This is a genomic window from Francisella sp. SYW-2 (assembly GCF_008711475.1).
GTDB classification, from domain to species: Bacteria; Pseudomonadota; Gammaproteobacteria; order Francisellales; family Francisellaceae; genus Francisella; species Francisella salimarina.
Genome location: NZ_VXKO01000004.1, coordinates 57,672 through 115,342, shown reverse-complemented (window position 1 = coordinate 115,342; position 57,671 = coordinate 57,672). Strand labels below are relative to the sequence as shown.

The window sequence follows — 57,671 nt, the reverse complement described above, 5'->3', positions numbered from 1 at the left end:
AAGCTTCTTTACGTTGTTCTGGATTTAAGTCAGCTACGATTACACCTACTGATAAACCTAAAAATTCATAAATATCACTCATCAACTCAGCATCACGCTTTGCAAGGTAATCGTTGACTGTAATCACATGAACCCCATTACCAGTCAAGGCATTCAGATATGCTGGTAGTGTAGCAACCAGTGTTTTACCCTCACCAGTTCTCATCTCGGCAACCTTACCTTGATGAAGAACTATTCCTCCGATTAACTGTACATCATAATGACGCATATTTTTGGTTCGCTTACCTGCTTCTCTAACTGTAGCAAATGCTTCTGGAAGAAGACTCTCTAAAGTCTCTCCTTTTGCGACCCTTTCTTTATACTCTTGAGTTTTTGCTTTTAACTCTTGATCACTAAGTTTCTCAAACTTAGGCTCTAAACTAGTAATTTTCTGAACCGTTTTAGAAACTTTCTTAATAAACCTATCGTTGCGACTGCCTATAATTTTCTGAACTAAATTTAACATTATTAATTAACCAATTCTCTTATAGTTTTAAATAAAAATAATAACCTAAATGTACATTATATAGAGTTTATAAGAAATTTAAATTAAGATAGATACATTAATTGTACGAATTGAATCATATAGTGTAATAATGAGATATTTTAAGCTAAAACTACTAGTGCTAATAATATTTAGTTTAACCGCGTGTAGTTATTCCAGAAATACTCAAGAAAAATATGATATTACCAAAAACACACCTCAGACACATAAAAATATTACTAAACAACCTATGGTTAGAAATATAAATATTGAACCAGTTCCAGAGTGGTTTCTAACTAGTCGATCCAATACTGATGAAACTTTATATGGTTTCGGCTCAGGTAAAACCTTAGATCAAGCCACTCATAACGCTTTAGCAGATATGATTCAAAGACTACAGGTGACTGTATCTTCAACAACTAGTTTCAGCAGTATTTCTGACAATAATAAAATATCTCAAAAACTTATCAAAGAAGTTACAACCTCTACAGCAGATATTACAATTCCAAACTATAAAATAATAAATCAGTCTCAAACAAATCAAGAATTCTATATAGAAACTCAAATAGACAAATCTCAAACCATAGAAGATTTAAGTAAATTAATTATTAGCAATATCAACCAAGCAAGTCAACTACTCTCCACTACATATAACAAAAGCTCTATTTATAGATTTAATATTACCCAACAAGTAGATAAAAATATCAAAATAATAAAATCTAGCCTAAGAGCACTAGTAGTCTTATCTCCTAGTATTGATATTAATGACTACATGGAAGCCCTAAATCATATAGATAATGGACTTTTAAATGTTAAGCGAACTGTACAAATATATATTGATAAACAAAATAGTGGCTTTTTTTATAGCTCTTTAGAAAAATATCTACAAGTAAATAACTACATAACCACAGATAATAAAAACTCTGCAAATATCAGTATATCTCTAAAATTAAAAGACTATGATAACCGATTGATTAACAATCGTTACTGTATCAATACAACTATTGAGCTACAAATAACTGATAATTTATCTAGCCAATTAGCTCCTAAGCAATATGTAGTAAAGTCTTGTTCAAGTAAAGGAAGAGAATCCGCTATAGACAATGCTATTGAAATATTCTATTCTCAACTAAGTAATGCTACCAAAATATACTAGATTATTATGAGCATAAAAATTATTCCAGAAAAAGTTGCTAATATAGATTCACACCGAACTAGAAAAAAAATTACTGACTCAACCTACGCCAATAAAACACTTATCGCTAGAGCATCCAATCTAAAGACTACTGTAGAAGTAGCTAATAAAGAACTACAGAAGCTAAATATACCTTATTTAAAAGATACTAGTTTAGTTTTTTATTCACCAGTTAAAATTATAGTTAAAAGTGATAAGGAAATACTAAAATCAAAAATAAAAGAACTTCATAGCCAGTTTATTACAAAATTAAACCAAACAACTATGTTTTCAAGAGTTGAGAAAATAGAACTTATTATAGAACAACCCACCAACTTTTATGCAAAAACAAACAATAAAAAGCTAATAAACAAAGTAGCTAAAAAAGCATTAGAAAAAATAAAACAGGAGATTGGTGAATCAGAAAATTAGATATACTGCTATTTTTCAGTAATGGTACCTAAAGCAACTTCCATCATGTTAGTGAAAGATTGCTCTCTTTGTTGAGCAGTAGTAGATTCACCTGTTATAAAGCTGTCAGATATAGTTACAACCGCAGATGCATTTTTACCCAACTCATTTGCTGTTGCAAATAAAGCAGCAGTCTCCATCTCAACTAAATCACAGCCATACTTTTTGATGATTTTTTTATAATCATCAGAATTTTTTCTATAAAAAACGTCAGTACAGTGTGCTTTTGCTTTTTTAAGCTCTATCTTTTGTCTTTTAGCTGACTCTTCAAGATCCTTATTAAGCTCTTCCGAAGACTTAACATCACGATCCTTATCACCAGTTACAATTTCAACAAAATCAGATTCACAGTAACTTTCTTCAACAAGTACTACATCATAGACTTTGAATTCTTCTTTATAAGAACCCGCTGAGCCAACCCTAATGATATTATCAACATCATAATACTTAAAAAGCTCATAAGCATAGATACCCATGCTAGGCATACCCATTCCAGAACCCATGACACTTACTTTTTTACCTTTGTAAGTACCAGTATAACCAAACATATTTCTAACAGCATTGACTCTTGTAACATTTTCTAAATAGTTATCTGCAATATATTTTGCTCTTAATGGATCACCAGGCATTATAACTGTTTTTGCAAATTCTTCTTTTCTTAATGTTTCTATATGAGGAGTAGGTAATGACATATCTGTTCCCTTTATCTTAATTTCACTCAGGATATATTAGCATAAATTATACAAAAATCTTAGTTTTATAGCTTTTAATATTATTAACTTTAATTAACACATTAACTTTAAAATTACTATTAATACATATTAGATTTTACTTGAATATTTTTAGAATTAAGAGTGATTTTAATTTAATATATATTTAGAGATCCTCTTTAGGGTTAGATTCATCAGATGTATCTGGAACACCCTCATCCGGAGCTGAAGGAGCTATAACCTTACCAACCTCGACATTTGGCTTGTAGCTATCTCCATACTCACCTGGTTCACGTACATCACGTCGTGCCATCAAATCATCTACCTGTAATGCATCTATAGTCTCATATTTCATAAGAGCATCTGCCATAGCGTGAAGGATATCAACATTATCTTCTAATAATTTCTTAGCCTTGTTATAGCTCTTATCAATCAACTTACGTACTTCTGTATCTACTTCACGAATAGTAGAATCTGACATTTTGACAGATTTACCACCACTTCCTCCAAATGGACCATCATCTTCAACATCATAAAGTATAGTTCCCATAGCATCTGATAAACCCCAACGAGCTACATAGTTACGAGCGATATCTGTAGCAACTTGAATATCATTAGATGCTCCTGTAGTAACATGATCATACCCAAATATAAGCTCTTCTGCGATTCTGCCACCAAAGATACTACATAAACGTCCATGTAAAATAAGTCTACTTTGGCTAACAGTATCACCCTCTGGCATATACATAGTTACACCAAGAGCTCTACCCCTAGGTATAATACTTACCTTATAAACAGGATCATGTTCAGGCATCAATTTACCAATAATAGCGTGACCAGCTTCATGATATGCAGTAAGCTTCTTCTCTTTCTCAGTCATAGCCATACTTCTTCTTTCTGAGCCCATCAAGATTTTATCTTTAGCCTTTTCGAAATCTGCCATACTAATTTTATCTTTAGACTCTCTTGCAGCAAATAGAGCTGCTTCATTTACAAGGTTAGCAAGCTCAGCACCAGAAAAACCTGGAGTCCCACGAGCTATCCAGTCAGCCCTAACATCATCGCCTAAAGCTACTTTTTTCATATGAACTTTAAGTATAGCTTCACGGCCTTTAACCGTAGGCAAACCTACATTTACTTGTCTATCAAATCTACCAGGTCTTAATAATGCCTTATCTAAAACATCTGGTCTATTAGTTGCAGCAATTACTATAACACCTTCATTATCAGCAAAACCATCCATTTCAACAAGCATTTGGTTTAGAGTCTGTTCGCGCTCATCATTACCGCCACCCATACCCGAGCCACGATGACGTCCTACAGCATCTATCTCATCAATAAATACCAAACAAGGCGCTTTTTTCTTAGCTTGGTCAAACATGTCGCGTACACGAGATGCACCGACACCAACAAACATCTCTACAAAGTCAGAACCTGAAATTGAGAAAAATGGTACTTTAGCCTCACCAGCTATAGCTCTTGCTAGAAGTGTCTTACCCGTTCCTGGAGGTCCTACCATTAAGACACCTTTTGGAATTTTACCACCAATTTTTTCATATTTTTTTGGCTCGCGTAAGAAATCAACAATCTCAGCTACTTCTTCTTTAGCCTCATCGACACCAGCTACATCTTCCAAAGTTACTTTGATTTCATCTTCGCCTAAAAGCTTAGCTTTACTCTTACCTACAGAGAAAGGCCCTCCCTTACTACCACCACCTGCTTTCATCATCATATAGATAAAGAAACCAAAGATTAGTAACATAGGTAACCAATTTAACAAGAATGCCAGAAATATATTTGGCTTCTCAGGTGCTTTTGCTTTAATAACAGCTTTGCTATCTTCTAGCTTATTAACCAAGCCTCCATCAAGTAGTGGAGCATAAGTTACAAAGCTTTCACCATCTTCTGTTTTACCAGTAATAGTTCTACCATCGACATCTACTAAACTAATTTTATTATCTTTTAACTTACTAACGAACGATGAATAATTAATACTTTTAGATGAACTATTCGTATCATTGATACCATTGAAAAGCAGTAGCATCCCACCAATGATTAAAATCCAAAAAATAATATTTTTGAGCATATTATTTTTATTATCATTATTTTGTGCCATATATTTATTTTACCTTTTTCTTCCCTATGAAGTTTTAATACTAAAATCCAACTAATACTATAGTAAAAAATTCAATTATTAGCTAGTCATTTTGCCAAATTAACATATTATTAATACAATAATTTTTTTAAGTATTTACCTGTATAAGATTTTTTACATTTGACAATGTCTTCTGGTATTCCCTCAAAAATTATCTGTCCGCCTTTACTTCCACCTTCAGGACCCAAATCCACTATCCAATCAGCCATCTTAATAACATCAAGATTATGCTCAATAATTACTACCGTATTACCTCTATCACGCAGATCCATAATTACTTTTAAAAGCTGATGAATATCATAAAAGTGTAGTCCTGTAGTAGGTTCATCTAAAATATATAAAGTTTTGCCTGTTGAGCGTTTTGAAAGCTCTTTAGCTAGTTTAACTCTTTGAGCCTCTCCACCAGATAAGGTAGTCGCGCTTTGGCCTAACTTAATATAAGACAATCCGACACTCATTAAAGCTTCTAATTTAGTCCTGATACTCGGAACAGCATCATAAAACCCTAGAGCATCCTCCACAGTCATCTCTAATACTTCGTATATGTTTTTCCCCTTGTACTGTACAGCTAGAGTTTCACGATTATAACGCTTTCCTTCACAAACATCACAAGCCACATATACATCAGCTAAGAAATGCATCTCAACTTTTATAACACCATCACCTTGACAAGCCTCACATCTACCTCCGCGAACATTGAAGCTAAATCTTCCTGGACTATACCCTCTAGACCTAGACTCCGCTGTAGCTGCAAACAGCTCTCTTATCGGTGTAAAGACACCTGTATATGTAGCTGGATTTGAACGAGGAGTACGTCCTATTGGCGACTGATCAATATCAATAACCTTATCAAAATGATTAAATCCTTTGTGTGATTTATATTCCATAGGTACAAGTGTACTTCTATTTAATAATCTTGATGCTAGAGGATATAATGTCCTATTAATCAAAGTTGATTTACCAGACCCTGATACACCGGTTACACAAGTCAAAACACCAACAGGAATTTTTAAGTTATCACCTTGTAAATTATTGCCAGTTGCTCCGTTTATTTCAATAAAACGATTCTTATAAGCTTTCAGCCTTTTATCTGGCACTTCTATTTTCTTGCGACCACTTAAATAATCAGCAGTCAAAGATTTTTTATTTTTGATAATAGTCTGGTAATTTCCTGATGCAACTACTTCACCACCATGAACACCAGCCTTTGGCCCCATATCAATAACATAATCAGCTTGCCTAATTGCATCTTCATCATGTTCAACAACGATAACCGTATTACCTAAATCTTTAAGATTATGCAATGCATCTAAAAGGCGTTGATTATCTCTCTGATGAAGACCAATAGAAGGTTCATCCAAGATATACATAACGCCAACCAATCCAGCACCAATCTGACTAGCTAAACGAATACGCTGTGCTTCACCACCCGAAAGAGTATCAGCCTGTCTTGAAAGACTTAAGTACTCCAAACCAACATTTGCTAAAAATTCAACTCTTAGCTTGATCTCTTTAAGTAAATTCTCTGCAATAACTTTTTGTTGCCCGACAAACTCTAATTCATCAAGCCATTTCAATAATTCATCTATAGACAAGGCACACACATCTGCTATATTTTTATCTGCTATAAATATGTTTCTAGCATATTCATTAATTCTAGCACCATTACAAGACTTACACTTAAGGTTACTCATAAGCTCATAGAGATCTTTTTTGACCATATCTGAGTCAGACTCATAGTATCTACGCTCAAAATGAGGTATGACTCCCTCAAATGATTTAACTCTAGTTTGTCTACCACCTCTAATTGAATCAACAGTCATCTTAATGGTTTCATCACCAGAACCGTACAAGATTATTTCTTGGACTTTCTTAGATAATTTCTCAAAAGGTTCATCTAATGAAAATTTATAATGCTCAGCCAAGGATTCTAATTGTGAATAGTAGTATTGATTTGTTTTATTCCACTTAACAATTGCTCCATGCTTAAGCGAAATTGCAGGGTCTATTATTACTTTCTTCTCATCAAAGAATTCTTTGACCCCCAGACCATCACAACTACTACAAGCCCCTAATGGACTATTAAATGAAAAGATTCTTGGAGATAGCTCTTTGAGAGCATAATCACACAACGGACAAGCATGCTTTGATGAGAATAAGATATCTTCAGCATTTTCGTTAGTCATATCTGCTAATTTGACGATACCATTACCAAGATCCAAAGCGGTCTCTATAGACTCTGCAATTCTTTGCTCATTGTCTTTCTTAGGCTTAAATCTATCAACTACAACATCTATATTATGTTTCTTATAGCGATCTAACTCTGGATAATCCTCATCTAGATTAAAAAAATCACCATTTATACGAACGCGGATATAACCCTGTGCTAATATTTTATCTAACAAAGTATGGTGAGTACCTTTCTTCTGAGAAATGATCGGAGCAAGTATCATTAACCGAGCTTTCTCATCAAACTCTAAAATTTTATCAACCATCTGGCTAACTGTCTGTGCTTTAAGCTCAATATGATGTACTGGACATTTAGCAGTTCCAGCCCTAGCAAAGAAGACTCTCAGATAGTCATATATTTCTGTAACGGTCCCAACTGTAGATCTTGGGTTGTGAGATGTCGTTTTCTGATCAATTGAGATAGCCGGCGAAAGGCCCTCTATATGCTCAACATCCGGCTTATCCATCATTGATAAAAACTGCCTAGCATAAGAAGACAATGATTCAACATAGCGTCTTTGGCCTTCTGCATATAGCGTATCAAATGCTAATGATGATTTACCAGAACCACTCAAACCTGTAATAACAGTAAGCTTGTCTCTAGGTATCTCAACATCAATATTTCTTAAGTTATGGGTTTTTGCACCCTTAATGATAATTTTTTTCATAAAGAATTTTAGAGAAATATCCGTTGAATTTTAGATTATTTGTATTCTACTTCTAAGATTTCGTAAGTGACTTTACCTTTAGGCGTATCCAAGGTAACTTCATCGCCTTCTTCTTTTTTAATTAAAGCGCGTGCCAAAGGTGCAATAACAGATATTTTATGATTATCTATATCTGCTTCATCCTCACCAACTATCTGATATGTAGTTTCTTCTTCCGTATCAATATTCATAATTGTAACTGTAGCTCCAAATATAACCATACCATTGGCTTGAAGCTTTGTTACATCAATAACTTGAGCATTAGATAGTTTTGATTCTATATCTTTAATTCTACCTTCTATAATACCTTGTCTCTCTCTAGCAGCATGATATTCAGCATTCTCTTTAAGATCTCCATGATCACGAGCTTCTGCTATAGCTTCAATAATCGCAGGTCTTTCAGTTTTTTTTAGTCTATTTAGCTCTGCTCTTAATGCCTCTTCTCCTACTGGAGTCATAGGTACTCTATCATTTGTCATTATTTATTCTCTCCTTTTAATAACACAAATCAAACTATTCACAAGTAAATGCCCCACCACCATCTCTCGTAGGACTATCAGTATAAACTACTCTACCGACCAAGTTAATAACTAATGCTGCTTGATAATTATTATTTCTATCACAATATGTAATATTACCGTTACCTGTAGCCATAAAACCGTTAGGCGCAATCCTAATAAAGCTAGGATTCCCCGCTAAATTAAGATAAATACGACCACTATTTCCCTGAGGAAGGTTTGCTATTATCTCATCAGTATTACCATCATATATTTCTGTACCATCAGTACTTTCAAAAGCAACGAGAGGATCGTCACCCCACAATCTTGAATTAGAGCAAGACAAACTATTTCTATCCAATTTACCTGATTCATCAAAACTATCTGGAGTAGCTGCACAAATTATAACAGTCCTGCCATCAGAGCGGGCCCTAATAACACTATACTCAATAAACTTTTGTAAATTAGTCAATCTAGTCTCAGCAAATGTTTTAAAAAAAAAGGTAAAAGAACTAATTGCTGCCATCATCAATATAGTCATAATGACAATAACAACCATTGTCTCAACTAAAGAAAAGCCTTTTTTCTTACTAACAAACATTATTTATTTTTTACCTTTGCTATAAGCCATTTAGTTGACTCATCAAGATTCTGATACTCATCAGAAGAATCATCGCTCATTGCCTTTAAAATATTTTTACCAAGTTTTTTACCAAGTTCAACACCCCACTGATCGTAACTATTCACATCCCACAGTGCTCCTTGAACAAATATCTTGTGCTCGTATAAAGCAACAAGAGCCCCAAGAGTATATGGGCTAAGCTCATCAAGTATAATAGTAGTACTTGGCCTATTCCCTGGAATTACTTTGTGAGGAGCTATTTTTTTTGCCTGCTGTTCACTTAGACCAGAATTTAAGAGCTCATTATAAACCATATCGTAAGATTGTCCAAACATTAGTGCTTGTGACTGAGCAAAACAATTAGCTAGTAAAGCCTGTTGATGATTATCATATCTATGATGGCTTGTAGCCACAGCTATAAAATCAACAGGAATAAAAACATTACCTTGGTGTAACAGTTGATGAAAAGCATGTTGCCCATTTGTACCGACACCACCCCATAACACCACGCCAGTCTGATAATTAACCGTTTCTCCAGCAAGATTCACAGATTTACCATTACTCTCCATATCAGCTTGTTGAAGATAGTCCACAAAATAACAGAGCCTTTCATCATAAGGAAGTAATGCTTGTGACTGACTAGCATAAGCACATGAATAGTAACTGGCTAACAATCCCATAATTACAGGAATATTTTTATCAAAGCTTGTTTCTCTAAAGTGCTTATCTACAGAGTATGCACCAGCCAACAGCTTCTCAAAATTATCATAGCCAATTGCAAAAGCTATCGACATACCAATTGATGACCATAATGAATAGCGTCCACCAACCCAATCCCACATCTTGTAGCAGTGTTCAAGATCTATGCCAAATTCTTCTACTTTATCTAATTTACTAGATATAGCTACAAAGTGATTAGCTACAGCTTTTTCATCTTCATAATGATCCAGCAACCACTCTCTAGCAGATATAGAATTTAAAAGAGTCTCCTCTGTCGAAAATGATTTAGATGCCACAATAAACAAAGTAGTCTCAGGATCAACAACATGTAAAGCTTGTAATAATGAATCCGCATCAACATTTGAAACAAAATGAACTTTTAGACCTGTACAATGATATGGTTGCAGCGCTCTAACAACCATTTTTGGCCCTAAATCTGAACCTCCAATACCGATATTTACAATATCCGTAATTTTTTTACCCGAGAAGCCCTTCCACTCTCCTGATGTTACTTTTTCAACAAGAGCTTTTACACGTTGCTTCTCTTCATTGACTTCTTTGCGAATATCCTGTCCATCTATGACTAGTGGAGAATTAGATAAATCACGTAACGCAGTATGCAAAACAGATCTATTCTCTGTAGAGTTGATTTTTTCTCCCGTGAACATCTGCAAAATCTTATTTTTAAGGTTAGATTGATCAGCTGCTTCTAAAAAAGATTTTAATATAGCATCATTAACAAGATTTTTTGAATAATCAAAGTAAATACCTTCAAGCTTCAAAGATAATTTTTCAACTCTATGATCATCTACTGCGAACTCTTGTTTCAAGTTTACATTCTGTTGTTTTAGTCCCTTTCTAGAATTATTACAAAATGTCATTTAATCTATCCTTATATTTTGCATGCGATATAAATAATAAAATATCTCCATCTGAGTAAGATATTTCCACCCTATCTTCAACAGCATAGTTTCTTGCTCCTGTACCAGTATCTATACTCAAGGTCTCACCAGATAAGGGATACCTGAGACCATTATAGTATATATTTTCTGCATATCCAAAAGGCATAACTGAAAACATCTTACCAAGCACACCGCCTATACTATACTTCTTAGGTATAAAAAAATATCTAGAGTAAGTATCTATAAACTCAATATCTAATCTTCGCATATAGTTTTTAGCAATACTAATATTGCATAAAAAATGATCCATTTCTCCCTCTGATGCTCCAAAGACATAAACCTTTGAAGCACCCAAAGAGATAATATATTCTAAAGATTTTTCAAAATCTGTAGAGTACTGATCCTTATCAATAAGAAATAGCTCATCATCTAGAACAGCGAATGAATCAAAGTCACCTATAACTTTTTTAACTTTTGGACTTAAACAAGCAGATTCACTAATCTTTTTGTAAGCACCATCTGCACAAAATATATCGTAATTATTTAAAACATCTCTAATGTACTTTTCACAAAAAGACAAATTGATACTACCATTTAGAAACAGTATAACTTCAGACATCACTTTTATATCTACTAAAAAATAATAGTAAATTATAGCTTAATAGAGCGAAAATAAAGAGCTTTAAGATTGATAATTAGGTGGTTCTTTCGTAATTGTAACGTTATGTACATGAGATTCTTTAAACCCAGCACCTGTAATTTGAACAAAAGTTGGCTCTGTTCGCATAGTCTGAATATCCTTTGAACCAGTATACCCCATACTAGATCTTAATCCACCTATTAACTGATGTATAACTGCAGCAAGATGCCCCTTGTAAGGCACTCTACCTTCGACACCTTCTGGAACAAATTTTTTAGCATCAGTATTACCCTGGAAGTATCTATCAGAAGAGCCTTGTTCCATAGCTCCTAGAGATCCCATACCTCGATATGACTTATAAGAACGTCCTTGGAAAAGTTCCACCTCACCAGGAGACTCTTCAGTACCACCAAAAAGACCACCAATCATAACCACTGAAGCTCCAGCTACTATGGCCTTTGCTATATCTCCAGAGAACTTGATACCACCATCCGCAATAACTGGAACTCCTGTACCTTCTAAAGCTTCAGCAACATTTGATATCGCAGTAATCTGTGGCACACCAACACCAGCAACAATCCTTGTTGTACATATTGAACCTGGGCCTATACCCACTTTAACAGCATCAGCACCAGCTTTAACAAGATCCTTCGCAGCTTCTGCTGTAGCAATATTCCCACCTACAACCTCAATTTTTGGATAATTCTCTTTGACCCAATTAACCATATCAAGTACACCTTGAGAATGGCCATGAGCTGTATCAACAACAATTATATCAACGCCCTCTGCTGCTAATGCCGTGACACGTTCCTTAGTATCAGCCGCTGTGCCAACTGCAGCACCAACTCTTAAACGACCAAGCGAATCCTTACAAGCATTAGGCTTGTTTTGAGATCTTTCAATATCTTTTGTAGTTATCAAACCAACTAGTTCGCCTTGCTCATTTACTACAAGTAACTTTTCTATTTTGTGCTCATGAAGTTTTTTCTTGATTGCACCTTGAGAAGCATCCTCAGCTACTGTTACTAACTGATCTTTAGGTGTCATTATAGAACTCACTGGCTCATCTAAATCTTTTGCAAATCTAAAGTCACGCTTAGTTACAATACCTATAATCTTATTAGTATCATCAACGACTGGAAAACCAGAGAAATTATGTTCTTTTGCAAGCTGCATGACATCTTTGATTGAGCTCTCTTGTTTTATGGTAATTGGATCAATCACCATCCCATTCTCAAATCTCTTAACTTTTTTAACTTCTTGAGCTTGAGCCTGTATAGACATATTTTTGTGTATAATTCCAATCCCACCTTCTTGAGCTATAGCTATAGCAAGGCGTGACTCAGTAACAGTATCCATAGCTGCAGATACTAAAGGGATATTTAATTGAATATTCCTAGTAATATTTGTTTTCAAATCTACCTGATGTGGAAGTACGTTCGAATATCTAGGTGAAAGCAATACATCATCAAAAGTAATCGCTTGTTGAGTAATTCTTAGCATTTTTAATCTCCGTAATTAAAATCTAAAAGAGGTGATATTTAATTACAGAAGTATTCTACCATACTAGAAAAAATATACTAGAGAGAAATATATGTTATTTAGATTGCGACAATAGATAATGTATAAGTAATGGTACTGGTCTACCAGATGCTTTGCAATTTGCAAAATCTCCCATTGCCGATCCAGCGATATCAAGATGAGCCCACTCATAATCTTCTGTAAACTTTGATAAGAACAATCCTGCAACTATAGAGCCTGCTGATCTATCGCGACCACAATTATCCATATCAGCAACTTTACTTTCTAACTTTTTAAAGTATGGCTTATGCAAAGGCAGTCTCCATACTAAATCATTAGAGACATCGGCTGCTTGCTGAAGACTATTGGCAAGTTTATCGCTATTAGCAAACATTCCAGAAAATGCATCTCCTAAAGAGATAATCATAGCACCTGTCAGGGTTGCCATATTAATAACTGCTTTTGGATTATATTTACCAATATAAGTTAAAGTATCACAAAGCACTAGACGACCTTCTGCATCTGTATTACTTACCTCTACCGTTATACCTTTCATACTTTTAAGTACATCACCTGGTCTATATGATCTAGCATCTACAGCATTTTCTGCAAGCCCCATAACACCAACAACGTTAATAGGAAGGTTCAGCATTGCTAGAGCTTTCATTGTACCCATAACAGCAGCAGCTCCGCCCATATCCATTTTCATAGAATCCATTCCAGCAGCGGGCTTAATACAGATACCTCCATTATCAAACACTAAACCTTTACCAACAAGTACTATCGGAGCCTGATCTTCATCACCACCATTATATTCCATACATACAGTATAATTAGACATATCTGAGCCACGACCCACAGCTAATGCGCAGCCCATTCCAAGCTCTGCCATAGCATCCTGATCTAAATAGTTAAGATTAAATGTTTCATATTTAGATGTTAAATCTCTAGCTTCATTTAGCATATAATCTGTATTACAAATATTTGCTGGAAGATTCTGCAAATCCTTGGCATAATTCTGGCCACACGCAATTGCTGAACCAACCTTAGCAGACTCTTCCAAATCTTGATTTCCTGAATATACTAATTCGATTTGTTCTAATGAAAAATTCTCTTTTTTAGATTTTAATTGATCAAAAACATAGGTTTCAGAAATCAATGCTCTAATGGTGTCTAAAGTAAACTGCTTCTCATTATAATTTGCAAAGATATAATCTATATTTACAGAAACCTCTTTTATGTTTAATTTTTTAAGCTGTTCGGCTACCTTTGCAATAATTTTATCGTATTCTGAAGCTATAAAATCTTGTCTAAGCCCAAGACCTAGCAGAACTACAACTTTATCACCATGTAGTAAAGGAAGAACCTCACCAGACTCAGCTTTAAAAACTTTTTTATCTAGTAAAGACTTTGAATTTGGACATTTTGTTTCTTCAACAAGTTTCTTAAGGTTTTCTTGAGCAACAATCAACACTTCAGCGGACAAAGTCGACTGATTATTTACAACAATTTTCATTAGAGATCCTGTATTTTTTGTAACATATTTTCAAACATAATATCAAAAAACGACATTTATCGCATTAAATTTAAAAGCTAGTTATTCTTATTTACTGACTTTTGCTTATAAAAAATATAGAATTGCTACTAGCATAATTATTATATAAATATAGTGGCATACTTTGATTCTAGAAAAATATTACAACAAAGACATAGTTAATACATTCACATCTATTACTCTTTTTATAATATCTATTGTGTCTGCCAATTTACTTATTCGACTTTTTCAGCAGGCCTATTCACAGGGTCTTGGAATTGACTCTATAATAAAATTTGTAATATTAACAATACCTGGAAATGTAAGTCTTGTCGCTCCTATCGCAATATTTTTAGCTATTGTGATTTGCTTCGGTAAGTACTTTGCAAACAATGAAATGTTTGTAACGCTTGCCGGCGGTGTCACATGGATGCAAATTGTCAAAAACACTATGAAGCCTGTATATGCTTTAACCTTTATAACATTTTTGACAGTAATGTATATTAATCCGTTATCTAAACAGACGCAGGACATCTATCAAGCATCACTGACTGCAAAAGCACTACTATCATCAATAACAGATGACAAGATAATTAAAACTACTGATGGAAAAGTCATATATATAAAAAGTAAATCAGGGAACACGCTTAAAGACGTTTTCTTATATATGGGTACAGATAATAGTGATGAATATAAAGTTGTAACAGCCCCTATAGCAAAGGTTATAACAGATAAAGGTGCAGCATACGTAGACTTCCACGATGCTCATATTTATACAAAAGAACCTAAAACATACGAACACTCTTATGACACTGCTAAGAATGCCATATACACTATTTTTGACACTTCTGACCGTGATTACAATCACGATAAAGTTGATAGGCTATACATGCACACATTAATAGAAAATTTTTCTGATAGTGACAACGGAACAGTTTCACGTGGGGAACTTTTTGGTCGTATCAACAACTCTATTTCTGTAATTGTAGCATCATTGTTGGCTCTTGCTCTTTGTCGATTAAGACCAAGACAAAATAAATATGCTAAACTGCTGCCCTCTGTTGTTGTTCTGGCCGTATACTTATGTAGTAATATGTTTGTTAACACTCTTATGGTTGGTGGTAAATTACCAATCTGGATAGGCTGCTGGCTTCCACATATCTTTTTTATAATTTATGCTATTAGAACAATAAGAAAAGATAATGGATCATCTAAAAAGGAAAAGTAAATGTTTTTAAACCGTATTGATCGTTACATTTTTAAAACAGTATTTAGCAGCTTTCTTGTTGTAAGTTTGATCTTTTGTATCTTATTTTTTATTTTCACATATCTAGCACAGGTAAGTAATAATGATACAGGCGCAAGTAACATAGAGCTTATTATAGTAACTATATATCAGTTACCAGGAATCTTATACACATTACTTCCTGCTTGTGCTATGGTGGGAGCACTAATGGGGCTTAGCTTACTTGCAAACAACTCCGAAATAATAGTATTAAGATCTTTTGGTCGCTCTACTGCTCAAATTGCAAAAGGGGTAGTATTAGTCGGTATAATTGGCTCTATCATCACAATGGTTTTTGGTGGCTATATAGCTCCAGTATTACAAAAGCTCGCTGACTCAAACACCGTTGCATATAACACTCACGACTTGTGGCTCAAAACTTCTGACGGGTTTATGAATATCTCAAATATAGATCCTAATGGAGGAAAAGCATTCGGAATAAGAAAGTTTATAACCAGTGATAACCAAGTGCAACAAGTTAGATATGCAAAAAAAGCTGAATACGTAAATGATGCGACAGCAAATGTGTTTGATGTAAGTGTTGTAACATTCCCCAACAGCAATGCCAAACATATAAGTGTCAAAGAAAATGTTTATAAAGCTATCTGGTCTAATCCAATACCAATATCTGTAGCTAAAGTTATTACTATCAACGATAATGATTATCTAAACTTTACTCAGTTAACTAAATATATGCTTTCCAATAGTCAGGCAAAGGACTCTATATCACTAAAATTTTGGCAAGAAATTTTTCAGCCTATAGCTTTAATGGTATTAATACTACTTTCTGTGCCTTTAAGTATAGGGTCCACAAGATCATCAACCCTAATACTCAAGCTACTTTTAGGAGCATTTTTTGGATTCGCATTTTTTATTATTAACCAAATATTTGGCCCAATTGCGCTGATTCTGCACTTACCAACAATAATCGGTGCTGCAGGACCTACGGTTGTTGCGTTAATATTACTAATTTATCTATTTATAAAATCTAAAGAAACATAAAATAATATATGAGCATTAACAAATATTCCTTAAACAATGATTTAAATATATACATTAAAAAAGATTTGAGAGCTCCCGTCACTCTTGCACAGATTTGGTATAAAGTAGGTTCTACATACGAACCCACTAAACTAACTGGCATATCTCATATGCTTGAACACATGATGTTTAAAGGTACTAACAAATACTCCAAAGATGAGCTTAATAGTATAGTGGAGAATAATGGGGGTGTACAAAATGCATTCACAGGTTTTGATTATACTGCTTACTACCAATTTTGGCATAAAAAAAATCTAGAACTAAGCCTATCTATTGAGTCATCAAGAATGTCTAACTTACTCTTTGATGAAAATGAATTTACCCCTGAAAGAAAAGTTGTACTCGAAGAAAGAAACCTACGTGTAGATGACAAAGCATTTAGCTACGCCTTTGAACAATTTATGAGACTTGCATATCAAAATAATTCACGACACACTCCAATAATTGGTTGGCGTGAAGATATTGAAAATTACACTCTTAATGATCTAAAAAAGTGGTATCAACAAAATTACGCCCCAAATAACGCTAGTATTGTTCTTGTAGGTGATATTGATAAATCATCAGCTATACCTATGATAAAGGATTACTTCGGCGGTATTCCTAAATCTAAATTAATTAATATAGAAAAAGAGCCAAGCTTAATAAATATTGGCTATAGACACTCAAAAGTACAGAAATCACCAAATGATACAGATGCTGCGATATTAGGATACATAACACCCTCGCTAACAACTGATTATCATGATAATGATCCTTTTGCCTTAATGATCCTAAATAATATTATTGGTAGTGCTGATGCATCAGTATTACAACAAGAGCTTGTTAGAGATAAAAATCTATGTTGTCATATTGATAGCGAATACTCTCCCTTCATAAAAGGTGAGGATCTTTTTATGATTACAGCTATAGCAAACCACAACCAAAGCTTAGATGAAATCCAAAATGAAATAGAGAATTCAATTATAAAGCTAAAAAACAATGGTATAACCCAAGAGCAACTTGATAGAGCAAAAGTAACTATAAAAGCTGATAAAGTGTTTGCTATGGATTCTCTTGAAACTCAAGCAAATTTAATAGGTTCTCTTGCCAGTATAAATCTAGATGTTGACTACTATAAGTATCTTGAAAAACTTTATGATGTTTCAACTAGTGATGTTAACCGTGTACTAGACAGATATTTTGACAAATCAAACCTTACATCTCTTCACTTATTAAAGGATTAAAAATCATGATCCATAAATTTGATATAAATAATACAACAGTATATTTCCAAGAATCTCCAAGTTTACCAATGATTGATATACAGCTTAACTTTAGAGCTGGCTCCGCATTTGATGGAGAATTGAATGGTTTAGCTGATTTGGCAGTAGGAATGTTTGCTACAAAGACTAAGAAATCTAATGAGCAAGAACTTATAAATAAAATAACTGATAATGGAATATCTATACATTCAGAAACTACTAAAGAATTTTTTAATATAAAAATTCGCTTGTTAAATGATAATAACATTATTAGCAATACTATTAATATATTAGAAGAAGTTTTTACTATTCCAGACTTTGATCCTGATATATTAGAAAGAGAAAAAATTCAGACTCTTACTCATATTGACTATTTATATCAACAGCCCAATTACCTAGCATCACTTGAATTTTCAAAGCATATTTTTGCAAATAACCCTTATAGTAAGCCAACAATTGGCTACAAAGAAACTATCAAAAAAATATCTCAAAAAGATATTCAAGATTTCTTTGGTGAAAATATTTGTGCGAATAATGCTAATATATGTGTAGTTGGTGCTATAGATAAATCTCAGGCTGAAAGTATTTCTCAAAAAATAATTAGCCTTCTACCAAAAGGTAAAAAAAATACGCAAAAATTTGCTCAACAAAAAAACAATATCGAAATAGTTAAAAACAAATTTCCAAGTAAACAAACTGCAATACTAGTTGGTCATCAATTATTACTCGAAATTAACGATCCATTATACTTCCCTCTAAAACTAGGAAATGAGATACTTGGTGGCGGCGGTTTAAACTCTTTGCTTTTCAATAAAGTTCGTGAAGAGCTTGGATTGGTTTACAACATATCAAGCACAGCTAATATTAATCCTGATTATGGTAGCTTTGTAATATCTGCTCAAACAAGCAATCCAAATCTTGCCTTAGAAACCATAAATAGTGTCTATAGTAATTTCATCAACTCTACTATAGATGAACAAACTCTAACAAACTCTAAAAAGCATATTGAAGGCACACATTTACTCAGTAGTGTAAAAAATAGCTCTAAATTAAATATGCTATCTTCAATCGCAAATAAAAATCTGCCTTTAGATTTTTTTGATACTTATGTTGATCATATTAATAATGTTACTGCTAAAGAGATTCATAATGCTTACCAAGCGATACAAGAAAATAACATAATCACAGTAATGGTTGGAGATATCGAATAAGTGAAGACAAATACTATTCGTATAATATCTGGAAAATACAGGAATCGAAGGCTTAAGTTCCCTAATGTAAATGGCTTACGCCCAACCTCTGACCAACTTAAAGAAACTATCTTTAATTGGTTAGCTCCATATATACATGATAGCATTTGCATTGATGCTTTTGCTGGTAGTGGCAGCCTGGGTGTAGAAAGCATATCAAGAGGCGCTTCAAAAACCATATTCTATGAACTTAATTTTAAAGCTTTGCAGCAAATCAAAGAAAATATTAATACATTAGAAATAAAGAATTGTGAAATATATAAAACTGATAGCATAAAGGCCCTTGCAAATTTTGATCCTTGCAATTCTAGGCTAATTATATTTTTAGACCCTCCATTCAATAAAAACATTACTCCAAAAGCTCTAGAGTCAATATTAAAAAACCAAAATATTCCTAATGAAACATTGATTTATGTAGAAACTGAAAAAACAGCTACATATAAACTTGATGGCTTTGATATATTAAAAGAAAAAACCACAAGTACTCTATCCGCCAAACTTCTATGTAAAAAATAAGTCTTTATATATTTAGACTTTTAAATAGCTCAATTATGCTACAATTTGTGAATATATTTTTAGTAGTACTTATCCTCCATTATGCGTATAACTCTCAAACATCTGAAAGTTTTTATTGAAGTCGCAAAAGCTGAATCTATCAGCGAAGGTGCCAAGTCATGCTTTATATCACAATCTGCAGCTAGTATTAGTTTAGGTCAGTTAGAAAAAATCCTTGAAATAAAACTTTTTGACCGTAATAAAAGTGGTCTAAGCCTGAATAGTGATGGTAAAGCCCTATTTAAGAAAGCTATTGAAATCATAGAAAAATCAAATGAGTTTGAATTATTTAATAAATCCAATGAAAACCTACAAGGTGACATTTCTGTAGCTGCAAACTCTGTGATAGCAACTTATGTGCTGCCAAAACTACTTTATAAATTCCAGACAGAATACCCAAACATAAAGATTAATATTATCAGTGATAACCTTGATAAAACTTTCGCTAATATTGAAAATGAAATATGTGAAATAGGCTTTGTCGAGGGACGTGTTCTTTTACATGAAATGAAATCAGAAGAAATCATTATAAAAAAGTCTGAACTCAAAATAATCTGCAATAAAAACCACCCACTTGCAAAGTATGACTCTGTTAACATTGATGATGTTTTTGGATATAAATGGGCATATTATCATGACACTTTTACAACGCGAGATATTCTTATAACCAAGATAGATAAAAACTCAAATATCATGAGGAAATGGGCTGGTGACTACGATGTTAAAGAGAACATTGTTCTAGGAGATATAGTTTTTACAAAAAATGGTGACATGATAAAAGAAAGTACAAACTCTTTCATTGATGATGATTTCTATCTACCGAATATTGAAGCTGTTAAAGTATATGTCGCAAACAGCGATTTTCTTGCAACTCTACCTAATGTAAGCCTTAGTGAGATAGACAATAACTCACTAAAGGTTATTAATGTAAAAAATATTGTAATGACAAGAAATCATCGAATTATATTGAAGAAAAATAAGCACCACACGAAAATTGTTAAACTATTTTGTGATTGGTTGCAGAAACAAGAATACTAGTCTAGTCACAGAAAGTATCAGCTAAAGTAAATACTTCATCAAGAACAGTCACAGCTATATCCAGTTCTTCCTTACTAATTGTTAGTGGCGGCCCAACAAATATATGATTCCATCTTACAAAAGAGTGTAAACCTAGCTCTTTGAATTTACCTGCAATCTTAGTAGTAATACTAACATCTTTAGCATTATAAGGAACTAATGGCTCTTTTGTTTCTCTATTTTTAACAAGCTCAAAACAACCTAATAGACCTTTTGATCTATAATCACCAATACATTTATGCTTAGCTTTTAGCTCCTCTACTTTTTCACCAAAGTATGCAGACATTTTATTTACATTATCAAGTATATTTAGTCTTTCATATTCATTAATAGTCGCAAGACCCGCTGCACAAGATACTGGATGACCACTATATGTAGCACCTAGTACAAAAGCTGTTTCTTGAAATTTAGCCATAATCTTTTCAGAAAGCATACAACAGCCTAATGGTAAATATGATGATGTAATACCTTTTGCCATGGTTACGATATCTGGCACGATATCATAGTTCATAAAACCAAACCATTTGCCAGTACGGCAGAAACCACTCATTACTTCATCAACGATTAGTAAAATACCGTACTTATCACATAACTCTCTTACACCTTCCATGTAGCCTTCTGGATATAAATAGCAACCAGATGTACCACTTACACCTTCGAGCATAATCGCAGCAACATTTTCAGCAGCTTCGTAATTAATTACTCTTTCTAAGTGCTTTAAAGCTTCTTCTGTTTGTTTCTTAGGGTTTTCATTATAGATGCCATCATAAGTAGATGGTATTTCAAAATGAACAACACCAGGTATACCATCTGCATCATGAGGAAGTTTTCTAGGATCACCGCCTAATGTCATAGTAGCATAACTACCACCATGAAAAGATCTATACCTTGTTAGTATTTTCTGTTTACCTGAATATGCTCTAGCAGCCTTGATTGCAGCTTCATTTGCACTAGCTCCACACAGTGTAAAGTAGGCTTTATTCAAATCACCTGGTAAAAGCTCTGCTAGTTTTTTTGCTAACTCACCTTTAACTTTAGTAGCATGAACAGGTGCAGGAAAAGCAATTGCCTTCATTTGCTCTGTTACAGCATTAATCACAGCTTCATTACCATGACCAAGGTTTACGCTAATTAAACCAGCCGTAAAGTCTAAAATCTTTTTACCATCATAATCATATATGAAAGAACCTTCTCCCCTTTCGATACATGCAGGGTTTAAACCACCTTGTTTCACCCAAGTAAAAACATTATGATCAATATTATTCTGTTTAATTTGTTCTCTAACACTCATATCTCTCTCCTAAAAAATACAATATAATTTTTGTTTAAATACATTAGCCTAAGTAAATATTAGCTCATCCAATCTTTCTTATGCTTAGCATTCCATTTTGTTGTAATTTTCTTAGTTTGAGTCCAGAAATCTACCGGTTGAGATCCTGTAATATCAGAAACACCAAATTTAGAGTCTTTCCAACCACCAAATCCAAATGGTTCTCTCGGAACTGGTACACCAATATTCACACCACACATACCAGCTGTTAACCTATCAATAACATAAGTCGCAGCTTCACCATCTTGAGTATAGACAGATGCACCATTCCCATATATAGATGAGTTTTGAATCTTGATAGCCTCTTCAATATTTTTAACTCTAATAATAGTTACAACTGGACCAAAAATCTCATCACAAGACCATGGCTGACCAAACTCTGCACCATCGATAATAGTCGGGTTCACATAGTAACCACCCTCTTTACCTTCAACTACAGCATTTCTACCATCTAGTAAAATCTTACATCCAGCATCTTTTGCTTTAGCAATGTAGTTTTCTATTCTATCTTTAGATTCTTTTGTTATGATTGCACCAAAATTTACACCAACTTGTACATCCTTAGCTTTCTCCACAACTTTTTCAATAATATGATTAACATCACCAACTGCTATTAGTAATGATGCTGCCATACATCTTTGACCTGCACATCCCGTGAAAGATGCCACAATATCGCTTGATGCCATATCAGGATCAGCATCTGGTAATAATAATAAATTGTTTTTAGCACCTCCCAAAGCAATACATCTTTTGCCTGACTTAGCCGATCTCTCATATACGATCTTCGCTACAGGACTAGATCCAACAAATGATACTGCTTTAATATCTGCGTGATCACAAATACCCTCTACAATATCTCTATCACCTTGAACAATATTAAATACACCACCAGGTAAACCAGCTTGCTTTAATAGTTCAGCAGTTCTTATACAAGATAATGGTACTCTTTCAGAAGGTTTAACAATCATTGCATTACCTAAAACTAGAGCCATAGGAATAGTCCAGTGTGGAACCATAACAGGGAAGTTTAATGGTACAATACTTGCAACTACTCCAAGAGGAGTTCTTTGCTCTTTACACTCGATACCTGTACTAATAACTTGTCTTCTATCACCTAGCGTTTGAGGGATAGATACTGCAAGCTCACAAAGCTCCATAGCTTTTGCTATTTCTGCGGCACCTTCTGCAACTGTTTTACCATTCTCTTCAGCACAAAGCTCTGCTAATTCTTCAAAATTTTCTTCCAAAAGCTGTCTGTATTTAAAAAATACCTGAGCTCTTGTCTTAAACGTAGTGTTTCCCCAAGCTTCTTGAGCCTCTTTAGCTATATTCACAGCATTGTTTAAATCTTCAACAGATGAACAAGTCATCTTGGCAATTACTTCACCAGTTTGAGGATTATCTATATCAATAACTGTAGTTCCTGTTGGCTTAACTTGTTGACCATTTATAAAATTATTTGCTTGATATTTCATCATACTTTCCTCTTAGTTTTAATTTTTCTTATAATGTTTAAATAAAATATTTTGTTACTGAAACTTATCTGCCTTAGATACTTAAAAGAAGGCAAATAATAAATCAGTTTTATTTCATAATCACTTAGGAGTAGGCATAAAGCAAATTGATTTTTCTAATAGCCCGTATTTAAAAAATTAATTATCTTTAAACTTACGAATAAACCATAATCTTTAAATAAATATTTATTATGTTAGATATTTTGATAACTGCATAACAAATTTGAGGTTTTATATTTATATGCAAAAAAGTATTAGTTTGATTAGTTTAATCGGTATAGGGATTACTTCTTTAATAGGTTCAAGCTGGCTATTTACTGCCGAATATAGTACCAAAATAGCAAGTTATGCATCTATAGTTTCTTGGATTGTTGCAGCAATAATCACTTTTATAATTGCTCTATCCTTTATGGAGTTTAGTACACTTTTCTCAACAAATGGTGCTTCATCAAAAGTTCCAACTATTATATACGGTCCTATGACTGGGTTTATATTTGCAGTATTTACTTGGCTTTCTTATATGATGTTTGTTCCCATAGAAAGCCATGCTATTATTCAATATTTAGCGGTATATTTCCCAACACTGCTAAAAAATCAAATTCATCACATGATAGCAGGTATAATTATTGTGGCACTTTCCTGTTTACTAAACTTCTTATCAATAAGCTTGATATCTCGTATAAACAGCTATTTCACTATACTAAAAATTATCATCCCAATATTTGTGGCTTTATTTATAGTGATTTTTTGCCTTAGTACTCCAGAGCAAGCTACACACTATGTCGGCGATAGCTCACTACATGTACTAACTTGGAAATGGTCAGAGATTTTCACAGCCATCACAATGGGTGGTATTGCATTCTCATTTATTGGTTTTAAAACGATTATAGAAATAGCTGGCGAAGCCCATAACCCAAAAAGCACCATTCCATTATCAATAATTCTAGTGATTTTAATATCTTTAATAATTTTCCTTCTAGTGCAAATCGCTTACTTCTACTCTGCTAAGAATTTTGATAATGTCTACGTTGGAACAAATGAGCTTGGAGCATTTGGTTTAGTTGCTTCAAATATAGGTTCAAGACTCCTAAGTACTATCTTATATTTTTCAGCTCTAACATTTCCATTTATATGTGGTGTTATGTATCTACGAGTTTCTGTCGAGTCATTGAATGTCCTAATAACAGAAAATATCTTACTGCAAGATGCCACAAAAAATAGAAAAGGCATGAAAACCTATATGTTAATTAGCTTTATCATTTCTTTATTTATTTTCTTTATATTTGACAACTGGGCAGAAGTATCTACATTTATTGCAGCACTTATGGCTATTACATACCTAATTGGCCCACTAGCCACTATGAACTTTAGAAAATCAATACCAGATGTAAATAGAGCATACAAACTAAAAGCTGCAGATGTCACTTGCTTCTTATCATTCTATTTCTCTAGTATTATTATCTTCTTTAGTGGCTGGAATACCATTGTTAATATTGTTATCTTTGCAATTATTTGTAGCACTATATTTATCATAATAGAAAAAACCCAAGTAAAAAGTCATAAGCTTCATTTTCTAAAGAGTTTATGGTTCTTTCTACATATCATATGCATAACTATTATATCTTTTTGCTATAACACCTACCCAGAATACTTTTCCTTAGTCTTAACTTTATTACTAATTTTTATATTTTCTCTTGTAACTTATATTTATGCTCTTAGCTCAAACCTGTCCATAGAAGAAATAAAAAGAAGTTATACCAACCTAATAACAAAAAACCATTTAAATTCTAAAAATAATCTCTAAAATATATGCCAACTCTAGCTTCAGGAAATGAATCATGTATCACGTTGGAATATCAGGACCTTATATTTTTACAGTGATGTTTCTTATAGGAATAATTGCTGAAAGTATGACAGGTGTTATATCTTCGTCTCGAAGAAATATGGATGCTTTTGGAGTTGTAGCAATCGCTTTAACAACTGCCTTAGGTGGCGGTGTAGTCAGAGACCTAATCTTAGGTAATCTTCCTGTAACGATTATCCTCCACCCTTATTACATTGTTATATGTTTATTTTTCTCAATTATTGCTATCTTTACACAAAAATACATTAATAAGTTCTATAAAATATTTTTGATATTAGATTCAATTGGTCTTATTGCTTTTGCTTACATAGGTAGTAGCATTGCACACCAGATTTGTACTGAAGTATTTAATATGCAGTTCTTTAGTGTTTTTATAGTTGGTGTTGTTATAGCTATACTTAACGGCGTTGCTGGAGGTATCATGCGTGATATGATCTGTAATGATATCCCAGTTGCTTTTACAGCAGAGCTATACGCTTCAGTAGCAGCAGTTGTAGGAGGAATGAACATTATTTTCATATACCTAAATGTAAACCTATATATAAGTGCTGCAATAATTATAGGTTTTGGTCTGACAATAAGAATTATGTCAATAATATATAAATGGAAATTACCAATAATCTAGAAAAGTTAATAATCTATACCTAGATACCGCTATGAAATCTAAACTCTGAATCTGAAGATAATATAAGATCCTTTTCTATTTCACCTATTCTTTTGATATCTTCGCCAATATCTGTAGAAGAATATTTTTCTGCAAAATGCAGATATATCGTAAAATGTCTTTTTTCTGACTCTAATAATCCATTATAAAACTTCTGTAACTCAGAATCTAAATATGGAGCAACTTTTGCAAACCTTTCGCAAGAACGAGCTTCTATATATGCCCCAATTATCAAAGCATCAATAAAGCGTCCTTCTTTATCTGTCCTAGCGGTCTTGATTAATTGACTTGCATATCTAGATGCTGATATGGCTTTGTATTGAATATCTCGCTTTTTCATAATACGCAACACCTGCTCAAAGTGTACCAATTCTTCTCTAGCGATCTTAGACATTCTAGTTACCAGTTCATATTTGTCAGGGTGTCTATAAATATATGTCATAGCTGAAGATGCTGCTTTCATCTCACAGTGAGCATGATCTACAAGCATAAGCTCTATATTTACTAATGCTTTCTGTATCCATTGATCAGGCGTTTCACATAACAAAAAATTCTCAATGGTTGCAAAATTCGCGTACTGTTGCTTCATGATAATTTATAAATTTACTTTTTGCAGTATTATAAAAAAATTGCTTAATATATTCTATTTAAAATTATTAAGAGTAGAATGTTTATATGAGTAAATCTGAATATTTAAAGTTATGAGTAATATAAATATAGCTAATAAACGCGTGGCTAGAGATGAAGTGCTTTATCACATAGGATTAAGTGAAGAGATGATAAATAGTGCAGAAATCGCAATTCTTCCTGGAGATCCTAAAAGAGCTGAACCTTTAGCAAGGATGTTAGATAAAAATGCTAAATTTCTTGCTACTAATAGAGAATATACATCGTATTTGGCTAAAGTAGCTGGCAGAAATACTGTCATCATATCAACAGGTATGGGTGGTCCTTCAACAGCAATATGTATCGAAGAACTAGCTATGATAGGAATCAAAAAACTGATACGTGTGGGAACATGTGGTGCTATTCAAGAAAATATTGATTTTGGTGATTTGATATTAACCACTGCTTCTGTTCGTCTAGATGGAACTTCATATCATTATGCACCAATAGAGTATCCTGCGGTTGCTGACTTTAAGTTAAATAGTTCTTTATACAACTCAGCAAAATCATTAGATATAAATATTCACTGTGGAATTACAGGATCTTCTGACACCTTTTACCCAGGCCAAGAAAGAAGAGATAGCTATAGCGGTTATGTAAGAAAACATTTTAGAGAATCTCTAGATGAATGGAGAAAATTAAACGTTCTTAATCTAGAAATGGAGTCTTCTGCTTTGCTTACAGTATGTGCCACTTTTGGCTTGCAAGCCAGCTGTATATGTACAGTTCTAGCAAAGAGAATAACTTCAGAATCAGTCAATAAAAGCAGATATGATGAAGGTATGCAAAACATAATATCAATCATAAAACACTCAATTGAGAATAATTTTGAAAACTAAGGAAAAATAAACACTAATGAGCAATGATATTAACAACAAACTAATTGATGCAGCTATACAAGCAGCTGAGAATGCTTATACTCCATATTCTAAGTTTAATGTTGGTGCTGCACTATTAATGAAAGATGGCTCTATTTTAAAAGGTGCTAATGTAGAAAATGCTTCTTATGGACTATGCAACTGTGCTGAAAGAACAGTATTATTCTATGCTTATGCACAAGGCTATCGTAAAGAAGATATCAAAAAACTCGCAGTAGTTGCTGACACTCCGGAAGGAGTTTCTCCATGTGGAGCTTGCCGACAAGTTATGTCTGAGCTTCTAGATCTTGAGTGTCCAATTATATTATCTAACATCAAAAAAACAGATATAAAACAAACAAATATTAAAGAATTACTTCCATATATGTTTTCCTTATAGTTTAAGCATCATCACCAAGTAGTTTTTTGATAAAAAAGGTTGCTACCATGGTTATAACAAATGCAATCACAGCAATACTGATATAGATATTAAAACCATGTAAATATACATGCTTAAGTTCAATAATATTATTTATATTGTTATCGGATATGGCTGCAAAATTTGCAATAATACCTGCTACAAATCCACCAATACCAATATTTACTAGCCATAATCCCATATAAGCACCTATCTGTCCACGTGGAGCCAGTCTAGTTGCTAAAGACAATCCTATTGCTGATACAAAGAGCTCTGCAAAACCAAGACAGATATAGCATAAAGCAACCCAATAACCACTTACTAGGCTTTGTGTATCTACTCCAGATAGATGAATTCCTACTGCGACAGTCACATACATAAAGATTAATATAAACATCCCTATTAAATACTTATAGGTGTCTAATAAATTATATTTTTTCCATAAAAGTCCTAATAAAACACCTCCTCCTAATACTGTCGAAGTATTAAATATCAGAAATGACTGAGTTGGAATATTAACTCCAAAAATTCTATGATCAACCACTCTATCTATAAACAGATTTAACGACATAAATATTTGGTTATATAACGCCCAGAATGCTACAGCAACTATCAAAAATATTAGGTAGGATACTGCCTTCTTCAAATCTTTTGGATCTTTAGCACCCTTAAATATAACAAATAAACTAAATATGATAATTAAAATTAAGAACAAATTAGAAATACTAGGGTTGTATATAACAATTACACTTGCTAACCCTCCACCAATCGATATAGCTATAGCAAGAATCCATTGAAAAACGCTGACACTTTCTCTATACAATTCCAAACTTAATTTTTTGAATCCTATATAAAAAGTTAAAGTTCCTATCAGAATCATTATCGCAGCTAAAACAAATATTGCTATATCTCCCATAGAATTATATATATAACCTGCGGTTGAGAAACCAAGCAATCCTCCTATATTTATCCCGACATAAAATATTGTGAATCCGCTCTGACGGTGATTATCTTCAGGCTTATAACTGTGACCTAAATAGCTACCAACATTCGTTTTCAATAAACCTGTGCCACTACAGACAGCCCCTAAGGCAATGCAAAAGGTAAATAAGTCACTTGCAAACACAAGATATGTATAGCCTGCTATTAAGAAGACGCCTCCCAAAAGCACACTACGATAATACCCTATAAGCTTATCAGCGACTTGCCCCGCTAATACTGATGTTATATAAAGCATTGCACTAAATGAGCCAACTATAATATTTGCTTTACTATCATTTAAGTCAAACCTTTGGATCAAAATAAAAATCATTGTTGTTGCAATTATTGCATAACCAAATCTTTCCCACATTTCAGTAAGAAAGCAAATAGGTAAAGCTCTTGGGTGTTTTAAATTTACACTAGACATAGTAATTTTCTAACTTTTAAAGTATTAATATTATATTGGAACTTCCAAAATAATAATATTAATAAATAATTATTTACCTATTAAGTTTTTTATATGAAATATTTTAGGTAAATGGTGGGTTGTACAGGATTCGAACCTGTGACCAATTGGTTAAAAGCCAACTGCTCTACCGACTGAGCTAACAACCCATAACTACAAAAAAATTGAAGTAAGAGGTAAAATAAATGGTGGGTTGTACAGGATTCGAACCTGTGACCAATTGGTTAAAAGCCAACTGCTCTACCGACTGAGCTAACAACCCTAAAGATTTGATGTTTATTATACTGACTAGATTTTATGTGTCAACACTTTATGCTGTTTTTTTCTATTTAATTCCAATATCTCAACAGGATGTTTTATCGTATGTCCTTCCATACGTTTCACTTGGCACCTACAGGAGAATCCTGTGGCAATCACAGATCTTATACCACTTTCTTTAATTTTAGCTTTCCAGCTCAAATTATAAATATGTTTAGAAGCATCAATATGTTTAGTCTCATGCCCAAAACTGCCAGACATGCCACAACATCCAACTTTAACTGCTTTTGTCTCAACACCGAAATGCTTAAATATTTTTTGCCACTGCTCTACTGACACGACAGATAAAGACTTTTCTGTACAATGATTAAAAAGATTAAACTCTTTATCTAACATTTTTTGCATAGTAGGTAAGGTATCAAGTTTTGTTATCAACCATTCTTGTACCAGTTTGACTTTAAATCTTATTTTATCTCGACAAGCTTGTTTATACTCATCTCTATAAACCAGCGTCATAGCAGGATCAACCCCAATCATTTCGACTTTAGTTTCAGCTATTTGATTGTATAGTTTAGTAGCTTTTAGAGCATGCTTTTTAAAATACTTCAGAAAACCCTTCACATGAGAAGGCTTACCATTAACTCTAAACGGAGCAAAATATACCCTAAAGCCTAGTGCCGTCAAGAAATCATACAACGACAGAACTATATGAGTATCATACAGTGATGTAAATATATCTTGGACGATACAAACAGCTTTTTTCTTCTGTTCAGTAGACAAACTTCTCATTTCTTCGAGATTAAACTCTGGAGCACCTCTTTTTTTGAGCTCTGACCTTAAATTTAACGAACTGATGATTGGAGTATCTGCAAAACCAACTAAATTAGTTAATCCAGCTCTAACAAACTGAGTATTAAAAATATCATTATATATTTTTGGCATATATAAGTTGATTCTCAACAGTGACTCACTATATTTAACGAAATAATCTAGACCAGGTCTCTTATACTTAGAATGATAATGGTATAAGAATTTCGATTTCATTGTAGGGATATCAACTTTTATAGGACAACCTGACACACAAGCTTTACATCCTAAGCATTTATCCAAAGAGTCATATACTTGATGAGAGAAATCATCAGGATAATCTTCTATTTTATCGAAACCTGTATTATAGACTTTATCCTTTGTTGAATATCCTGCTGCCGAAAGCTGATTAAGCCACTCACGTAATATCGCTGATCTTCCTTTTGGTGAATATAACCAGTTTCTACTAGCTTTAGCTGATGGACATATTACAGTGTCTAAATTATAGTTTAAACACTGCGAATTACCATTACAGTTATATGCTCCAGAAAATTGTTCGCGCATATCTTTAGGCACTTGCTCATCTGAATAACCTCTGAATGGCCCGTCTACTTTTACAAGCTTATCTTTACTACCTGTTGGAACAGTAATTTTACCCGGATTAAGTTGATTATGCGGGTCAAATACTTTTTTGATATGTCCTAATGAGTCATAAAGCTCTTGACCAAAGTACTCTTTTATATATTCACTTCGATAGCCGTGACCATGCTCACCACATAAAACCCCACCATACTTTCTAACAAGTTCACTAACCTTTTGAGTAATTTGTTTAACCTTCTGAGAATCTTCAGCTGAGGACATATCTAGTGCTGGTCTTACATGCAAACACCCTACATCAACATGACCAAACATCCCATATCTTACACCATAAGAGTCTAGCAACACTGTTAACTCTTTGATATAGTCTGCTAATTTCTCAGGAGCTACTGTTGTATCTTCAATGAAAGGTATTGGTTTACGATCTCCTTTCATTGCACCAAGTAAGCCTACACCTTTTTTTCTCAACTCCCAAAGACTATCCATATCAGTTTGGCTTTCTGTGAAATGAAACACTGATTGTTTTTCTAGTAATTGCCTTTCTAGACGCGAGGTCATATTATCTAACTCATGTTGACTATCAGCAATAAATTCAACTAAATTTACTGCTGCTACATTAATAGAGTTATTCTTTTCAAGCATATATTTTATCTTGTGATAAATCTCATCGCCCTTTGCAATTTCAATTATATTATTGTCTATGGTCTCTATAGCTGATGGTTTAGATGACAATAAATCTCTAGCAGCTCTCAACGCATCATCAAAACTATTGTATGAAATCGCAAACAGTGCTTTAAATTTAGGTTTTTTAGTTAGTTTAAGTTTGAGTTCCGTAACAAAAGCTAATGTTCCTTCCGAACCAGATATTAAATAGCTTAGATTGACAGTATTGTCATCTTTGTTATAAGTTTTGGCAAGATTGTAGCCTGTTAAATAACGACTTAACTTGGGAAATTTCTCCTCAATTAATTCGTACTTATCTATAATATGTTCAACAACTATTGAGTATATATTTTTCTCAATGTCATTTAATTTATCTTCATTAAGATCACTTAATTTAATTTTTTTAGTAGATAACTTCTGCCCATTTATTAAAGTACACTCCAACTCTAAGACATGCGCACTTGTCCGTCCATAAATTCTAGAGCCTTTACCACACGCATCGGTGTTTACCATACCTCCTAAAGTTGCTCTATTACTAGGTGATAAATTTGGTGCAAAGAAATATTCTGAATCAGTTAATGTATCATTCAGCTGGTCAAGCACAACACCTGGCTCAACTTTAACATATCCATTATCAAAATCTACTTCTAGAATATTATTCATGTATCGACTAGTATCTATAATGACCCCAGCACATAATGAGTGCCCTGAAGTACCAGTACCCCCTCCCCGAGGAGCAAATTTAATTTCTTGATACTCCTTCTTACTCGCTAATGCAAAAACTCTATTAACATCATTCTTACCATATGGAAAAACAATAAGCTCAGGAACAACATGATATACACTGTTATCCATTGATGATGATATTCTTGAAGCATAATCAGAATGTATATCACCTTCAAACCCTTTACTCATCAACTCTTCAGCAAAAGCACTAATCAAAGCATTTAAAGCATTTGTATTATTTAAGACTGGCAGTTTACTTGTTTTCATATATAAAAAATTATCCTAGTTAATAAAAAGTAGATAATACCCACCTAGAATTATATAAGAAAATTAACTTCACATAAATAACATTAGGAAAATACATAAAAGATAAAAACATTTCATTTTTTTGTATCAAAGCAGACAAACTCCAAATATAAAGTTATAATGACAATCGTATTTAAAAATAATTTCAAAAGTTAAAAGTTTTTGAGGATAAATATGAAAAAAACTACTCTTTTAGTGATCTTGGATGGTTGGGGCTACAGCGAAAGTGATTACTTCAATGCCATCAGAAATGCAAGTACACCTACCTGGGATAGCATCTGGCAAGATTTTCCTAAAACATTAATTAGCGCATCTAGCTTAGAAGTTGGGTTACCTAGAGGTCAAATGGGAAACTCTGAAGTTGGACATGTAAATATTGGCTGTGGTAGAGTGGTCTATCAAGAGCTTACAAAAATTGACAAAGCAATCGAAGAAAAAACTTTTGGTGACAATAAAGCCATCTGTGATGCTATTGACAATGTTATCCAAAAAGATTCAAACCTCCACTTAATGGGTCTACTCTCTCCTGGCGGAGTTCATTCTCACGAAGAACATATTTTTGAAATGATAAAAATTGCCAAGCAAAAAGGTGTCAAAAAGGTATACTTACATGCTTTCTTAGACGGTAGAGACACTCCTCCGCGCTCCGCTGAAGACTCTATCAAAAAAATAGACAAGTTATTACAAGACTTAGAAATCGGGTATATCGCCAGCGTCAGTGGTAGATATTATGCAATGGACAGAGACAATCGTTGGGATAGAGTTGAAAAAGCTTACAACGCAATAGTCAATGCAGATGCCGAGTTTGTTTGTAATTCTGCGCTTGAAGCTCTAGAGGAGTCTTATGCTAGAGATCAATCTGATGAATTTGTCATTCCAACTTGTATCCAAAAAGATGGAAAACTGATAAAAGTTGAAGATAATGATAGTGTTATTTTTATGAATTTCAGAGCTGATAGAGCTAGAGAAATATCTCATGCTTTCACAGATGAAAACTTTGATCGTTTCCCGAAAGACAGACATTTAAACATAAACTTCACAACTCTTACAGAGTACGATTCAAAACTTAAATGCAGTGTAGCATTCCCACCGGATCAGCCAATAAATACTCTTGGCGAAGTGCTAATGAAGAATCATAAGACTCAACTAAGAATAGCTGAAACTGAGAAATATCCTCACGTAACATTCTTTTTTAATGGTGGTAAGGAAGATCAATTCGAAGGTGAAGATAGGATCTTAATTCCTTCTCCAAAAGTTGCCACTTATGATCTACAACCAGAGATGTCTGCTCCGGAAGTTACTGACAAATTAGTTGACGCTATCAATAATGGTAAATATGATTGTATAGTTTGTAACTATGCAAACTCAGACATGGTTGGTCATACTGGTAACTATGAGGCAGCAATGCAAGCAATTGAATATCTTGATAAATGTTTAGCGAGGTTAAAAGACGCAATACTTGAACATGACGGTAACATGTTCATTACTGCAGATCATGGTAATGCTGATATGATGGTCAATCCTAAAACACAAAAACCTCATACTGCTCATACTACCAATCTGGTACCATTTGTATATGTTGGACACAAAAAAGCTCAAGTAGCTTTAGAGCATGGTAAGTTATCTGATATTGCTCCAACTATACTTAATGTGATGGATATTACTCAGCCTCAAGAAATGACAGGCAAAACTATTTTTAATTTTGAAAAATAAGGATTTCAGACAAAATGCTTGATGCTAAATATATTAAAGATAATTTAGAAGAAGTAGCTGAGAAACTCGCAACTAGAGGTTATCAGTTTCATATAGCAGAATTCAAAGCTCAAGAAGTAAAAAGAAAAAATCTTCAAGAGAGAACTCAAGAGCTTCAATCTCAACGTAATACTATCTCGAAAGAAATAGGTAAAAGAAAGTCTAAAGGTGAAGATGCTAGTGATATTTTTGCCAAAGTTAATGATATTAACGATGAACTAAAAGTAATCGAAAAAGAGCTAAAAGACCTTCAAGATTGTATAAACAACACTCTTCTTTCAATGCCAAATCTTCCAGCTGATGATGTACCAGTTGGTAAGGATGAGAGTGAAAATGTCGAGATAAAAAAATGGGGGACTCCTCGTGAATTTCATCCTGAAGCTCAAGCTAAAGATCATGCAGATATAGGTGAAATACTCAATATGATTGACTTCAAAGCTGCAGCAAAAATCACAGGTAGTCGCTTTGTAGTTCTAAAAAGTAAAATTGCTAAGCTTCATCGTGCATTGACACAATTCATGTTAGATATGCATACAGAAAAGCATGGCTATGAAGAATTATATGTGCCATATATGGTAAATAATGATAGTTTATATGGAACAGGCCAGTTACCTAAATTCTCTGAAGATTTGTTTAAATTAGAAGGTGACTTTGAATATAGCCTAATACCAACGGCAGAAGTACCTATCACAAATCTAGTCAGAGATGAAATCTTAGATACAGAATCTCTACCTAGATACTACACAGCACACACACCATGTTTTAGAAGTGAGGCTGGTTCTTATGGCCGTGATACTAAAGGTTTAATTCGTCAACATCAATTTGAGAAAGTTGAGATGGTCCATATCACTACAGCTGATAAAGGTGAAGAATCTTTGGAGCTATTAACATCTCATGCAGAGAAAGTACTACAAAAACTAAACCTACCATACAGAGTAGTCAAACTTTGTACAGGAGATATGGGCTTTAGTGCGAAAAAGACTTATGATCTAGAAGTATGGATACCTTCTCAAAATACCTATAGAGAAATATCATCATGTAGTTGGTGCGGAGACTTCCAAGCACGTCGTATGAAAGCTAGACACAAAAATCCAAGTATGAAAAAACCTGAATTAGTACATACTTTAAATGGTTCTGGTTTAGCAGTTGGTAGAACATTATTAGCTATTATTGAAAATTACCAACAAGAAAATGGATCTATCATGATTCCTGAAGCACTCATTAACTATATGGGTGGAATTTCTGTTATTAAATAATCCTATGACTTCTCTTTGTCAACTTCTTCTTAATCTAGAGCAATCTTTACTATCCTATGAAACTCGCTTTGATTATAAATATATATCTAGAGTTTTAATGGATGACTTTAAAGAGTTTGGAAAATCTGGATATTTCTATACAAAAAAAGACATTTTAGAATCCACATTCTCACCAGCTAAAATTAACATGAAAATAGTTAATGATAGCTTTGAGATTGATAAGCTTAATGAGCATATAGTATTGGTAACATATAAAACTATAAATTTAGATAGCCCTCAAAAACACCATAGATGTTCTATTTGGATTAAAGTAGATAATGACTGGAAAATGAAATTTCATCAGGGAAATATTATAGAAGATTAAAGTACTAACTTTAAAATATGACTTTGAAAAAAGATCTGAAAATATTTACGAACAAATTATAAAACCCAAAATAAATTTCTTAAAAACTTAATAAACATTCAGTCAAATAATTCTAAACTAAACTTATCAGTGATAATATTTAAAATATTAGATACATTAATTAGATCAATTTATATGCATTTACTAGGTATAGAAGCTGGTGGAACCAAGTTTTTTACAACTATTGGTGATTTTGATGGAAATGTAATTGAACGTCATCGTACAGATACTTCCACTCCTGAAGAAACAATGTCTGAAGTTCTTAGGATAATAGCAGGTTATCAAAACAACTATGAGATCAAAGCTCTAGGTTTGGCATGTTTTGGACCTATTGATATCAACATCAAATCTAAAACTTATGGATACATTACAAACACCCCTAAGATAGCATGGCAAAACTTTGATATCGTTGGAGCTATAAAGTCAGTATATAAAGGACCGATTGGTTTTAATACTGATGTAAATGCTGCGGCAATTTGCGAACAACTTTGGGGTTGTGCTCAAGATTTAGAAAATCTTTTATATCTAACAGTTGGTACTGGTGTTGGTGGCGGTGTTATATGTAATAATAGATTAGTCCAAGGAGCTATGCATCCTGAGATTGGTCATCTTTTCATCCCACAAAATCCTAAAGATAAATTCGAGGGCTGCTGCCCTTTTCATGGCACATGTATAGAGGGTCTAGCTTCTGGTACAGCTATAAATAAAAGATGGCAAGTTGCTCATGCAGGAGCTCTTAACGATGATCATATTGCATGGATATTTGAAGCAGAATATCTAGCAAAAGCATTGGTAAACTATATATGCGCATTTTCTCCAGAAAAGATTATTCTTGGAGGTGGTGTAATGCATAAAACAATCTTGTTTGATATGATTCGTAAAAATGTGAAACAATACTTAAATAACTACTTTGACTATCCTGCATTAAAAGATATGGATAGCTTTATAGTACCTGCTTCTTTTGGCGATAATACAGGCGTCAAAGGTTCTCTTGCTCTTGCACTAGAGACATTCAATACACAAACAAAGTAATCTAGTCAAAATTATCCTTATATTATCTGCTCTTTACTGTTAAAATCTTGTTAAATTAATTGAAAAATAAATTACTTAGCTAATCTTGATAAATAAAATACGTTCTAATCATATACTATCTAAATCTTTGCAAACAATGGTAGTTCAAGCTTTGGGTCAAGCATGTGCATTTATTACGGCTATACTGTTGGCTCGGCACCTGAATATAAAAGACTATGGCTTTTATATCTTTGGAGTTACAGTTGCCACTATCATAGCAGTAATAGCAACTATGGGAGCCGGAGGCATATTAGCTAGAACTTGGGGTAAATCTGACCTAAAAAGCAACTTTGAGCGCCATAAAGAAACGTATCGAGTCCACAACTGGTACTTTAAACGAGGCTTTGCAATAGTAATCATATTGATTGCTCTAATAACTTTTTATAACCACTCTGAACACCATGATAATTCTATAGAAAATTTTGCACTCTTATTTGCCGTACCATTTTTTATGGCAAATATATTCCAATCATTCTTTGTCGCAAGAAGAGTGGTTGTTTTTGCCAATTTAATGCAACTTGGCTTAAGATTTATTATGCTATTTTTAACTATAGCTTTTATAGTTTTATACATTAATGATACTACAATGCTTATTGGCACAATGATGATTTTTATGACCATATATGTTACATCTATATGGCTTATCCAAACATCTAAATATAGTTTTGAAAGTGCCAAACCTGTTGGTAGCAATTTATCTTTTGCCTTAATGCAATGGGGATTATTACTTCTATCACAGATTGATATTATCATTTTAAAAGGATTGTCAGGTCCTAGTGATGTAGCACTATTCGGTGTTGCGCTACAGCTCAGTGCTTTAGTAAGCTTTGTATTAAATGCTGTCAACTCAAATGTTTTATCACAGATAGCAGATGACTACAAAAATAATTCTAGAGAGATATTTCAACAAAAGATATCATCATATACTAGAATAATATTTATTCTTTCTATTCTCGCTATTCTAGGGCTTATTATTTGTGGTTATCCAATAACTTTGATGTATGGAGAGCAATATACAACATCATACTTTATTTTCTGTATTCTAATGATTGGGCAAATTGTTAATGTCCTTTCTGGTTGTGTAGCAACTATTCTTAACATGGCAGGATTTGAAAGAAGTACTTGCTTTGCATTTTATATTGCACTAATTCTAAATATCGTATTAGGAAGTATTTTTACGATATACTGGGGTGTATATGGATTAGCAATTGCCTCAAGCATATCAATGATATATTGGAATATTCATCTACTATATAAAGTAGTTACAAAAATAAAAATCAACCCTACTATTTTTACTTTTAGATAAATCTATAGCTATGATTCTATTGGGCTACTATTGCTTTTTGCTGCACTATTAAGTGACTTAGAGACATTATCCACAGCATTATTTACTTTTTCTTTAGCTTCTTTTACAGGTTGATTCTTCATATTTGCAACAAATAACAATCCACCCACTAATACTAGGAAAATAATTAATGGAACATTAATTTTCCCAAAAATTTTCTTAAACATTTTCATAAAAATTCTACTCTAACTTTTTAAAAAACCATCGTAGCGCCGCTACTGGCTTGATCATCACTTGTACCTTCATCAAATCCTTTTTTAAAGTTTTGAACTTTTGTTTGGGCGCTATTAGTCATATCATTCAAAGTATCTGATGCATCACTTGCCTTTGCTTTTATAACTTCTTGACTTTTATTTGCCTGATCTACTATCTGATTAGCTGTTTCTGAAAATTTATTCTTAACATCATTATATGTTTGATTCATAGATTGTGAAGCATTGTTAGTCTTCTCAATAATATCCTGTTTTGCTTGAGTAACTGATTGACCAAGCTCCTTGCCCACCTGATAAGAATCTCCTTGTGAATAGTCAAAGTCATCGGCATATCCTAATGACAAAGTAGATAACCCCAAGGTTGCCATGGCAATTGCTATCTTAATTTTTTTCATAAAATAATCTCCTAATAGCTATATATCAAATTTATTAAATTTAGCTAGCTGGTCAAACCATTAGCTGCATCATCAATATTACTAATTTCCTCTTTCATAGTTTGAGTCTTACTGGAGTTATTAATAGTTGCTTGATTATTTTCAGACTCGACATCCGACAAAGTTTTGACAGTTTCTGATTGCTGTTGATTTGTACTACCATCATCACTTATATTTTGAGCTGGAGTATCCATAGAGGTAGCTTCAGGAACAGCCCCACAAAATAATGGTACTATTACTAGGCCCAATATAAATAAGTGTATATATCTTTTTTTCATCCCATAAACCTCAGGGTAATGAATTAACTATTATAAAAATTACCACAAAACTCTTTTTTTTACTATATTTCAGCACTAGTTTGACATGATAAACAAGTTTGTAATTCTATTGTGTTATAATTTAAAACAAAATAAAAACTAATGAATTTCTAATGCTATCAGATGCATCTAAAGAAGATAAGAAACTAGCAAGGGATTGGCTTAAAGATATCGCATCTCCTGCTAAAAAATGGATTAAATTAACTGTATTAATCGCTTTTCTTAGTGGTCTACTACTAATAGGTCAGCTGTATTTACTTGCTCATATTTCTTATGAAGCATATCTACAAAATTCAACCTTAGTTCAACTAAGTACTTATTTTGTTTTGATTATTGTGATTGTACTAGTTAGAGCTGCTCTAAGCTGGATCCGAGAAATAGTAAGCTACAAAGCCGCAACAATGGTCAAAAAACAAATTCGAGAAGATATCCTAGCTCATGTCAATAGTCTTGGTCCTATTGAGCTTAATAAAACTTCTAATGCCAACATAATAACTAGTGCTATGGAGCAAGTTGAAGGGTTAACAGGTTTCTTGACTAAATTTTTACCTCAAATAACATTATCTGGACTATTACCACTGGCTATTCTAGTATTCATATTTCCACAAAGTATAGTCTGTGGGATTCTACTACTAATATGTGCTCCTCTTATACCACTATTTATGATCTTGGTAGGTTTAGGTGCAGAATCTGAGAGCCAAAAACATTTTAAAACACTTGCAAGAATGAGTATGACTTTCTTAGATACTCTAAAAGGACTTACAACTCTAAAACTTTTTAATAAAAGTAAATCTCATAGCGAGACTATTTACGAAGCATCTGATAACTATAGAATCCGTACAATGAAAGTTCTTAAAATTGCCTTTTTATCTTCGGCTGTACTTGAGCTTTTTGCTGCTGCTTCTATCGCTCTAGTTGCGATATATCTTGGTATGGGCTTTATCAATGCCGGCGCAGGTAATGATATTTGGTGGTCGCTAGAAAATATAACTTTACAGGGTGGATTATTTATTCTACTTTTAGCCCCTGAATTTTTTATGCCCCTTAGAGAGCTTAGCACTCATTATCATGCCAAAGCGGAAGCAGTTGGTGCAGCTCTAGAAATTTCTAAAATATTTGAGATGCAACCATCTCATCAAGAAAGAAATGAAATCTTTAACGATAAAGTAAACTCTATAAACATCAAAGATCTGATAGTTAAGTATGATGATAAAACGGCTCTTGATAATGTTTCTTTAGAGATTAATCACAAAGAAAAAATAGCTATAGTTGGAGCTAGTGGCGCAGGTAAAACCACACTGATAAATACGCTACTTGGTTTTATAAAATATCAAGGCAATATCTTAGTTAATAACAATATTGAGCTAAAAAATCTTGAAGAAAAATCTTGGCTTAGAAATATCTCGTGGCTAGGACAAAACTCATCATTATTCAAAGGTTCTATCAAAGATAATCTACTACTGGCAAATGCTAGTGCTACAGATAAGCAAATAAATCAAGCTTTACAAAACGCTGATTTAAATGACTTTGTAAGCTCTCTTGCAAATGGTTTAGATACGGAGGTTGGTGAGCAGAATATAGGAGTATCTGGAGGTCAAGCACAAAGATTAGCTTTAGCTCGTGCATATCTAAAGCCTCATGATATTCTAATTCTCGATGAACCTACAGCGAGCTTAGATAAAAATAGTGAAGAAAAAATTATCAACTCACTTAAATCAAACTGGAATGATAAAACTGTGATTATGCTAACTCACAAATTAAGCTTCCTAGAGTGTGTTGACAAAATTGTAGTCTTAACAGATGGAAAAATAGTTGAAACAGGAACATTTGAAGAGTTAGTTAGCGATCAAAATAGTGAATTCTATAACTTCTATAGAAATGAGGTAACAGCATGAGAAATTTAATACCATTTATAAAGCTGTTTAAAAATCAAACTCAATGGATGCTCTTGGGTACCCTACTTGCATGGTCAGCAATACTTATGGGTATAGGACTAATGTCACTATCTGGCTGGTTTATCTCATATACTGGTTACTTGGCTACTACTACCTATGCTATTGCAACTTCATTTAACTATTTTTACCCTTCTGCTGGTGTACGCTCTTTCTCACTTGGTAGAATACTAAGTAGATATGGTGAAAGAATACTAACACATGAAGCAACTTTTAGAATAATTACAGATATTCGTGTATGGTTCTATCAAAAGCTTGAACCACTTGCGCCTTCTCATTTGTACAAATATAAAAGTGGCGACTTACTTACACGTCTAGTCAATGATATTGGTGCATTAGATAATCTATATATTCGTATAATTTCTCCAACCGTTGTATTTGTCTTAGCAAGTATAACTATAGCTATATTATTTAGTTTCTTTAGCTTAAGTCTCACACTACTTACATTTATAGCACTGTTGCTAATAGGGTTTGTAATACCATTAGTTAGTAGTCTATTAGCCATGAAAAAAACTCAAGATCTTAATCACACTAGTGCAGAGCTAAAGACAAATATCACAGAACATGTTAACTCTCTAGCAGAGCTTAAAATCTTTGACTTAGAAGGTAAGCATCTAGAAAATATTAAAAAACAAAATTCTGAACTACTAAACCAAGAAGAAAAAATTAGTTTTATAAGTGGTTTTGGTAGTGCTTTAATGACTTTGGCATTAGGCTTAACTGTAGTTATGGTAACAGTCTTTGCAGTCAAACTAACTCAAAATGGCTATATAAGTGGTGCATTTATTGCTTTGATATTCTTGGCGATAATGGCGATGTTTGAGTCAATTATGCCATTACCACTAGCATATCAGTATTTAGGTAAGACAATTTCTGCTTCAAAAAGGATATTAAATATTACAGATGCTAAAGCAAATGTTGAATATCCAACAAACTCTGACATTAGTTTAGATAACTATAGTATCAGCTTCAATAATGTTGATTTTGGATATAATGCAGAGCAATCAGTACTTAAAGATTTTTGTTTAGAAATCAAACAAAATGAAAAAGTAGCACTATTCGCACCAACAGGAAAAGGCAAATCTACCATTATCAACCTACTTGCTAGATTCTGGGATGTTAATAGTGGTGAAATCGCTATCGGTGATAGAAATATCAAAGAATTTAACGAAGATCAACTTAGAAACCTAATGACTGTGATTAATCAATCTCCACATATCTTTAACACAACAATTAGAGAAAATCTAAAGATTGCTAAAGATAATGCTACTGAAGAAGAGCTCCTAGAAGCCTTAGGAAAAGTTGAACTAAAAAACCATGTTGAATCTCTACCAAAAGGACTGGATACTTGGACTGGTGAGCTTGGTAGGCAATTATCAGGCGGTCAGCAAAAACGCCTAGCTTTAGCGCGTGCATTCTTACAAGATAAACCTATACTTATATTAGATGAGCCAACCGAAGGTCTTGATAAAGAAACTGAAAGATTAGTTTTTGAAAACTTAGTTGAGCTTATGCAAAATAAAACTGTTATATTTATTACTCATAATGCTAAGCTTTTGGAAAGTTTTGATAGAGTTGTTAGACTGTAAGTTACCCTCTCAACTCTCTATTTAATTTATCAATATCTAATTTCTTCTGCCATTTGGATATTATAATTGTCCCAATAGTATTACCAATCATATTTGTAATAGCACGCCCTTCTGACATAAATCTATCTATACCTAAGATAATCACAATACCTGCAACTGGTACTACGCCCAAGGCACTCAAAGTACTCGCTAATATGATAAATCCACTGCCTGTAACACCTGCAGCTCCTTTTGAACTAATAACCATAATTAATAACATAAAAACCTGCTGGCTCAAAGTAAGCTCTATACCTAGTGCTTGTGCTATAAATATCGCAGCTAGTGACAAATATATCGCTGTACCATCTAAATTAAAAGAATATCCCGTTGGTATCACCAGACCTACAACCGATTTATCACAACCTAAATTCTCAAGTTTCTCCATCAAATTTGGCAAAACAGTTTCTGATGATGAAGTACCTAATACGATAAGTATTTCTGTCTTAATATATCCAAGTAGTTTAAATATATTTATGCCACAATATAGCTTTAGTATTAATCCTAAAAATACTAAGATAAATATCAAACATGTAATATAAAAGCATAGCAACAACCCTAATAAACCAAGTAGTGTACCTGCCCCATACATACCTATTGTATAACCAATCGCAGCACAAGCAGCTATCGGTGAATAGTGCATTATCACATGAATTATCTTAAAAAACACTTTGGATAAGCTCTGGATACCATCTAGTATTGGCTTGCCTGATTCTCCATACATTACTAAGCCAACAGCAAATAATATTGATACAAATAGTACCTGCAAAATATCACCATCTGTAAAAGCTCCTACAAATGTATGAGGGATAATATTCATAAAGAAACCTTGAATACTCTCTACATGCTCAACATTACCCATATAAGCTTTTGCAGCACTCGCATCTAGAGTAGATGGGTCAATATTAAGACCTAATCCAGGCTTTAATAAATTTGCTGTAAACATCCCAATGATTAGAGCAACTATAGTCATTGAGAAAAAATACAATAATGCCACTCCACCTATCTTACCCACTGCTTTTAAATCTTTCATTGCAGCAATACCAGATACCAAAGTGAGGAAAATAATTGGAGCTATCATCAGCTTGATTAATTTAACAAAAACATCTGCAAAAGGCTTCAAAGCTACAGCGAAATGAGGAGTAATAATTCCAAGTAAAACTCCTATAAATATACCAAGTAAAACCTGTGCATATAAATGACGAAATATTTTCATATTGATCTCAAAATTAAGAAGTCATAATTTCAATATATCTTATAAAGATATCCTAAGTAAATTGTTTTTACTAAAGTTTGCAAGTTATCATTTAAGAAATCATAATACTTCTAAGAGATAAAAATATAGGATTAGCTATAATGACCAATGAACAAAAAGGCGTTTTACAGGGATTATCAATTGGAATAGTTCTATCTGTTTTGATAGTTGCTATAGGATCAATATGTGATGTTTTTAATTTGGAAAAAATAGATAATAAAATTACTATAGCTTTTAATAGTTTAATAATTCCTGGAGTATTTCTTATAATTGCCGTAGCAAGATTAGCAAAATATCGCTTCTTTAGTGATACTGATATAAATGGTAGTGGGTTAACACAAGGATCACAGCAAGCTAAGATCCTACAATCTTTAATACAGAATACTTTAGAACAATTATGCATAGCTTTTGTAGCATACACTGCTTGGTCTGCAGCCATGCCAGCTCAAAGTATGTCAACTATCATTTTCGCAGCTTTCACTTTTGCTCTAGGAAGAATATTATTCTTTGTCAATTATAGAAAAGGAGCCAGTGCCAGAGCTTTAGGGTTTACTTTAACATTCTACCCTTCTGTAGTGATGATAATTACTGTCTTAGGCTTTAAACTTTATAGTCTCTTACACTAAGAGATAGTATATTAGAAAATTATTACTCTGCTAAAGCCACTGCTTCTATTTCAACTCTCACATCTCTTGGTAATCTAGCTACCTCTACACATGAACGAGCTGGGAAATTACCATTAAAGAAAGAGCCATAAACTTCATCAATAAGCTTAAACTCTGTCATATCTTTGATAAAGATAGTTGCCTTGATTACTTTATCTAGACCTGAGCCAGCTGCTTCTAATACTGCTTTTAGATTCCGCATAACTTGAGTAGTTTGTTCTTTAACACACTCTCCAGACATAGTGCCATCTGCTTTTAGTGGTATTTGACCAGAAGTATATACAAAGTTTCCTACTTTTATAGCTTGCTCATACGAACCTATAGCTTGCGGTGCATTAGTAGTATTTATTTTAATCTTTTCCATTAGACATCCCTCGCGAGTTTATAAGTTGGATCTATTTCTTCAAAAACACAGTATGGACCTGCACTTTTGAGTATTTTACGACAATCTTCACTTAGATGTTTAAGCGTAACTTTTTTACCTAAATCCAAGTATTTCTTAGTAATATCATCTATTGCCTCAGCTCCGGAAATATCCATAACTCTAGAGTTAGCAAAATCTAATATAATATTATCTGGATCATAATTTACATCAAATAAGCTCTTAAACGAAGATGTTGAACCAAAAAATAGTGGTCCAAAAAACTCATATACTTTTGTATTGTCATCTTCTCTATGAGTACGGCTATGTACTTGTGAACTTTTCCAAGCAAAAACTAAAGCTGAAATAATCACACCAGAAATAACAGCAATCGCTAAATCTGAAAATACAGTAATAACAGTAACTGCTACTAAAACCACCTTATCTGAATTTGGCATATAACGGATACGATTAACACTCTCCCACTCAAAAGTATTGATACACACCATAAACATAATACCAGCTAAAACCGCGACAGGAATATAAGATATATACCCAGATAGAGCAACTACAAAAGATATCAATAGCAATGCTGCTGTTAATGATGATAAACGCCCACGTCCACCATTTGTGAAGTTAATTATCGACTGACCTATCATAGTACAACCAGCCATACCACCAAAGAAACCACAAACAATATTACCAGTACCTTGAGCGATACATTCTTGATTACCATTACCACGCTTATTATCCATTTCATCAAGCACTGATAATGTTAGCAGTGATTCAATCAAGCCAACAAGTGCAACAATCACAGCATAAGGCAATACTATAAGAAATGACTGCATAGTCAAATGAATATTAGGCAATGCAAAACTTGGAAATGCTCCAGAGATATCTGCCAAATCTCCAACATTTTTTGTCTGTAATTTGAAGAATACAACTACAGCTGTTATAACAATAATTGCTACTAGACCTGAAGGCACTTTGTCAGTAAATTTAGGCAAGAAGTAAACAATCAGCATAGTTACACCAACTAGAACATACATTGCAATTCCTTCATCTCTAAACAATGGTATTTGCGCTAGCGCGATAACTATCGCTAAACCATTAACAAAACCATACATCGCTGGTTGTGGTACTAGTCTAATCAACTTACCTAAGCGAAGTATCCCAATTATAACTTGTATAACACCAGCCATAATCGCACATAACAATATGTACTGTAAGATATAACTACTCAATTCTCCTGAAGCTGTTAAGCTATGAAGCATCTCAGGAGAAAGTGATGCTTTAACTTGAATACCTAAGCTTACTAACACAACTGCTACCGCTCCAGTTGCTCCAGAGACCATCCCAGGCTTACCACCTATAAGAGCTGTTATCAAACCTAATATAAAAGCAGTATATAAACCAACTGTAGGAGATACTCCTGCAATGAATGAAAAGCCTATAGCTTCAGGGATAAGAGCAACTGCAACTACAAAACCAGATAATACATCTGACTTAATGTTCCTGCCAACAAAATTCTCTTTATAATTTAACAAACTTATTTCCTAATTTTTTAGATTCTAATTTTTAAGCATTAAAGATACCATAAAAGAAATTTGTATTTAAGTAGAATTAAAGTTCATCTAAATAATCTAAATAGTATTTTTGTATTTTTTAATACATATTATCGAAACCACTATCATAAAAATCAATAGTGGGTAAATACTATTGAGGATATCAAAGAATCTTCCTCCTTTGAGAAGAATTTCTCGGACAATATTTAGATAATGAGTTAATGGTAAAATATTACCTATGACTTGTGCCCACTCTGGCATACCATCAAATGGAAACATAAACCCTGACAGCAATATCGATGGTAAGAAAAAGAAAAATGTCATTTGCATTGCTTGTAATTGTGTGTCAGCAATAGTTGAAAATGTAATACCCACCAAGAGATTTGCAATAATGAAAGGAAAAGTTGCGATAAGTAATAGTAAAATACTACCAACTATAGTTATTCCAAATATTACTTTGGCAAATATTATAATAAGCAATAACTGAATATAGCCAACCACAATATATGGAGTAATCTTACCGAAAATAATCTCAAGAGATGTAACAGGTGTCGCAAGTAGAGATTCCATAGTTCCATACTCTTTCTCGCGTGTGATTGTCAAAGATGTAACCATAACCATAGTCATAGTCAAAATCACTCCTGCCAATGCTGGTACGATATTATTTTGTGTTTTACTCTCCGGATTATATTTATTATGGATTACAAAATTAAAAGGCTGTGGCTGAGGTATCTGCTTATTAGAAAAGTATTGACTGTATATCTCTTTGACCTTATCAACAGCTTGTAAAGCACCTGAGTTTGAAGTTGCATTTGCTCCATCTGCTATTATTAGAATATTCGGAGATTCACCACGATAGACTTGCTTAGTAAAGTTAGGCGGTATATCTATAATAAACTGTACCTTACCTTTACGCATTAGTGTTGTCGCATCATCTCTTGAGATGTCTTGATATTTGATATCAAAATAACCAGTATTATTAATTTTCTCGATTAGATAGTTTGTTTGTAGTGTCTTATCAGCATTAACTATTGCTGTACTTAGATGCTTTGGATTCATATTTATAGCAAAGCCAAATAGTATTAGCTGAATAAGTGGTATACCAATTACTAGTCCAATTGTGACTTTATCTCTAAGCATATGAATAACTTCTTTGAGAAAAATCGCATAGTATCTATTAATATCAAAATACTTCATGCAAAGTTATCCTTTTGGCTACTCATCAAATATATAAAAGCATCCTCAAGTGATGTTTCTATTGATTGCCATTCAAATTGATTATACTTTGTTTGAATGTGTGTAATATCAACATTATTTTTAACACTAAGATGTACACTACTACCAAACATTGATACTTGCTCAATTTCAGTATTATCTTGAAGCTCTAACACAAGGCTATAAACATTTTTGCCTGAAATATTGTATGTTTTGATACCACAGCTATCAATAATATCTTTTTGAGTACCACTAGATAACAGCTTTCCATAAGCGATATATGACAACTTATTGCATCTTTCTGCTTCATCCATATAGTGAGTTGATACCAATGTTGTGATGCCTTTACTTGATAGTGTTGATATATAGTCCCAAAACTCTCTACGGGCTTTTGGATCTACTCCGGCTGTAGGTTCATCTAATAGTAGTAATTTAGGATCATGAATTGTTGCCACACCCAAAGCTAATCTTTGTTTCCAACCACCTGATAGCTCATAAGCCTTTTGATTTGCTCTAGCTTTACCTATCTGTAAATTATCTATAGTCTTCTCAACAGCTTCTTTAATATTTTTTAAACTATGAAGTCGCGCAAAAATCTTGAGATTCTCTCTAACTGTAAGATCGGGATAGAGTGTAAATTTCTGAGTCATGTAACCAACTTGCTGTTTGATAATACTCGCGTGAGTACCTATATCATAACCAAGACAAGTACCCTCACCTTTTGTAATTGGAAGTAGACCACATACCATTCTTATAGAGGTTGTCTTACCTGAACCATTAGGTCCCAAAAAACCATAAATATCCCCTTGCTTAACTTGCAGAGAGATATTATCAACTACCGTTTTATCACCATAGACTTTGGTAAGGTTTTTGACATCTATTATTAGTTGATCCTCTTTGTCACTTATCATCTTAGCTCTACCTTTACAGGCTCTCCGATATGGATCTCAGAGCTATTTGCGGAGTAATCAACCTTAGCATGCACTTCAAAAGAAATCTCTGAATCAGAATTTATGCCATACAATAATGGTGGTGTATATTCAGCCTTTTGTGAGATATAACTAACTTTAGCTTCTAAACTCTTATTATTAGGTGTAATAAATTTAATAGTTTGGCCAATATGTAGGTTAGCTAAATTATCCTTTGATAAGTAAAATACAATATATACATCTTTAGGATTAATAATAGTCATTACTGGACTATACGCCCGTACTTCTTCACCTTTGTGATAAAAAATCTGATAAACATAACCATTTTCTAGTGATTTAACATCTGCTGAACTGATTTTTTGTTGTAAATATTTAGAGTTACTATTGATAAATTTTGACATAAAGTCAACCGCATTTCGCAAACCCTCTCGAGCAGGTAAATTATTAATAATTTGCATTACCTCTAATGCTTCAACTTGATTATTTGCTTGGATATATTTACTTTGCGCCTGTTCAAATTCTTTTTGAGAAGTACTATCATCTTTTAATAACATTTGTTGGCGCTGATACTCTTTAGATGCAACGGCTAAATTTGCTTTAGCATTAGATATATCGATGGCTGTCTTTTCTATATATGGTTGTCTTTTACCTTTAGACATATTTTCTGAGACTGCCTGAGATGCACTGTACAAAAATTTATTTGAATCTAATAAAGTCTGATTTTTTGATGAATCAATTAGAAATAATGATTGCCCCTCTCTAATATACTCTCCTTGACTTACATCTAATCTAAGAAGCCTTCCACTTTCCTGTGAAGATATATATCTAACATCTGTATCAACGTAACCAGGAATTACTTTAATACTCGATCTACTAATATAATAAATAAATCCTAAGACAAAAATAACAAATATAATCGATACAATTATAATTTTTTTTCTAATCGACATCACTAATCAAAGATAAAAATCACTACGGTGATTATAAAGTAAACAACTATCATAAAAAACCATTTTTCTGATATAAAAATATTGCTATTTGATAATAAAAAAGTAATTACACTTCTGCTTTCAACCAAATCATGTAAGTCAAAATGTTCAAAAAAATTACCGCAACTGCTTTTACTTTATGTAGTGTTAGTATCGCTACTGCTGATGTTATAAACATTTACGCTCATAGAGGTCTTAGACCTATTGCTCCAGAAAACACTTTGCCAGCATATACAGAGGCTATGCGTGTTGGTGTCGATGTTATTGATATGGATATAAATATGACTAAAGACAAAGTTTTAGTTGTAACACACGATTTAACACTAAACCCAGATCTTACAAAAGATGAAAATGGTAATTGGGTAACAGAAAAAACTCCAATAAAAGATCTCACTTTAGATCAAGTCAAAAAATACACAGTTGGATATATAAAACCTAATTCTGCAACAGCAAAAATGTATCCAAATCATATTGGTATGGATAATGTCCACATGCCAACACTAGAAGAAGTTATTAACTATGTCAAATCTAATGTTGGTAGTAGAGTTCGTCTACAAATTGAAATAAAAACCAACCCTTATGACCCGAATGCAAGCTGGACTGCTGAAGAAATGGCTGAAGCTTTAAATAAGGTTTTAGTTGAAACAGATATGACTGATAATGTTGAAGTACAATCTTTTGAATGGCAAGCTCTAGTAGATTTACAGAAATTAAATCCAAAAGTTAAAACAGCATATTTGACAGATCATACAACAGAGCCAATGAATGCAGAACAAGCAAAGCAGATGACAGATTATCAAAAATGGACAGCTCCACTTGACCCTAAAGACTATAATTACAATTATCCATTGATGGTCAAAAAATTAGGCGGTACATTCTGGGAACCTTATGAAAAAGATCTAACTAAAAAAGATGTTGAAGAAGCTCATAAACTAGGTGTCAAAGTTGTGACTTGGGGCTGGACAGAAGATGAAGGTAGTGATTTCAACTATGAAGTTATCAATAACTTAATCGATTGGAAAGTTGATGGTATCATTACTGATAGACCAGACATACTAAGAGGTGTAGAAGCAGCTAAAGGTTTAGATTTACCACCTGCTTATCCTAACATCCCTTTTCCAAAAAAATTCTAATCATTACCTAAAACATCACAGTTAAACAGTTAATTTATATTGCTGAATACCAAAAATTAAACTAAACTAGCGAATTACTATTGTTTAATATTTACCAATTAATAATGAATTTTCTTAAACCTGCGAAAGCTCTGCCTTTATTAGCTAAAGAGCAAATTCAAAAAGCATACCCTCATTGGCGCCTAAGAATGTTTTTGGTAGCCTATATAGGTTATTTCACATACTATTTTGGTCGTAGTAGTTTCGATGTATCAAAACAATATATTACAACCTTAACTCCAGATGAGCTTGGACTAATTGGAGCGGGTTTAGGTATAGCTTATGGTATAAGTAAATTTTTGATGGGAAATATCTCAGATAGAAGTAATGCAAAGATATTTTTAGCTATTGGATTATTTATCACGGGACTTATAAACCTAATATTACCTAGCTTATTATCATTAGGTGTACTTGTGCTATTCATTGCTATGCTTATCAATGGTTGGGTGCAAGGTATGGGTTGGCCTGCATGTGCGCGTATCATGACACATTGGTTCTGTGCTAATGAGCGCGGCACAAAAATGGGAATCTGGAATACTGCTCATAATGTCGGAGCAGGATTTTTAGCTATTGCGGTTGTACCTATTGGTCTACTAATATTCAATGATAACTGGCACGGTCTTTTTTATGTTGCTGGTGCAATGTGTATATTTGTATCAATATTAGTTCTAATTTTTGGTGCAGATACTCCTCAATCAGTGGGTTTACCAGCTATAGAAGTATACAAAGGCTATACAACTTCAGAAGCTCATCATGAACAAGAGTTTTCAGCTAAAGAAATCTTCTTTAAATATGTCCTAAATAATAAATGGGTTTGGCTAATTGCATTTGCAAATGCTTTTGTTTATTGTGCTAGATATGGTCTTTTAAGCTGGTCAACATATTACCTTGTTCATGTTAAACACATGTCAACAACAACGGGACTTTTGGGATTTGCATTATTTGAGTTACCTGCGATTCCAGGAACTATAATAATTGGCTGGATAACAGATAAATATTTTGGTAGTCGTAGAGCTCCTATGGGTGTGATATGTATGCTTTTATTTATGGGTGCTTTGCTTGTATACTGGTACAGCGACACTGCTTGGATATTACTACTTTCACTATCTGCTATGGGTGTACTTATCTACGGACCTGTCGCTCTGATCGGAATATTAGCCTTGGACTTAGTCCCTAAAAAAGCTGGTGGTACTGCAGCTGGATTCACAGGATTATTTGGCTATTTCCTAGGTACAGTTGGTGCTCAAGCTGTAATTGGTATTATCGCAACTATGCTAGGTTGGGATGCTGTATTTATATTCTTATTAGGCTCTTGTGTAATTGCTACTGCATTATTAGCTATCTGTTGGAATCTTAGTTATAATCAAGCTTCTGAAAGTTAAGTACAAAGACTTTAATGTCTACAAAAATATTTAAATCATTATTATTTTTCATACTAACAATTCACTTAGCATTCTCATTTAACTCTGAAGAGTTAAATGAAAAACTAAATAACTCAATAAAATATCATAATCTTGAATCAGCACTAATTGGGATCAAAATTATTGACTCTCAGAATAAAGCCGTTATTTTTTCAAAAGACTCTAACAAAAACTTCATGCCCGCTAGTAACACTAAATTATTAACGGGCATCTCAGGATTACTATTTCTTGGTAAACACTTTAAATACTCAACTGCTATATATTATGATTATATTAATAATCATACCATTAACAATCTCTATATTGAGTTTTCAGGTGACCCGAGTTTTACTACCAGGGACTTGAATAAACTTTTAATGAGCTTACAAAAAAAACATATCCTCAGCATAAAGAATATCTACTTTGTAAACCGCTACTTTAAAGGGCGTGATACACCTATCAATCAAAGCAATACTAGTTCTATATTTGGTTACGGAGCCCCAAGTTCAATATATAACTTGAATGAAAATGCAATAACCCTTCAACTTACACCAAGCTCTAACTCCTTCAAAATAAAGCAAACTGATGGTGAGAAAATTAATTTTATGAATAAGTTAGTTGTAGCTAAACCAGAGCAACTAAAGACTTGCCAATTTAGCTCTAATTATGTGGATCATAAACTTGTTCTTAGTGGTTGCTTACCATTAAACAATTATACCTTTAGCTTTGCCATAGAAAATCCTCAACGACATATGCAACAAGCTGTCTTAGCTCAACTTGCACAGCTTAAAATTTCATCATCCAAACAAATAAAAGTCACAAATAAACTTCCAAAAAATCTAATATTTTTAGCAGATCATAAATCAGCTAATCTAACAAAGTTACTAAAACATATGCTTTTGGTATCCGATAATCTTTATGCTCAGACAATCACAAGAACTATAGGCTATAAGTATAATCAAGTCGGAAGTATCGTATCTGGCAAAAATGCTATTGATGAAATACTAAAAAGTAAGCTTAAAATTGACACTAGCCAAATTCAAATTGAAGATGGTGCTGGGATGTCAGATAATGATTTATTATCAGCTGATTTTATTAGTAATCTATTACAACAGATATCTCAGCATAAGAGTTTTGAGCTTTTTAGGAGTCTACTACCAATATATGGAGAAACCGGTACACTTAAAAATCGCTCAAGCGTCATATTAAAAGGCAAAGTTTATGCAAAAACCGGCACCGGAACAACTTCAGTTTCTCTATCTGGATATCTTTACACTAATGATAAGCAATATATATTCTCAATATTGATTAATAACCTCAAAGATTCACAAAAACAAGCTGCTATCGCTGTAGAAAGAGACTTGCTTGAGGGCATCTGCTAGAATTGCGATAAAATAATTTATTGAGCTTTAATAATGACTAAAAATATTTTAATAACAGGTGCTAATGGTGGGATTGGATCTGCCATAGCTTTAGCTGCAGCAAAAGCTGGTTATAATGTTGGTTTACATTATAATAAAAATCATGAGAATGTTGATAAGCTAAAAACTCAGCTATCTAGCTATAATATCAATATATCAACATATTGTGCTGATATAGCAAATGAAGAAGATATCAAAAAAATGTTTGATGAGTTTATATCTGACCATGGCTCCATGTATGCGCTTATAAATAACGCTAGTACGATTTTTCATACTTCTCGTCTAGAGAATATGAGTATTGATCGTCTACAAAAAGTATTCCAAGTAAATGCTATTGGAAATATTCTATGTGCAAAACATGCTATAAAAAATATGTCGCAAAAATATGGTTATAGCGGTGGTAAGATTATTAATATATCATCTGGTGCATCTCGCTCTGGCTCGCCTAATGAGTATATAGATTACGCTTGTACCAAGGGTGCAATTGATACTCTTACAAAAGGTTTATCAAAAGAACTAGCTGATGAAGGAATCCTTGTAAACTGTATAAGACCTGGCTCTACATATACAGATATCCATAAACTATCTGGTGATGCTGCTAGAGTTGATAAAATCAAACACAAAATCCCGCTTAAAAGAGGTGGTTATCCTGAAGAGATTGCTAGTGGAGTTATTTGGTTATTATCAGATGGTGCAAACTACTGCACCGGTACTATTATTGATATCACTGGTGGATTATAAATAAATCGAAATAAATCCTTAAATAAAAGAATCTATAAGAATTTGTTATAGAGCTTATAACCATATACTATTTGACTAGACTTTTTCATTTACATACAATCACTTATAGACCTTAATTTTATTTTAAACATAGGATTTGGTTTAATTTAGAGAATATAAGAAAAATCTTGTATTAATAGTTAACTTTATAGTAAGGAAATCACCATGCTAAAAAAAATTGTAACGGCATTAGGAATGTCAGGTATGCTATTAGCAACCAGTAGTGCTATTGCTGATGACAAAAATACCGAAACAGCTACGCCTCAAAGTGTAGATTTATCTCCACTACGCAATTTGAATAAACTCGATAGTCCAATGGGAAAAAATTACAACTATCATCAGTCTTTTAAAAAGCTAGATACAGAACAGCTTAAGAAAGATATGCAAAATCTATTAACCCAATCTCAAGACTGGTGGCCAGCTGATTTTGGTAATTATGGGCCATTTTTTATTAGACTATCTTGGCATGATGCGGGTACTTACAGAGTAGTAGATGGTCGTGGTGGTGCTAATCGTGGTCAGCAAAGATTTTCTCCTCTAAATAGCTGGCCTGATAATGTTAACCTTGATAAAGCAAGACAGCTTTTATGGCCAATCAAGCAGAAATATGGTGATGCTGTATCATGGTCAGATCTAATTGTTCTAGCTGGTACAGTTTCTCTAGAATCTATGGGTATGCAGCCGATTGGTTTTGCCTTTGGTAGAGAAGATGATTGGCAAGGTGATGATACAAACTGGGGGGTATCTCCTGAAGAGCTAATGTCTAGCAATGTCAAAAATGGCAAACTTGCTCCAGCTTATGCTGCTACGCAAATGGGTCTGATATATGTAAACCCAGAGGGGCCAGATGGTAAACCGGATATCAAAGGTGCTGCTAGCGATATTCGTCAAGCATTTGGCGGTATGGGCATGACAGATAAAGAAACTGTAGCTCTTATTGCTGGTGGACATTCATTCGGTAAAACTCATGGTGCAGTTCCTGAAAAAGATATCAAAAAGGATATTGGTCCTGCTCCAGATAAATCTCCTATTGAACAGCAAGGTCTTGGCTGGCATAACAGTTATGGTACAGGTAATGGTGATGACACCATGGGTAGTGGTCTTGAAGGTTCTTGGACTTCTACACCGACTTTCTGGAACCATGACTTCCTACATAACTTGTATAATCTAAATTGGGAAAAAACTCATAGTCCTGCTGGAGCTCACCAATGGACTCCTACAGATGCTAAGCCAGAAAATATGGTTCCTGATGCTCATAAGCCAGGAGTAAAACATAAACCTATAATGTTTACAACAGACTTAGCACTGAAAGAAGATCCAATATTTAATAAATATGCTGAAGAATTCTATAAAAATCCTGAAGAATTTAAAGAAGAGTTTGCTAAAGCATGGTTTAAATTAACTCATAGAGATATGGGTCCAAAATCTAGATATATAGGTCCGTGGATTCCTAAGCAAAACTTTATATGGCAAGATCCTGTACCTGTAGCTAACTACAAGCAAGTATCAGCTCAAGATATATCTCAACTTAAGCAAGATATCATAAACTCTGGATTAACTAATCAACAGCTTATAAAAACTGCTTGGGATTCAGCTTCTACTTATCGTAAAACCGACTATAGAGGTGGATCAAATGGTGCAAGAATTGCTTTAGCTCCTGAAAAAGATTGGCAAATGAATGAACCTGCTAAACTTGAAGTTGTTCTTGCTAAGCTTAAAGAGATTCAAACTAACTTTAACAATAGCAAAACTGATGGCACTAAAGTATCATTAGCTGACTTAATAGTACTAGGTGGTAATGTAGGTGTTGAGCAAGCAGCTAAAGAGGCTGGCTATAGTATAGAGATACCATTTGTACCAGGTAGAACAGATGCTACCCAAGCTCAAACTGACATTGCTTCTTTCAACTATCTAAAAACAAAAGCTGATGGCTTTGTAAACTATAGTGACGGTAGTCTAGCATCTAATAAACTACCTCAGGCATTAGTTGAAAAAGCAAGTATGCTTAATTTAAATATCCCTGAAATGACAGTATTAGTTGGTGGTATGCGTGCACTAAATGTAAACTACGATGACTCTCAAGAAGGTGTATTTACCAAAACTCCAGGTCAGTTAAATAATAACTTCTTTGTAAACTTACTTGATATGTCTACAAAATGGGAAAAATCTGACACAAACAATGGTGAGTATATCGGTATAGATAGAAAAACTGGTGCACAAAAGTGGACTGCTTCTTCTGTAGATCTAATCTTTGGTTCAAATTCTGAACTTAAAGCTGTGGCTCAAGTTTATGCTGAAAATGGTAATGAGCAAAAATTTGTAAACGACTTTGCAAAAGCTTGGCATAAAGTTATGATGCTTGGCAGGTTTGATGTTCAAGAATAATTATTCTTAATCTCTTTATCTTTCTTACTACTAAAATATTGCATATCTAATCATTTACTCTAATATTTAATATATAATCACAAATTATATTCGAGTATATATGGCATTAAATCTTTATCATGAAAATGATTATCTAAGACAAAATAATGATATATCAAAAAAAGATAACTTTTCTCCTTTTAGAAGGGATTATGCT

50 protein-coding genes and 2 tRNA genes (2 of these 52 cut by a window edge) are annotated in these 57,671 nt (G+C 33.3%); 26 read left to right on the top strand and 26 right to left on the bottom strand.

The window, feature by feature from the left end; genetic code table 11:
• Window positions 1-505: the start of a preprotein translocase subunit SecA gene (gene secA, locus F3D57_RS02760; protein WP_150465112.1), read on the bottom strand. Its footprint begins 2,216 nt before the window's first position; only the first 505 of its 2,721 coding nucleotides appear in the window; the start codon lies at window positions 503-505; its stop codon lies beyond the left edge, outside the window.
• Window positions 506-635: 130 nt separating this feature from the next.
• Here secA and F3D57_RS02755 point away from each other — a divergent pair, with 130 nt between their 5' ends.
• Together F3D57_RS02755 and F3D57_RS02750 are read left to right on the top strand one after the other, a co-directional pair.
• Complete coding sequence (locus tag F3D57_RS02755; protein ID WP_150465111.1) at window positions 636-1,679, top strand: LPP20 family lipoprotein; 1,044 nt, start codon at window positions 636-638, stop codon at window positions 1,677-1,679.
• Between the two features lie 6 nt (window positions 1,680-1,685).
• Window positions 1,686-2,129, top strand: coding sequence for a hypothetical protein (locus F3D57_RS02750; RefSeq protein ID WP_150465110.1), 444 nt, complete (start codon window positions 1,686-1,688; stop codon window positions 2,127-2,129).
• A gap of 8 nt (window positions 2,130-2,137) precedes the next feature.
• Here the strand turns inward: F3D57_RS02750 and deoD are convergent, their stop codons facing one another.
• The 9 genes from deoD to F3D57_RS02705 all read right to left on the bottom strand — a co-directional run bounded on the left by deoD (window position 2,138) and on the right by F3D57_RS02705 (window position 14,387).
• Window positions 2,138-2,860 (bottom strand): purine-nucleoside phosphorylase, encoded by a 723-nt coding sequence (gene deoD / locus F3D57_RS02745; protein ID WP_149368057.1) that lies wholly within the window; start codon window positions 2,858-2,860, stop codon window positions 2,138-2,140.
• 184 nt (window positions 2,861-3,044) lie between these two features.
• Entirely contained in the window at window positions 3,045-4,994 is a 1,950-nt protein-coding gene (gene ftsH / locus F3D57_RS02740) for an ATP-dependent zinc metalloprotease FtsH (protein WP_191092334.1), read from the bottom strand.
• A gap of 110 nt (window positions 4,995-5,104) precedes the next feature.
• Complete coding sequence (gene uvrA / locus F3D57_RS02735; protein ID WP_150465109.1) at window positions 5,105-7,930, bottom strand: excinuclease ABC subunit UvrA; 2,826 nt, start codon at window positions 7,928-7,930, stop codon at window positions 5,105-5,107.
• A gap of 35 nt (window positions 7,931-7,965) precedes the next feature.
• The gene (greA, locus tag F3D57_RS02730) at window positions 7,966-8,448 is read right to left on the bottom strand and encodes a transcription elongation factor GreA (RefSeq protein ID WP_013923407.1); all 483 of its coding nucleotides are present in this window, start codon (window positions 8,446-8,448) and stop codon (window positions 7,966-7,968) included.
• A 34-nt stretch (window positions 8,449-8,482) separates the two neighbouring features.
• A complete protein-coding gene (locus F3D57_RS02725) occupies window positions 8,483-9,067 on the bottom strand; it encodes a type II secretion system protein (protein ID WP_150465108.1) in 585 nt (194 codons plus the stop codon).
• Window positions 9,067-10,689 (bottom strand): glucose-6-phosphate isomerase, encoded by a 1,623-nt coding sequence (gene pgi, locus F3D57_RS02720; protein WP_150465107.1) that lies wholly within the window; start codon window positions 10,687-10,689, stop codon window positions 9,067-9,069. The genes F3D57_RS02725 and pgi overlap by 1 nt, the downstream gene beginning before the upstream one ends.
• Complete coding sequence (locus tag F3D57_RS02715; RefSeq protein WP_150465106.1) at window positions 10,676-11,329, bottom strand: thiamine diphosphokinase; 654 nt, start codon at window positions 11,327-11,329, stop codon at window positions 10,676-10,678. The genes pgi and F3D57_RS02715 overlap by 14 nt, the downstream gene beginning before the upstream one ends.
• Before the next feature lie 63 nt (window positions 11,330-11,392).
• Entirely contained in the window at window positions 11,393-12,853 is a 1,461-nt protein-coding gene (gene guaB / locus F3D57_RS02710) for an IMP dehydrogenase (protein WP_146421148.1), read from the bottom strand.
• A 94-nt stretch (window positions 12,854-12,947) separates the two neighbouring features.
• Complete coding sequence (locus tag F3D57_RS02705; protein ID WP_150465105.1) at window positions 12,948-14,387, bottom strand: leucyl aminopeptidase; 1,440 nt, start codon at window positions 14,385-14,387, stop codon at window positions 12,948-12,950.
• A gap of 163 nt (window positions 14,388-14,550) precedes the next feature.
• Here F3D57_RS02705 and lptF point away from each other — a divergent pair, with 163 nt between their 5' ends.
• The 6 genes from lptF (at window position 14,551) to F3D57_RS02675 (ending at window position 20,815) form a co-directional block, all read left to right on the top strand.
• Window positions 14,551-15,633: an LPS export ABC transporter permease LptF gene (lptF, locus tag F3D57_RS02700; RefSeq protein ID WP_041263800.1), complete on the top strand. Its 1,083-nt coding sequence runs from the start codon at window positions 14,551-14,553 to the stop codon at window positions 15,631-15,633.
• Window positions 15,634-16,692 carry an LPS export ABC transporter permease LptG gene (gene lptG, locus F3D57_RS02695; protein ID WP_146421146.1) on the top strand — a complete coding sequence of 353 codons (1,059 nt, stop codon included), beginning with the start codon at window positions 15,634-15,636 and terminating at the stop codon, window positions 16,690-16,692.
• An 8-nt stretch (window positions 16,693-16,700) separates the two neighbouring features.
• Entirely contained in the window at window positions 16,701-17,954 is a 1,254-nt protein-coding gene (locus F3D57_RS02690) for a M16 family metallopeptidase (RefSeq protein WP_150465104.1), read from the top strand.
• A 5-nt stretch (window positions 17,955-17,959) separates the two neighbouring features.
• Window positions 17,960-19,183, top strand: a complete 1,224-nt coding sequence (locus tag F3D57_RS02685) for a M16 family metallopeptidase (RefSeq protein WP_150465103.1) — start codon at window positions 17,960-17,962, stop codon at window positions 19,181-19,183.
• Window positions 19,184-19,738, top strand: coding sequence for a 16S rRNA (guanine(966)-N(2))-methyltransferase RsmD (gene rsmD / locus F3D57_RS02680; RefSeq protein ID WP_150465102.1), 555 nt, complete (start codon window positions 19,184-19,186; stop codon window positions 19,736-19,738).
• Between the two features lie 81 nt (window positions 19,739-19,819).
• A complete protein-coding gene (locus F3D57_RS02675; protein ID WP_150465101.1) occupies window positions 19,820-20,815 on the top strand; it encodes a LysR family transcriptional regulator in 996 nt (331 codons plus the stop codon).
• A 1-nt stretch (window position 20,816) separates the two neighbouring features.
• Here the strand turns inward: F3D57_RS02675 and F3D57_RS02670 are convergent, their stop codons facing one another.
• The gene (locus tag F3D57_RS02670) at window positions 20,817-22,145 is read right to left on the bottom strand and encodes an aminotransferase class III-fold pyridoxal phosphate-dependent enzyme (protein ID WP_150465100.1); all 1,329 of its coding nucleotides are present in this window, start codon (window positions 22,143-22,145) and stop codon (window positions 20,817-20,819) included.
• Window positions 22,146-22,204: 59 nt separating this feature from the next.
• The gene (mmsA, locus tag F3D57_RS02665; protein WP_150465115.1) at window positions 22,205-23,659 is read right to left on the bottom strand and encodes a CoA-acylating methylmalonate-semialdehyde dehydrogenase; all 1,455 of its coding nucleotides are present in this window, start codon (window positions 23,657-23,659) and stop codon (window positions 22,205-22,207) included.
• Between the two features lie 280 nt (window positions 23,660-23,939).
• On the opposite strand from mmsA, the gene F3D57_RS02660 reads away from it, so the two are divergent.
• Both F3D57_RS02660 and F3D57_RS02655 read left to right on the top strand, forming a co-directional pair.
• A complete protein-coding gene (locus F3D57_RS02660) occupies window positions 23,940-25,502 on the top strand; it encodes an APC family permease (RefSeq protein WP_150465099.1) in 1,563 nt (520 codons plus the stop codon).
• Window positions 25,503-25,536: 34 nt separating this feature from the next.
• A complete protein-coding gene (locus F3D57_RS02655) occupies window positions 25,537-26,187 on the top strand; it encodes a trimeric intracellular cation channel family protein (protein WP_013923425.1) in 651 nt (216 codons plus the stop codon).
• A 19-nt stretch (window positions 26,188-26,206) separates the two neighbouring features.
• Here F3D57_RS02655 and F3D57_RS02650 read toward each other — a convergent pair whose 3' ends face one another.
• On the bottom strand, window positions 26,207-26,818 hold the full coding sequence (locus F3D57_RS02650) for a tRNA-(ms[2]io[6]A)-hydroxylase (protein ID WP_191092338.1): 612 nt from the start codon (window positions 26,816-26,818) through the stop codon (window positions 26,207-26,209).
• A gap of 109 nt (window positions 26,819-26,927) precedes the next feature.
• Between F3D57_RS02650 and udp the strand changes: the two genes are divergently transcribed.
• Together udp and cdd are read left to right on the top strand one after the other, a co-directional pair.
• Window positions 26,928-27,731 carry a uridine phosphorylase gene (udp, locus tag F3D57_RS02645; RefSeq protein ID WP_150465097.1) on the top strand — a complete coding sequence of 268 codons (804 nt, stop codon included), beginning with the start codon at window positions 26,928-26,930 and terminating at the stop codon, window positions 27,729-27,731.
• A 16-nt stretch (window positions 27,732-27,747) separates the two neighbouring features.
• Window positions 27,748-28,149 carry a cytidine deaminase gene (cdd, locus tag F3D57_RS02640; RefSeq protein WP_013923428.1) on the top strand — a complete coding sequence of 134 codons (402 nt, stop codon included), beginning with the start codon at window positions 27,748-27,750 and terminating at the stop codon, window positions 28,147-28,149.
• A gap of 1 nt (window position 28,150) precedes the next feature.
• Here the strand turns inward: cdd and F3D57_RS02635 are convergent, their stop codons facing one another.
• The 4 genes from F3D57_RS02635 to F3D57_RS02620 all read right to left on the bottom strand — a co-directional run bounded on the left by F3D57_RS02635 (window position 28,151) and on the right by F3D57_RS02620 (window position 32,932).
• The gene (locus tag F3D57_RS02635; RefSeq protein ID WP_149368045.1) at window positions 28,151-29,575 is read right to left on the bottom strand and encodes a peptide MFS transporter; all 1,425 of its coding nucleotides are present in this window, start codon (window positions 29,573-29,575) and stop codon (window positions 28,151-28,153) included.
• Between the two features lie 112 nt (window positions 29,576-29,687).
• Window positions 29,688-29,763: transfer RNA gene (locus F3D57_RS02630), tRNA-Lys, on the bottom strand.
• Window positions 29,764-29,800: 37 nt separating this feature from the next.
• Window positions 29,801-29,876 (bottom strand) — tRNA-Lys (locus F3D57_RS02625).
• 26 nt (window positions 29,877-29,902) lie between these two features.
• A complete protein-coding gene (locus tag F3D57_RS02620) occupies window positions 29,903-32,932 on the bottom strand; it encodes an FAD-binding and (Fe-S)-binding domain-containing protein (protein ID WP_013923430.1) in 3,030 nt (1,009 codons plus the stop codon).
• Between the two features lie 213 nt (window positions 32,933-33,145).
• On the opposite strand from F3D57_RS02620, the gene gpmI reads away from it, so the two are divergent.
• From gpmI to F3D57_RS02595, 5 genes are all read left to right on the top strand, one after another.
• Complete coding sequence (gpmI, locus tag F3D57_RS02615; RefSeq protein WP_150465096.1) at window positions 33,146-34,684, top strand: 2,3-bisphosphoglycerate-independent phosphoglycerate mutase; 1,539 nt, start codon at window positions 33,146-33,148, stop codon at window positions 34,682-34,684.
• A gap of 14 nt (window positions 34,685-34,698) precedes the next feature.
• On the top strand, window positions 34,699-35,979 hold the full coding sequence (serS, locus tag F3D57_RS02610) for a serine--tRNA ligase (protein ID WP_150465095.1): 1,281 nt from the start codon (window positions 34,699-34,701) through the stop codon (window positions 35,977-35,979).
• 4 nt (window positions 35,980-35,983) lie between these two features.
• The gene (locus F3D57_RS02605) at window positions 35,984-36,343 is read left to right on the top strand and encodes a DUF4440 domain-containing protein (RefSeq protein WP_150465094.1); all 360 of its coding nucleotides are present in this window, start codon (window positions 35,984-35,986) and stop codon (window positions 36,341-36,343) included.
• A gap of 174 nt (window positions 36,344-36,517) precedes the next feature.
• Window positions 36,518-37,414 (top strand): ROK family protein, encoded by an 897-nt coding sequence (locus tag F3D57_RS02600; protein ID WP_150465093.1) that lies wholly within the window; start codon window positions 36,518-36,520, stop codon window positions 37,412-37,414.
• Window positions 37,415-37,499: 85 nt separating this feature from the next.
• Window positions 37,500-38,759: a lipopolysaccharide biosynthesis protein gene (locus F3D57_RS02595; protein ID WP_150465092.1), complete on the top strand. Its 1,260-nt coding sequence runs from the start codon at window positions 37,500-37,502 to the stop codon at window positions 38,757-38,759.
• 8 nt (window positions 38,760-38,767) lie between these two features.
• Here F3D57_RS02595 and F3D57_RS02590 read toward each other — a convergent pair whose 3' ends face one another.
• From F3D57_RS02590 to F3D57_RS02580, 3 genes are read right to left on the bottom strand one after another with little or no spacing between them, the layout of a single operon-like run.
• Window positions 38,768-38,971, bottom strand: coding sequence for a hypothetical protein (locus F3D57_RS02590; protein ID WP_013923437.1), 204 nt, complete (start codon window positions 38,969-38,971; stop codon window positions 38,768-38,770).
• A gap of 20 nt (window positions 38,972-38,991) precedes the next feature.
• The gene (locus F3D57_RS02585; protein ID WP_149368038.1) at window positions 38,992-39,405 is read right to left on the bottom strand and encodes a hypothetical protein; all 414 of its coding nucleotides are present in this window, start codon (window positions 39,403-39,405) and stop codon (window positions 38,992-38,994) included.
• A 44-nt stretch (window positions 39,406-39,449) separates the two neighbouring features.
• The gene (locus F3D57_RS02580; RefSeq protein WP_146421129.1) at window positions 39,450-39,722 is read right to left on the bottom strand and encodes a hypothetical protein; all 273 of its coding nucleotides are present in this window, start codon (window positions 39,720-39,722) and stop codon (window positions 39,450-39,452) included.
• 152 nt (window positions 39,723-39,874) lie between these two features.
• On the opposite strand from F3D57_RS02580, the gene cydD reads away from it, so the two are divergent.
• Both cydD and cydC read left to right on the top strand, forming a co-directional pair.
• Window positions 39,875-41,656 carry a heme ABC transporter permease/ATP-binding protein CydD gene (gene cydD, locus F3D57_RS02575; protein WP_150465091.1) on the top strand — a complete coding sequence of 594 codons (1,782 nt, stop codon included), beginning with the start codon at window positions 39,875-39,877 and terminating at the stop codon, window positions 41,654-41,656.
• The gene (gene cydC, locus F3D57_RS02570; protein WP_150465090.1) at window positions 41,653-43,302 is read left to right on the top strand and encodes a heme ABC transporter ATP-binding protein/permease CydC; all 1,650 of its coding nucleotides are present in this window, start codon (window positions 41,653-41,655) and stop codon (window positions 43,300-43,302) included. Before cydD ends, cydC begins: the two co-directional genes overlap by 4 nt.
• A gap of 1 nt (window position 43,303) precedes the next feature.
• Here cydC and dctA read toward each other — a convergent pair whose 3' ends face one another.
• Complete coding sequence (gene dctA / locus F3D57_RS02565; RefSeq protein ID WP_150465089.1) at window positions 43,304-44,554, bottom strand: C4-dicarboxylate transporter DctA; 1,251 nt, start codon at window positions 44,552-44,554, stop codon at window positions 43,304-43,306.
• Between the two features lie 140 nt (window positions 44,555-44,694).
• Here dctA and F3D57_RS02560 point away from each other — a divergent pair, with 140 nt between their 5' ends.
• The gene (locus F3D57_RS02560; protein ID WP_150465088.1) at window positions 44,695-45,219 is read left to right on the top strand and encodes an MAPEG family protein; all 525 of its coding nucleotides are present in this window, start codon (window positions 44,695-44,697) and stop codon (window positions 45,217-45,219) included.
• Between the two features lie 22 nt (window positions 45,220-45,241).
• Here F3D57_RS02560 and F3D57_RS02555 read toward each other — a convergent pair whose 3' ends face one another.
• The 5 genes from F3D57_RS02555 to F3D57_RS02535 form a co-directional block, all read right to left on the bottom strand.
• The gene (locus F3D57_RS02555) at window positions 45,242-45,622 is read right to left on the bottom strand and encodes a RidA family protein (RefSeq protein ID WP_150465087.1); all 381 of its coding nucleotides are present in this window, start codon (window positions 45,620-45,622) and stop codon (window positions 45,242-45,244) included.
• Window positions 45,622-47,166 carry a SulP family inorganic anion transporter gene (locus F3D57_RS02550; protein WP_150465086.1) on the bottom strand — a complete coding sequence of 515 codons (1,545 nt, stop codon included), beginning with the start codon at window positions 47,164-47,166 and terminating at the stop codon, window positions 45,622-45,624. The genes F3D57_RS02555 and F3D57_RS02550 overlap by 1 nt, the downstream gene beginning before the upstream one ends.
• 96 nt (window positions 47,167-47,262) lie before the next feature.
• Window positions 47,263-48,381: an ABC transporter permease gene (locus tag F3D57_RS02545; RefSeq protein ID WP_150465085.1), complete on the bottom strand. Its 1,119-nt coding sequence runs from the start codon at window positions 48,379-48,381 to the stop codon at window positions 47,263-47,265.
• Window positions 48,378-49,310: an ABC transporter ATP-binding protein gene (locus tag F3D57_RS02540; RefSeq protein ID WP_149368032.1), complete on the bottom strand. Its 933-nt coding sequence runs from the start codon at window positions 49,308-49,310 to the stop codon at window positions 48,378-48,380. Before F3D57_RS02540 ends, F3D57_RS02545 begins: the two co-directional genes overlap by 4 nt.
• Window positions 49,307-50,278 (bottom strand): HlyD family secretion protein, encoded by a 972-nt coding sequence (locus tag F3D57_RS02535; protein WP_150465084.1) that lies wholly within the window; start codon window positions 50,276-50,278, stop codon window positions 49,307-49,309. Before F3D57_RS02535 ends, F3D57_RS02540 begins: the two co-directional genes overlap by 4 nt.
• A gap of 143 nt (window positions 50,279-50,421) precedes the next feature.
• On the opposite strand from F3D57_RS02535, the gene F3D57_RS02530 reads away from it, so the two are divergent.
• The 6 genes from F3D57_RS02530 to dgt form a co-directional block, all read left to right on the top strand.
• Complete coding sequence (locus tag F3D57_RS02530; protein WP_150465083.1) at window positions 50,422-51,450, top strand: glycerophosphodiester phosphodiesterase; 1,029 nt, start codon at window positions 50,422-50,424, stop codon at window positions 51,448-51,450.
• Window positions 51,451-51,554: 104 nt separating this feature from the next.
• Entirely contained in the window at window positions 51,555-52,871 is a 1,317-nt protein-coding gene (locus tag F3D57_RS02525; protein WP_150465082.1) for an MFS transporter, read from the top strand.
• 14 nt (window positions 52,872-52,885) lie between these two features.
• Entirely contained in the window at window positions 52,886-54,271 is a 1,386-nt protein-coding gene (dacB, locus tag F3D57_RS02520) for a D-alanyl-D-alanine carboxypeptidase/D-alanyl-D-alanine-endopeptidase (protein WP_150465081.1), read from the top strand.
• A gap of 33 nt (window positions 54,272-54,304) precedes the next feature.
• Window positions 54,305-55,051 (top strand): SDR family oxidoreductase, encoded by a 747-nt coding sequence (locus F3D57_RS02515; RefSeq protein WP_150465080.1) that lies wholly within the window; start codon window positions 54,305-54,307, stop codon window positions 55,049-55,051.
• 204 nt (window positions 55,052-55,255) lie between these two features.
• Window positions 55,256-57,475 carry a catalase/peroxidase HPI gene (gene katG, locus F3D57_RS02510; protein ID WP_150465079.1) on the top strand — a complete coding sequence of 740 codons (2,220 nt, stop codon included), beginning with the start codon at window positions 55,256-55,258 and terminating at the stop codon, window positions 57,473-57,475.
• Window positions 57,476-57,575: 100 nt separating this feature from the next.
• Window positions 57,576-57,671: the beginning of a dGTP triphosphohydrolase gene (gene dgt, locus F3D57_RS02505; protein ID WP_150465078.1), read on the top strand. Its footprint extends 1,227 nt past the window's final position; 96 of the gene's 1,323 nt are visible here — the first part of the coding sequence; the start codon lies at window positions 57,576-57,578; its stop codon lies off the right edge, out of view.

What these genes read in the sequence shown, in the direction of transcription:
- F3D57_RS02755 (WP_150465111.1), top strand. Translation starts at nt 636, where the DNA reads ATGAGATATTTTAAGCTAAAACTACTAGTGCTAATAATATTTAGTTTA.
- F3D57_RS02750 (WP_150465110.1), top strand. Translation starts at nt 1,686, where the DNA reads ATGAGCATAAAAATTATTCCAGAAAAAGTTGCTAATATAGATTCACAC.
- deoD (WP_149368057.1), bottom strand. Translation starts at nt 2,860, where the DNA reads ATGTCATTACCTACTCCTCATATAGAAACATTAAGAAAAGAAGAATTT.
- ftsH (WP_191092334.1), bottom strand. Translation starts at nt 4,994, where the DNA reads ATGGCACAAAATAATGATAATAAAAATAATATGCTCAAAAATATTATT.
- uvrA (WP_150465109.1), bottom strand. Translation starts at nt 7,930, where the DNA reads ATGAAAAAAATTATCATTAAGGGTGCAAAAACCCATAACTTAAGAAAT.
- greA (WP_013923407.1), bottom strand. Translation starts at nt 8,448, where the DNA reads ATGACAAATGATAGAGTACCTATGACTCCAGTAGGAGAAGAGGCATTA.
- F3D57_RS02725 (WP_150465108.1), bottom strand. Translation starts at nt 9,067, where the DNA reads ATGTTTGTTAGTAAGAAAAAAGGCTTTTCTTTAGTTGAGACAATGGTT.
- pgi (WP_150465107.1), bottom strand. Translation starts at nt 10,689, where the DNA reads ATGACATTTTGTAATAATTCTAGAAAGGGACTAAAACAACAGAATGTA.
- F3D57_RS02715 (WP_150465106.1), bottom strand. Translation starts at nt 11,329, where the DNA reads ATGTCTGAAGTTATACTGTTTCTAAATGGTAGTATCAATTTGTCTTTT.
- guaB (WP_146421148.1), bottom strand. Translation starts at nt 12,853, where the DNA reads ATGCTAAGAATTACTCAACAAGCGATTACTTTTGATGATGTATTGCTT.
- F3D57_RS02705 (WP_150465105.1), bottom strand. Translation starts at nt 14,387, where the DNA reads ATGAAAATTGTTGTAAATAATCAGTCGACTTTGTCCGCTGAAGTGTTG.
- lptG (WP_146421146.1), top strand. Translation starts at nt 15,634, where the DNA reads ATGTTTTTAAACCGTATTGATCGTTACATTTTTAAAACAGTATTTAGC.
- F3D57_RS02690 (WP_150465104.1), top strand. Translation starts at nt 16,701, where the DNA reads ATGAGCATTAACAAATATTCCTTAAACAATGATTTAAATATATACATT.
- F3D57_RS02685 (WP_150465103.1), top strand. Translation starts at nt 17,960, where the DNA reads ATGATCCATAAATTTGATATAAATAATACAACAGTATATTTCCAAGAA.
- F3D57_RS02675 (WP_150465101.1), top strand. Translation starts at nt 19,820, where the DNA reads ATGCGTATAACTCTCAAACATCTGAAAGTTTTTATTGAAGTCGCAAAA.
- F3D57_RS02670 (WP_150465100.1), bottom strand. Translation starts at nt 22,145, where the DNA reads ATGAGTGTTAGAGAACAAATTAAACAGAATAATATTGATCATAATGTT.
- mmsA (WP_150465115.1), bottom strand. Translation starts at nt 23,659, where the DNA reads ATGAAATATCAAGCAAATAATTTTATAAATGGTCAACAAGTTAAGCCA.
- F3D57_RS02660 (WP_150465099.1), top strand. Translation starts at nt 23,940, where the DNA reads ATGCAAAAAAGTATTAGTTTGATTAGTTTAATCGGTATAGGGATTACT.
- F3D57_RS02655 (WP_013923425.1), top strand. Translation starts at nt 25,537, where the DNA reads ATGTATCACGTTGGAATATCAGGACCTTATATTTTTACAGTGATGTTT.
- udp (WP_150465097.1), top strand. Translation starts at nt 26,928, where the DNA reads ATGAGTAATATAAATATAGCTAATAAACGCGTGGCTAGAGATGAAGTG.
- cdd (WP_013923428.1), top strand. Translation starts at nt 27,748, where the DNA reads ATGAGCAATGATATTAACAACAAACTAATTGATGCAGCTATACAAGCA.
- F3D57_RS02635 (WP_149368045.1), bottom strand. Translation starts at nt 29,575, where the DNA reads ATGTCTAGTGTAAATTTAAAACACCCAAGAGCTTTACCTATTTGCTTT.
- F3D57_RS02620 (WP_013923430.1), bottom strand. Translation starts at nt 32,932, where the DNA reads ATGAAAACAAGTAAACTGCCAGTCTTAAATAATACAAATGCTTTAAAT.
- gpmI (WP_150465096.1), top strand. Translation starts at nt 33,146, where the DNA reads ATGAAAAAAACTACTCTTTTAGTGATCTTGGATGGTTGGGGCTACAGC.
- serS (WP_150465095.1), top strand. Translation starts at nt 34,699, where the DNA reads ATGCTTGATGCTAAATATATTAAAGATAATTTAGAAGAAGTAGCTGAG.
- F3D57_RS02605 (WP_150465094.1), top strand. Translation starts at nt 35,984, where the DNA reads ATGACTTCTCTTTGTCAACTTCTTCTTAATCTAGAGCAATCTTTACTA.
- F3D57_RS02600 (WP_150465093.1), top strand. Translation starts at nt 36,518, where the DNA reads ATGCATTTACTAGGTATAGAAGCTGGTGGAACCAAGTTTTTTACAACT.
- F3D57_RS02590 (WP_013923437.1), bottom strand. Translation starts at nt 38,971, where the DNA reads ATGAAAATGTTTAAGAAAATTTTTGGGAAAATTAATGTTCCATTAATT.
- F3D57_RS02585 (WP_149368038.1), bottom strand. Translation starts at nt 39,405, where the DNA reads ATGAAAAAAATTAAGATAGCAATTGCCATGGCAACCTTGGGGTTATCT.
- F3D57_RS02580 (WP_146421129.1), bottom strand. Translation starts at nt 39,722, where the DNA reads ATGAAAAAAAGATATATACACTTATTTATATTGGGCCTAGTAATAGTA.
- cydD (WP_150465091.1), top strand. Translation starts at nt 39,875, where the DNA reads ATGCTATCAGATGCATCTAAAGAAGATAAGAAACTAGCAAGGGATTGG.
- cydC (WP_150465090.1), top strand. Translation starts at nt 41,653, where the DNA reads ATGAGAAATTTAATACCATTTATAAAGCTGTTTAAAAATCAAACTCAA.
- dctA (WP_150465089.1), bottom strand. Translation starts at nt 44,554, where the DNA reads ATGAAAATATTTCGTCATTTATATGCACAGGTTTTACTTGGTATATTT.
- F3D57_RS02560 (WP_150465088.1), top strand. Translation starts at nt 44,695, where the DNA reads ATGACCAATGAACAAAAAGGCGTTTTACAGGGATTATCAATTGGAATA.
- F3D57_RS02555 (WP_150465087.1), bottom strand. Translation starts at nt 45,622, where the DNA reads ATGGAAAAGATTAAAATAAATACTACTAATGCACCGCAAGCTATAGGT.
- F3D57_RS02545 (WP_150465085.1), bottom strand. Translation starts at nt 48,381, where the DNA reads ATGAAGTATTTTGATATTAATAGATACTATGCGATTTTTCTCAAAGAA.
- F3D57_RS02540 (WP_149368032.1), bottom strand. Translation starts at nt 49,310, where the DNA reads ATGATAAGTGACAAAGAGGATCAACTAATAATAGATGTCAAAAACCTT.
- F3D57_RS02535 (WP_150465084.1), bottom strand. Translation starts at nt 50,278, where the DNA reads ATGTCGATTAGAAAAAAAATTATAATTGTATCGATTATATTTGTTATT.
- F3D57_RS02530 (WP_150465083.1), top strand. Translation starts at nt 50,422, where the DNA reads ATGTTCAAAAAAATTACCGCAACTGCTTTTACTTTATGTAGTGTTAGT.
- F3D57_RS02525 (WP_150465082.1), top strand. Translation starts at nt 51,555, where the DNA reads ATGAATTTTCTTAAACCTGCGAAAGCTCTGCCTTTATTAGCTAAAGAG.
- dacB (WP_150465081.1), top strand. Translation starts at nt 52,886, where the DNA reads ATGTCTACAAAAATATTTAAATCATTATTATTTTTCATACTAACAATT.
- F3D57_RS02515 (WP_150465080.1), top strand. Translation starts at nt 54,305, where the DNA reads ATGACTAAAAATATTTTAATAACAGGTGCTAATGGTGGGATTGGATCT.
- katG (WP_150465079.1), top strand. Translation starts at nt 55,256, where the DNA reads ATGCTAAAAAAAATTGTAACGGCATTAGGAATGTCAGGTATGCTATTA.